Source organism: Methyloversatilis sp. (assembly GCF_051861465.1).
In the GTDB taxonomy this organism is placed as follows: Bacteria; Pseudomonadota; Gammaproteobacteria; order Burkholderiales; family Rhodocyclaceae; genus Methyloversatilis.
In genome coordinates this window covers 282,484-329,131 of record NZ_JBHYCQ010000006.1, presented here as the reverse complement: position 1 = coordinate 329,131, position 46,648 = coordinate 282,484, and the positions used below count along the sequence as shown (strand labels likewise).

43 protein-coding genes and 1 tRNA gene are annotated in these 46,648 nt (G+C 64.7%); 19 read left to right on the top strand and 25 right to left on the bottom strand.

Features of this window, described 5'->3' with window-relative positions:
• Positions 1–58: 58 nt before the first annotated feature.
• The 3 genes from ACTIFF_RS11320 to ACTIFF_RS11310 all read right to left on the bottom strand — a co-directional run bounded on the left by ACTIFF_RS11320 (position 59) and on the right by ACTIFF_RS11310 (position 4,036).
• Positions 59–2,641 carry an ATP-binding protein gene (locus tag ACTIFF_RS11320; protein WP_439536924.1) on the bottom strand — a complete coding sequence of 861 codons (2,583 nt, stop codon included), beginning with the start codon at positions 2,639–2,641 and terminating at the stop codon, positions 59–61.
• Between the two features lie 223 nt (positions 2,642–2,864).
• Positions 2,865–3,245, bottom strand: coding sequence for a DUF423 domain-containing protein (locus tag ACTIFF_RS11315; RefSeq protein WP_439536923.1), 381 nt, complete (start codon positions 3,243–3,245; stop codon positions 2,865–2,867).
• Positions 3,246–3,316: 71 nt separating this feature from the next.
• The gene (locus ACTIFF_RS11310) at positions 3,317–4,036 is read right to left on the bottom strand and encodes a class I SAM-dependent methyltransferase (RefSeq protein WP_439536922.1); all 720 of its coding nucleotides are present in this window, start codon (positions 4,034–4,036) and stop codon (positions 3,317–3,319) included.
• 288 nt (positions 4,037–4,324) lie between these two features.
• Between ACTIFF_RS11310 and ACTIFF_RS11305 the strand changes: the two genes are divergently transcribed.
• Positions 4,325–4,873 carry a PEPxxWA-CTERM sorting domain-containing protein gene (locus ACTIFF_RS11305; protein WP_439536921.1) on the top strand — a complete coding sequence of 183 codons (549 nt, stop codon included), beginning with the start codon at positions 4,325–4,327 and terminating at the stop codon, positions 4,871–4,873.
• A gap of 470 nt (positions 4,874–5,343) precedes the next feature.
• Here ACTIFF_RS11305 and fumC read toward each other — a convergent pair whose 3' ends face one another.
• Complete coding sequence (gene fumC / locus ACTIFF_RS11300; protein ID WP_439536920.1) at positions 5,344–6,729, bottom strand: class II fumarate hydratase; 1,386 nt, start codon at positions 6,727–6,729, stop codon at positions 5,344–5,346.
• A gap of 211 nt (positions 6,730–6,940) precedes the next feature.
• Between fumC and ACTIFF_RS11295 the strand changes: the two genes are divergently transcribed.
• Positions 6,941–7,585: a glutathione S-transferase family protein gene (locus ACTIFF_RS11295; protein ID WP_439536919.1), complete on the top strand. Its 645-nt coding sequence runs from the start codon at positions 6,941–6,943 to the stop codon at positions 7,583–7,585.
• 45 nt (positions 7,586–7,630) lie between these two features.
• Here ACTIFF_RS11295 and ACTIFF_RS11290 read toward each other — a convergent pair whose 3' ends face one another.
• Both ACTIFF_RS11290 and ACTIFF_RS11285 read right to left on the bottom strand, forming a co-directional pair.
• Positions 7,631–8,512, bottom strand: a complete 882-nt coding sequence (locus ACTIFF_RS11290) for an alpha/beta fold hydrolase (RefSeq protein ID WP_439536918.1) — start codon at positions 8,510–8,512, stop codon at positions 7,631–7,633.
• Between the two features lie 328 nt (positions 8,513–8,840).
• Entirely contained in the window at positions 8,841–9,803 is a 963-nt protein-coding gene (locus tag ACTIFF_RS11285) for a PEP-CTERM sorting domain-containing protein (RefSeq protein ID WP_439536917.1), read from the bottom strand.
• A gap of 526 nt (positions 9,804–10,329) precedes the next feature.
• On the opposite strand from ACTIFF_RS11285, the gene ACTIFF_RS11280 reads away from it, so the two are divergent.
• From ACTIFF_RS11280 to ACTIFF_RS11260, 5 genes are all read left to right on the top strand, one after another.
• On the top strand, positions 10,330–13,275 hold the full coding sequence (locus ACTIFF_RS11280) for a TonB-dependent receptor (RefSeq protein ID WP_439536916.1): 2,946 nt from the start codon (positions 10,330–10,332) through the stop codon (positions 13,273–13,275).
• Between the two features lie 390 nt (positions 13,276–13,665).
• Positions 13,666–14,439, top strand: a complete 774-nt coding sequence (locus ACTIFF_RS11275) for a hypothetical protein (RefSeq protein ID WP_439536915.1) — start codon at positions 13,666–13,668, stop codon at positions 14,437–14,439.
• 70 nt (positions 14,440–14,509) lie between these two features.
• The gene (locus ACTIFF_RS11270) at positions 14,510–15,337 is read left to right on the top strand and encodes a PEP-CTERM sorting domain-containing protein (protein WP_439536914.1); all 828 of its coding nucleotides are present in this window, start codon (positions 14,510–14,512) and stop codon (positions 15,335–15,337) included.
• Positions 15,338–15,429: 92 nt separating this feature from the next.
• Positions 15,430–16,308 carry a trypsin-like serine protease gene (locus ACTIFF_RS11265; protein ID WP_439536913.1) on the top strand — a complete coding sequence of 293 codons (879 nt, stop codon included), beginning with the start codon at positions 15,430–15,432 and terminating at the stop codon, positions 16,306–16,308.
• 186 nt (positions 16,309–16,494) lie between these two features.
• The gene (locus ACTIFF_RS11260) at positions 16,495–17,469 is read left to right on the top strand and encodes a PEPxxWA-CTERM sorting domain-containing protein (RefSeq protein ID WP_439536912.1); all 975 of its coding nucleotides are present in this window, start codon (positions 16,495–16,497) and stop codon (positions 17,467–17,469) included.
• 128 nt (positions 17,470–17,597) lie between these two features.
• On the opposite strand, the gene ACTIFF_RS11255 is transcribed toward ACTIFF_RS11260, so the two are convergent.
• The 6 genes from ACTIFF_RS11255 to ACTIFF_RS11230 form a co-directional block, all read right to left on the bottom strand.
• Entirely contained in the window at positions 17,598–19,046 is a 1,449-nt protein-coding gene (locus ACTIFF_RS11255; RefSeq protein ID WP_439536911.1) for a sigma-54-dependent transcriptional regulator, read from the bottom strand.
• Entirely contained in the window at positions 19,021–20,499 is a 1,479-nt protein-coding gene (locus ACTIFF_RS11250; protein ID WP_439536910.1) for an ATP-binding protein, read from the bottom strand. The genes ACTIFF_RS11255 and ACTIFF_RS11250 overlap by 26 nt, the downstream gene beginning before the upstream one ends.
• A 608-nt stretch (positions 20,500–21,107) precedes the next feature.
• The gene (locus ACTIFF_RS11245) at positions 21,108–21,413 is read right to left on the bottom strand and encodes a hypothetical protein (RefSeq protein ID WP_439536909.1); all 306 of its coding nucleotides are present in this window, start codon (positions 21,411–21,413) and stop codon (positions 21,108–21,110) included.
• Positions 21,410–24,010 carry a cbb3-type cytochrome c oxidase subunit I gene (locus ACTIFF_RS11240; RefSeq protein ID WP_439536908.1) on the bottom strand — a complete coding sequence of 867 codons (2,601 nt, stop codon included), beginning with the start codon at positions 24,008–24,010 and terminating at the stop codon, positions 21,410–21,412. The genes ACTIFF_RS11245 and ACTIFF_RS11240 overlap by 4 nt, the downstream gene beginning before the upstream one ends.
• On the bottom strand, positions 24,007–25,002 hold the full coding sequence (gene coxB / locus ACTIFF_RS11235) for a cytochrome c oxidase subunit II (RefSeq protein ID WP_439536907.1): 996 nt from the start codon (positions 25,000–25,002) through the stop codon (positions 24,007–24,009). Before coxB ends, ACTIFF_RS11240 begins: the two co-directional genes overlap by 4 nt.
• Positions 24,965–25,372, bottom strand: coding sequence for a c-type cytochrome (locus ACTIFF_RS11230; RefSeq protein WP_439536906.1), 408 nt, complete (start codon positions 25,370–25,372; stop codon positions 24,965–24,967). Before ACTIFF_RS11230 ends, coxB begins: the two co-directional genes overlap by 38 nt.
• Here ACTIFF_RS11230 and ACTIFF_RS11225 point away from each other — a divergent pair.
• On the top strand, positions 25,371–26,078 hold the full coding sequence (locus ACTIFF_RS11225) for a c-type cytochrome (protein ID WP_439536905.1): 708 nt from the start codon (positions 25,371–25,373) through the stop codon (positions 26,076–26,078). The two genes, ACTIFF_RS11230 and ACTIFF_RS11225, sit on opposite strands and share 2 nt — an antisense overlap.
• Here ACTIFF_RS11225 and ACTIFF_RS11220 read toward each other — a convergent pair.
• Both ACTIFF_RS11220 and ACTIFF_RS11215 read right to left on the bottom strand, forming a co-directional pair.
• Complete coding sequence (locus tag ACTIFF_RS11220) at positions 26,002–26,664, bottom strand: cytochrome b (protein ID WP_439536904.1); 663 nt, start codon at positions 26,662–26,664, stop codon at positions 26,002–26,004. The two genes, ACTIFF_RS11225 and ACTIFF_RS11220, sit on opposite strands and share 77 nt — an antisense overlap.
• On the bottom strand, positions 26,661–27,425 hold the full coding sequence (locus tag ACTIFF_RS11215; protein ID WP_439536903.1) for a cytochrome c oxidase assembly protein: 765 nt from the start codon (positions 27,423–27,425) through the stop codon (positions 26,661–26,663). The genes ACTIFF_RS11220 and ACTIFF_RS11215 overlap by 4 nt, the downstream gene beginning before the upstream one ends.
• Positions 27,426–27,565: 140 nt before the next feature.
• On the opposite strand from ACTIFF_RS11215, the gene ACTIFF_RS11210 reads away from it, so the two are divergent.
• The 3 genes from ACTIFF_RS11210 (at position 27,566) to ACTIFF_RS11200 (ending at position 29,542) form a co-directional block, all read left to right on the top strand.
• Positions 27,566–27,961 carry a DUF2231 domain-containing protein gene (locus ACTIFF_RS11210; protein ID WP_439536902.1) on the top strand — a complete coding sequence of 132 codons (396 nt, stop codon included), beginning with the start codon at positions 27,566–27,568 and terminating at the stop codon, positions 27,959–27,961.
• Positions 27,958–29,265, top strand: a complete 1,308-nt coding sequence (locus ACTIFF_RS11205; protein ID WP_439536901.1) for a PQQ-dependent sugar dehydrogenase — start codon at positions 27,958–27,960, stop codon at positions 29,263–29,265. The genes ACTIFF_RS11210 and ACTIFF_RS11205 overlap by 4 nt, the downstream gene beginning before the upstream one ends.
• A gap of 130 nt (positions 29,266–29,395) precedes the next feature.
• Positions 29,396–29,542 carry a DUF4124 domain-containing protein gene (locus tag ACTIFF_RS11200; protein WP_439536900.1) on the top strand — a complete coding sequence of 49 codons (147 nt, stop codon included), beginning with the start codon at positions 29,396–29,398 and terminating at the stop codon, positions 29,540–29,542.
• Between the two features lie 404 nt (positions 29,543–29,946).
• Here the strand turns inward: ACTIFF_RS11200 and ACTIFF_RS11195 are convergent.
• The 4 genes from ACTIFF_RS11195 to acs form a co-directional block, all read right to left on the bottom strand.
• Positions 29,947–30,036, bottom strand: a tRNA-Ser gene (locus ACTIFF_RS11195).
• A gap of 42 nt (positions 30,037–30,078) precedes the next feature.
• The gene (locus ACTIFF_RS11190) at positions 30,079–32,148 is read right to left on the bottom strand and encodes a sodium:solute symporter family protein (RefSeq protein ID WP_439536899.1); all 2,070 of its coding nucleotides are present in this window, start codon (positions 32,146–32,148) and stop codon (positions 30,079–30,081) included.
• A gap of 2 nt (positions 32,149–32,150) precedes the next feature.
• Complete coding sequence (locus ACTIFF_RS11185) at positions 32,151–32,465, bottom strand: DUF4212 domain-containing protein (protein WP_439536898.1); 315 nt, start codon at positions 32,463–32,465, stop codon at positions 32,151–32,153.
• Between the two features lie 142 nt (positions 32,466–32,607).
• Positions 32,608–34,578, bottom strand: coding sequence for an acetate--CoA ligase (acs, locus tag ACTIFF_RS11180; protein ID WP_439536897.1), 1,971 nt, complete (start codon positions 34,576–34,578; stop codon positions 32,608–32,610).
• Positions 34,579–34,794: 216 nt separating this feature from the next.
• On the opposite strand from acs, the gene ACTIFF_RS11175 reads away from it, so the two are divergent.
• The 5 genes from ACTIFF_RS11175 (at position 34,795) to ACTIFF_RS11155 (ending at position 39,882) form a co-directional block, all read left to right on the top strand.
• Positions 34,795–35,319: a TIGR00645 family protein gene (locus tag ACTIFF_RS11175; RefSeq protein ID WP_439536896.1), complete on the top strand. Its 525-nt coding sequence runs from the start codon at positions 34,795–34,797 to the stop codon at positions 35,317–35,319.
• 48 nt (positions 35,320–35,367) lie between these two features.
• Positions 35,368–36,903 carry a fumarate hydratase gene (locus tag ACTIFF_RS11170; protein WP_439536895.1) on the top strand — a complete coding sequence of 512 codons (1,536 nt, stop codon included), beginning with the start codon at positions 35,368–35,370 and terminating at the stop codon, positions 36,901–36,903.
• A 182-nt stretch (positions 36,904–37,085) separates the two neighbouring features.
• Positions 37,086–38,279 carry a cation:proton antiporter gene (locus ACTIFF_RS11165; protein ID WP_439536894.1) on the top strand — a complete coding sequence of 398 codons (1,194 nt, stop codon included), beginning with the start codon at positions 37,086–37,088 and terminating at the stop codon, positions 38,277–38,279.
• Positions 38,279–39,397, top strand: a complete 1,119-nt coding sequence (locus tag ACTIFF_RS11160) for a YbdK family carboxylate-amine ligase (protein ID WP_439536893.1) — start codon at positions 38,279–38,281, stop codon at positions 39,395–39,397. The genes ACTIFF_RS11165 and ACTIFF_RS11160 overlap by 1 nt, the downstream gene beginning before the upstream one ends.
• The gene (locus ACTIFF_RS11155; RefSeq protein WP_439536892.1) at positions 39,394–39,882 is read left to right on the top strand and encodes a DUF456 domain-containing protein; all 489 of its coding nucleotides are present in this window, start codon (positions 39,394–39,396) and stop codon (positions 39,880–39,882) included. Before ACTIFF_RS11160 ends, ACTIFF_RS11155 begins: the two co-directional genes overlap by 4 nt.
• A 19-nt stretch (positions 39,883–39,901) precedes the next feature.
• On the opposite strand, the gene ACTIFF_RS11150 is transcribed toward ACTIFF_RS11155, so the two are convergent.
• The 7 genes from ACTIFF_RS11150 to ACTIFF_RS11120 all read right to left on the bottom strand — a co-directional run bounded on the left by ACTIFF_RS11150 (position 39,902) and on the right by ACTIFF_RS11120 (position 44,040).
• A complete protein-coding gene (locus ACTIFF_RS11150; RefSeq protein ID WP_439536891.1) occupies positions 39,902–40,645 on the bottom strand; it encodes a hypothetical protein in 744 nt (247 codons plus the stop codon).
• A gap of 4 nt (positions 40,646–40,649) precedes the next feature.
• On the bottom strand, positions 40,650–41,036 hold the full coding sequence (locus ACTIFF_RS11145) for a type II secretion system protein (RefSeq protein ID WP_257081697.1): 387 nt from the start codon (positions 41,034–41,036) through the stop codon (positions 40,650–40,652).
• Positions 41,037–41,522, bottom strand: coding sequence for a type II secretion system protein (locus tag ACTIFF_RS11140; protein WP_439536890.1), 486 nt, complete (start codon positions 41,520–41,522; stop codon positions 41,037–41,039).
• A gap of 58 nt (positions 41,523–41,580) precedes the next feature.
• Positions 41,581–41,823, bottom strand: coding sequence for a hypothetical protein (locus ACTIFF_RS11135; RefSeq protein WP_439536889.1), 243 nt, complete (start codon positions 41,821–41,823; stop codon positions 41,581–41,583).
• Positions 41,824–41,947: 124 nt separating this feature from the next.
• Positions 41,948–42,964 (bottom strand): UDP-glucose 4-epimerase GalE, encoded by a 1,017-nt coding sequence (gene galE, locus ACTIFF_RS11130; RefSeq protein WP_439536888.1) that lies wholly within the window; start codon positions 42,962–42,964, stop codon positions 41,948–41,950.
• Positions 42,965–43,049: 85 nt separating this feature from the next.
• Positions 43,050–43,529, bottom strand: coding sequence for an FKBP-type peptidyl-prolyl cis-trans isomerase (locus ACTIFF_RS11125; RefSeq protein ID WP_069037435.1), 480 nt, complete (start codon positions 43,527–43,529; stop codon positions 43,050–43,052).
• A complete protein-coding gene (locus ACTIFF_RS11120; protein ID WP_306475884.1) occupies positions 43,495–44,040 on the bottom strand; it encodes a peroxiredoxin in 546 nt (181 codons plus the stop codon). The genes ACTIFF_RS11125 and ACTIFF_RS11120 overlap by 35 nt, the downstream gene beginning before the upstream one ends.
• A gap of 392 nt (positions 44,041–44,432) precedes the next feature.
• On the opposite strand from ACTIFF_RS11120, the gene ACTIFF_RS11115 reads away from it, so the two are divergent.
• The 3 genes from ACTIFF_RS11115 (at position 44,433) to imuA (ending at position 46,582) form a co-directional block, all read left to right on the top strand.
• A complete protein-coding gene (locus ACTIFF_RS11115; protein ID WP_439536887.1) occupies positions 44,433–44,924 on the top strand; it encodes an FxDxF family PEP-CTERM protein in 492 nt (163 codons plus the stop codon).
• Positions 44,925–45,279: 355 nt separating this feature from the next.
• Positions 45,280–45,888: a transcriptional repressor LexA gene (lexA, locus tag ACTIFF_RS11110; protein WP_439536886.1), complete on the top strand. Its 609-nt coding sequence runs from the start codon at positions 45,280–45,282 to the stop codon at positions 45,886–45,888.
• Positions 45,872–46,582 carry a translesion DNA synthesis-associated protein ImuA gene (gene imuA / locus ACTIFF_RS11105; protein WP_439536885.1) on the top strand — a complete coding sequence of 237 codons (711 nt, stop codon included), beginning with the start codon at positions 45,872–45,874 and terminating at the stop codon, positions 46,580–46,582. Before lexA ends, imuA begins: the two co-directional genes overlap by 17 nt.
• The last annotated feature ends 66 nt before the right edge of the window (positions 46,583–46,648 follow it).

Here is a 46,648-nt window from a genome sequence, read left to right as displayed (position 1 = left end):
CACAAGGTAGCCACCGCACGACCGCCTCACTGAGCGTGACTGCGCTCTCTGTGCGGCCTCACTCCGCCTGACCCGTCGACGCCCGGATGAGCGGGACGTAAGGCAGCCTGAACTCGACCGTGGTGCCGACGGCGAGCGCGCTGCGCACTTCGATGTGGCCGCGCATCAGCTCGGCCATGCGCTGGCAGATCGCCAGCCCCAGACCGCTGCCGCCGAAACGCCGGGTGGCCGAGCCATCGCCCTGCTGGAACGGATTGAACAGCTGCTCGAGCTGAGCCGCGCTCATGCCGATGCCGGTATCGGTCACCACGAATGTGAGCTGCCCGTCGTGCAGCGACGTCGACAGCGTGACGCAGCCGCGCTCAGTGTACTTGACCGCATTCGACAGCAGATTGAACAGCACCTGCCCGATGCGCATCGGGTCGCCTAGGCAGGTGCCGGGCAGGTCGGCCGCTGATTCGACCCGCAACTCGAGCCCCCTGGCCTGCGCGAGGACCTTCACCAGATCCACCGCGTGTTCGATGACCTCACGCAGGTCGACCGACGTCTGTTCCATCACCATCTTGCCGGCCTCGATCTTCGAAAAGTCGAGCACATCCTCGATGACGCCGAGCAACCGGATGCCCGAGGTCTGAATCCTTTCGAATGCCTCGCGTGCCTTGTCGCTGTTGCGGTGGTTGCGCAGGCCGATTTCGGCAAAGCCGAGCACACCGTTGAGCGGCGTGCGGATTTCATGGCTCATGTTGGCGAGGAATTCGCTGCGCGTGCGCGCCAGTTGCTCGGCGGCCGCCAGCGCGCGCTCGCTGGCGCGCGCGGCCGCATACTGCGCGCTCATGTCGACGAAACTGATGACGGCGCCGGTGATGTCGCCGCGCTGCACGATGGGGTGCACCTCATACATGACCGGAATGGCATAGCCATCGGCGTGCCAGTACACCTCGTCGTCGACACGCAGTTTGCTGCCTGACACCAGCGCGCCGTGGCTCGGGCAGTCCGCCAGCGGGTAAGGCGATCCGTCGGGTCGGCTGTGGTGGAACAAGGTGTGACCCGAGGTGCCGATCATCTTTTCGGCCGGGTAGCCCAGCATGCTGCAGGCTGCCGGGTTGACGAAGGTGATGGTGCCGTGTGTATCGACGCCGAACAGGCCGGCGGCGCTCGACTGCACGATGTGTGTGGCACGCGCTTCGGTGTCGAGCAGTTCGGCGGTGCGTTGCGCGACCAGGTCTTCCAGGTTTCGGCGATGCTGTTCCAGCTCGATTTCGCTGCGCTTGCGCTCGCTGATGTCACGCCCCACTTCGACCATGGCACGCCGCTGCTGCGCATCGTCGAACAGCGGCACACGGATCACCTCGCGCCAGGTCGGCTGACCATCGGCATCAACGCCGTGTTCTTCGGTGCGCGACGGCCCACCCGCCGTCCACGCGGCATCCTCGTACGCACGCACCACCGCCAGCCGATCGGCCAGTTCCGGGTGTCGGGCAAGCAGTTCCGCATCGGTGCGCCCCTGCCAGTCATCGCCCCCGAGCCCGAAATTCTGCTGGCATACGCTGTTGGCCATCAGCCAGCGGCCTTCGGCGTCCTTGAAGCGGATCGAATCGGGCACCACTTCAATCAAGGTCTGCAGTTGCGCCTTGCGCTCGGCGAGCGCCCGGCCGCTGCATTCCGCCTCGTCGATCTTGCGCAGCAGCCCGCCGCCAAGCAGCGCCGACAGAAGCGCAAAACCGAACACCATGCCGAAGACGACCCATACTTCGTTGTCCCAGGACGCCAGGTAATCGTCGCTCGCCGTGGCGGCGACAACCACCATCGGTACGCTTTCCATGCGCCGCAAGGTCACGATGCGTTCGTAACCGTCCGCGCCGACCGGTGTGTAGTAGGTCGTGACGCGCGCGCCGTCGCTATAAAGCTTCATCATTTCGGGCGATACACCCCGATTCCCTATCGCGCCCGCCGGCTTGTCCGGAATCGGCGGCTGACGGGCGATGAGGCCGAGCTCGGCATCGCGCAATATCAGCGAGCCATACTGACCAAGGTCATAGCGACCGAGCACCTGGGCAAAGTGGTCCACTGCGATGGGCGCCGCAATCACTCCGGCAAAGCGGCCGTCGGGATGGTTGTAGCGCAGCGTGAACGCCACGATGTACTTTTGCGCCACGCGGCCGACGATCGGTTTCGTCACCTGTATCGCGTCGTCCGCCTGTTCGCGGTGTCGAGCGAAGTAATCGCGGTCTGCCCAGCTGGTGCGAACGACATCGCTGACGCCCCTGCACAGAATGACGAATCCGTCGGCATCCGCCACGCGGAACGCGTCCAGCTCGGGCAGGCGCCCGGCATGACGCTCGAGCATCTCGTTCATCCGCGGTGTGTCGATGCGGCCGTCGGCCAGATCGCGCTCGAGCTCATCCGCGACGACGCGCAGCGCGAAATCGATCTTGCCGATGCTGTTCGACAGCGTCTGTTCGAGCGCGATCGCGACGTTCTGGGTCAGCGATTCCGCTTCCAGCTCGTGCTGCTTGCGGCTTTGCAGCACCGAATGAACGGACAGCGCGAGCACCAGCAGGTTGAAAACGATCAACGCACCGATCAACCGGAGGCGCAGGGCGCGTGACGGCGCTTCGGGACCGAGCGTGATGCCGCTCACCCTTCTGCGCCTTCCATCTTTCGAAGCCGAACGGCCGGGTTCGTCCAGCCACTGGAACCGCTACGCTCAAAGCCGAGCGTGAAACGATCGGTACGCCGCACCACATCAGAACCGGGAAATTGTCATCGGCGCGAAGAATACGCCCTTGTGCCTAGATTGGCACAGTAAGGGTGGGGTCTTTAACGATTGAGTTTCCGGCTGCATCGCCATCCTGAATGCGTATTCAACGTCGCCAGACGGCCCAGGCCAGCATCAGCCAGCCGCCGATGAATGCGAGCCCGCCCAGTGGCGTCACTGCGCCGAGGCCGCGCACACCGGTCAGCGCGAGCGCGTACAGACTGCCGCTGAACACCAGCAGTCCGAGCATCATCAGCCAGCCGGCGGTGCGCAGCGCGCGGCTGTCCGGCCGATGCAGCGTCAGCACGCCGATGAGGCCCAGCGCCAGCGCATGCCAGAAATGGTATTGCACGGCGGTTTGCCACACGACGAGAAGATCGGGCGTCAGCCTCGCCTTCAGCGCATGCGCGCCGAAGGCGCCGGTCATCACCGCCACTGCGCCAGCCAGCGCGGACAGCGTCAGCATGCGCCGTGCGGCGGGGTTCAAGTCGGGTTGCGTGTACATATATGCAGGGAGGGTGGAAAACGCGCCTTGTGGAGAGTGCGCCGAGGAGATACTCAGCGCACCTTGCGGAACACCACCACATGCTGCCACGGCAGACCGGTTTCGGTACGCACCCATTCCAGCGCGTGGGCCGACGCCTCGAGCCGGATCTGCGCCTCGCTCATCTTGTGCAGCGGCTTGATCGGTACGGCCGGATCTTCCGCCTTGTACTCGACGAACACCACTTCGCCGCCCGGCCTGAGTGCCTGCAGCACGCTGGCCAGCACCTCGTACGGGTAAGTCAGCTCGTGGTACACATCGACCATCACCGCCAGATCGACCGACTGCGGCGGCAGATTGACGCTGGTTTCGCTGCCCAGACGCGGTTCGATGTTCTTCAGCCCGTTGCGCCTGACCAGCCGATCCAGCACCTCGATCATCTGCGGCTGCACGTCCACCGCCAGTACCTTGCCGCCGGGCGCCACGAGCCCGGCCATGCGCCGCGACAGGTAGCCGGTACCGGCGCCGATGTCCGCCACCACCATGCCCGGCTTCAGCGCCAGCGCCCTCAGCAGCAGATCGGTGCGCTCTTCCTGCGCCCGCTCGCTGCGCTCCAGCCAGCCCGCGCCCTGCCAGCCCATCACGGCCGAAATCTCACGCCCCATGTACACCTTGCCGATGCCGTCACGGCTCGGCGAACGCTCGACATAGCGCTCCGACTGCGCCGCAACGGGCGCCACCGCGGCGCCGATCAGCACAGCGCAGGTGATGAACAGGGCAGGAAGACGTGTCATGGCACTCGCACCGATGAATGAACGCGTTCTGCAGAGTGAAAAACCATGGCAGAAGTTCGACGCCCGGGCGTGGCAATCGAGCCGGATGCAGGACGACGTGGTGCGCAGACGCGCAGCGGCAACACGATGGCTGTGCTTTGTGGACTGTCGACGCCCTTTACACCGATCCGACGTGCCGACCGGACTGTCCCGCGCATCGCCCGGCGCGGCAAGGCATAGCCCGGCATGGCATTTATTGGCACGTTGAATGCTTGTGCTCGTCCAGTTGCCTCAACCCGGAGCCCACCCATGTCTGTCCGCCACCTGCTTGCCGCCAGCGCCGCGGCGCTCGCACTGACCACCACCCCCGTTCAGGCCGAACTGCTGTCCGGCGATACCGGGCCGGTCGAGGAACCGACGCTGATCTACATCGGCATGGACAGCTTCTTCTTCGAATTCGAATGGAGCGTCAATGCATCTGACCGCGCCTATCTGTACGGTCGCGGAAACGACATTGCCGTGGCGCCCGGCGTGTCCACGGTCGAGCAGATCGGCGACGCCTCGCTGCTCGACTTCACGGCCACCTTCGTGGGTCCGCTGTGCGATGCCGCGTGCGCCGCCAACGGAGTCGGCGACTTCATCGTATTGCGGCGCGACGGCGCTTATGGCGCGTTCCGCATCGACGACATCATCTACAACGGCGGCGACCCCACCCTCGGCACGCTGAGCGGTACCTGGTGGATACAGCTCGACGGCACGTCGCAGTTCGCGCCGGCCGTTCCCGAGCCCGGAAGCTGGGCCATGCTGCTGGGCGGCATCGCCCTGATCGGTGCCGCCGTGCGCCGCCGGGCGTCCTGAAGCAATACATCCGACAGACCAACCGGCGCAAAGAGACCACGGCCAGCCCTCAAGCGCAGGGATGTGGGAGCGACGGCCCCGTCGCGATCAGTGCGGTGACCATCGCAGTGCGAAGTGCGTATCTCGGCGAGGGCGGAGCGGGGGTTTCGGCGAGCACTGCTCGCCGCCCGCACAGCCGGCTGGCCATGCACGGCCAACCGTGGATCGCCGCTCCCAAAAGGGCGGCGCCCCGCGAGACCACAGCGAGCCCTCAAGCGCAGGGACTGTGGGAGCGACGGCCCCGTCGCGATCAGTGCGGTGACCATCGCAGTGCGAACTGCTTATCGCGGCGAGGGCGGAGCGGGGGTTTCGGCGAGCACTGCTCGCCGCCCGCACAGCCGGCTGGCCATGCAGGGCCAGCAGTGGATCGCCGCTCCCACAAAACCGCCGCCGATCCCACAAACGCTTCGCATCTCGCAGCAGGGCGCAGCTCACACCATGCGTTCCGGCCTCACCCAGTCATCGAACTGTTCGGCGCTGACATCGCCGAGCGCCAGTGCCGCCTCGCGCAGGCTCAGTCCGTTTGCGTGGGCGTGGTGCGCCAGCGCAGCGGCGCGGTCGTATCCGATGTGCGGGCTGAGCGCGGTCACCAGCATCAGCGAACGCGACAGCAGGTCGGCGATGCGCGCCCGGTCCGGCTCGATGCCGCGGGCGCAGTGCGTGTCGAAACCGGCCATTGCATCGGCCAGCAGGCGCACGCTCTGCATGAAGTTGTGCGCGATCAGCGGCTTGAACACATTCAGTTCGAAATTCCCTGACGCCGCGCCGATACCCAGCGCGACGTCATTGCCCATGACCTGGCAGCACACCATGGTGAGCGCCTCGCACTGCGTGGGATTGACCTTGCCCGGCATGATGGAACTGCCCGGCTCGTTCTCCGGCAGTACCAGCTCGCCCAGCCCGCAGCGCGGTCCGGAGGCGAGCCAGCGCACGTCGTTGGCGACCTTCATCAACGCACCCGCGAGTGTTTTCAGCGCACCGTGCGCGGCCATCAGTGCCTCGTGCCCGGCCAGCGCCGCATACAGGTTGGCGGCGCGACGAAACGGCAGGCCGGTGTCGTGCGCGAGCCGGGTGACGACACGCTGACCGAACTCCGGATGGGTGTTGAGCCCGGTGCCGACGGCGGTGGCACCGACCGCCAGCTCGAGCAGGCCGGCCACGCTGCCCCGCACGCCCTGCTCCGCCAGCGCGAGCTGCGCCACCCAGCCCGACATTTCCTGCCCGAGCGTCAGCGGCGTGGCGTCCTGCAGATGGGTGCGGCCGATCTTCACGATGTCGGCGAACGCCGATGACTTGCCGTCCAGCGTGGCGCGCAGCGACGCCAGCGCCGGCAGGAGCGTGTGCGTCACGGCCAGCGCGGCAGCGACATGCATCGCAGTGGGAAAGATGTCGTTCGACGACTGACCGAGATTGACGTGGTCGTTGGGATGAACCCGGCGCGCGTCACCCCGGCCGCCGCCGAGTCGCTCCGACGCCAGATTGGCCAGTACCTCGTTCATGTTCATGTGGGTCTGCGTGCCCGAGCCGGTCTGCCACACCGACAGCGGAAACGCATCGGCCTGCGCGCCGGCCAGGATGTCGTCGGCCGCGCCGGCGATGGCCTGCGCGCGTTCGGCGTCGAGCAGGCCCAGTTCGCCATTGACCAGCGCCGCGCTGCGTTTCACCCGGGCCAGCGCGTGCAGCAGCGCATCGGGCATGCGTTCGATGGAAATGTGGAAGTGCGCCAGCGAACGCTGGGTCTGCGCGCCCCACAGCGCGTCGGCGGGTACCTCGATGTCGCCGAACGCGTCGCGTTCGGTCCGTGTGGCGGTGATCATGGCAGGTCCTCCCGGGCGATGACGGATCGCAAACCGATCCGGCTGCCCGTTCAGCCTAGCCCTTCGTGACCCGGTGCGCCGGAAATGCGCCGGACCACGCGCGTCGAACGCTTGTCATCTATGCTGAAACTGCGTGGATGCGGCGGTGATGTGATGCACATGCGCGCCGCGTCCGACGCTGACAACGATGGATCAGAAGAGGAGAAGAACCATGCTTATCGTTCATCACCTGAACAACTCGCGGTCGCACCGTATCGTGTGGCTGTGCGAGGAACTGGGCATCGACTACGAACTGGTCAAGCACCTGCGCGACCCGGACAGCCAGCGCTCGCCGGATTCGCTGAAGGCGGTGCACCCGCTGGGCAAGGCGCCGGTGATCCAGCACAACGGGCAGAAGATCGTCGAGTCCGAAGCGGTCATCGAATACATCTGCAATGTATGCGCCGACGGCCGGCTCAGCGTGAAGCCGACGTCGCCCGAGTACGGGCCGTACCAGCAGTGGCTGGCGTTTGCCGAAGGCACGCTGTTTCCGGGCCTGCTGGTCGATCTGGTCGATGCGTGGACCGGGCGCGGCAACCCCGACCTGATGGGTTTCTTCGACGTGGAAACCGCGAAGAACCACCAGTTCGCCGAAGACGCGCTGACCGGACGGGATTACCTGCTCGAATCCGGATTTTCAGCGGCCGACATCAATCTGGGATGGGCGCTCGAATTCAGCGAATGCCGCGGCTTGCTGCGCGACTATCCGGCGCTGCAGGCCTATGTCGAACGCCTGCGCGCCCGCCCCGCCTACCGCAGGGCGATCTCGAACGGCGGTCCGCAGGACCTGTCGGTGTTTTCTGCCGGCGCACGCTGACCTGACACCCGCCCGACGGCGTCCGGGGGTGGGTCCGGGGGTGGGTCATTTCGCCGCGGCGGGCGACTGCAGGAAGGCGTCGAAGGCGGCGCAGAACGCTTCCGGCACCTCGAAGTACGGCATCGCGCCGGTCTGGAACACGGTGACCGTCCAGTTGCCGCCGCCGGTCACCCTGTCCATTCCGGTGTAGTTGGTGAAGTCGCCGCGCACGCCGTGGCTCACCCACACGGGATGCGGGATGGCTTCATACACGGTGTGGATGTCGGCGCTGAACAGGCCGCCGGACAGGAAGTACAGCGGCGCAAAGCGCGCGCCGGGCTGCCGCGTGGTCAGCACGTCGTACGCCCACATGGTTTCGTCGATGTTCTTGCCGCCCCAGGTGCGTTCCAGAAAGTAGCGGATCACCCCCGGTCGCGTCAGCTGGCGGAACAGCCAGTTGCTCCACAGCGGTGCGCTCAGGGTGGCGTACAGCCCGGGGAGCGCCCGCGTGCTGCACGGCGCGCCGCGCCGCGGCGTGCGGCCATTCAGGCCGGTCGGGCTCACCAGCGCCACCGTGCGCCAGTCATCCGGCCGCTCGGCCGCCGCCCGGGCGAGGTACTCGCAGCCCAGCGAAACGGCTAGCCCATCCACCCTGGCCCCGCCGCTCAAGGCACGGATATGCTGCGCCGCCGTGTGCACCGCATCGGACATCAGTCGCGGCGAATACACTTGGTCTTCGCGCGGGCTGAAGCCGTAGCCCGGCAGATCGATGGCATAGACCGTATGCGTGGCGGCATAACGCTCGTAAAGCGGTCGCATTTCTGCCGCCGAAGCGGCCGCGTTGATGCTGTGAACAAGCAGCATCGGCGGGCCGTCACCGGCGCGGTAGCAGTTCAGTCCGTCGAAGGACAGTCGCTCACCCGGCAGTGCGGGCGGCAGGACAGGCATGGCATCCAATGGAATCCTTGTCGGGTCGGGAGATGGCTGGAAAGCAGGAGCACGGCGCAAAGGCAATTTCGTCGTGCTGCGCGACGGGCAGATCGCGCCGCGATGTACCCGGGGAATGCAACATGATGAACTGCGACAGGCGCCAATGTTCCTCAACGTAGGCGGAGCGTATCCGCAACCGGGCCGATCAGGGAATCGATGACGCTGCAAGCGTCATTCGGAACGCTTATCTCCATCTTCATGCCCGCCTTCAGACCGGCATTCGCTGCGACGGCCAAAAAAAAGCCCGCGTCGGGATGCGGGCTTGGTGCAGTGGTTCGAGGCGTATTCAGTCGCGTCGCCCACCCTTGCGACGACGGGCGACGACGGTCAGCACACCCAGGCCGGCCAGAAACATCGCATATTCAGCGGGCTCGGGCACTGCAGCCACCTGCCAGCCGATGTCACTGAGTACCGCCCAGTCCAGATCGGTCAGCTGGCGACGCTCACCGGCCGACAGGGTCATCGTCATCAACGCGGTCTGCGACAGCCCCCCCACCGTGCTGGAGACCGACGCACCGAGGAAACGATAGCTGTCGTCATCGAGTGCAACGGCCATCCCGCCGTTCGCCGCAACGGCATTCACACCGTTGAACAGCATGTTCGTGGTGTCGGCCTGTGCGGTGTAGCTCGCGGCCGTGTTGCTCACCAGACCGCCGCCGAAGCCCAGGATGCCGATCAAGCCCCGCAGCGCGGCGGTATAGAAGTCATGCCCCTCGAACGTTTCGGTGGAGGACAGATCGCTGTCGAAGTAATAGGCCATCGCGCTGTTGAAGGCCAGCGCACCGCCCCAGGGTCCGAAATCGGTCTGCGGGCTGGTCAGCACGCCGGCCTGCCCGCGACTCATCATCGCGGCACGGTAGGCGTTGTATGCATCGCCCGACCCACCCGTCGGCGATACAACAGTACCTGCCGACGTGTGTGTGACGCCCTCGCCCAGGCCACGGTTTCCGACATAGACGCGCAACTGGTTGGCGCCGATCACCGCACTCTGGTCGTTTGCCGACTGGCCGGTGGCCGGCGACGAGAAGAAGATGCGCGACCGGAAAGTGCCATCGGGGCCGATCGCGCCCAGTTCATCGGTGATGCGCGTTTCGAGAACGCTGGCCGCCTGTTCGAGTATCGCCCTGCGTTCCAGCGTCATGAAACCATCGTCGTAGCTGTAGTCGAACACGAATTCAATGGCTTGCGCACTGCCTGCCATCGAGATCGAAGCGACCGCCGCCGCCAGTACCTTTGTCTTCATGTTCATTTCAATCTCCTCGTCATCGTTGTCTGGCTCGCACGTGTTCGTCCGGGGTCGGGGCACGATGACCGCTGTCCTGCAGTTTCCGTGCCCGCCCCGGGAACGACGGCGCCGGTCGTGATGATCCGGCTGTCACAGCGGCGGGGACGGCGTCCCGAGCAGGGATCCATGACCGGGGGTACGGAAGGCTCCGAGGCAGCATCCGGAATACCGGGCTCACGTCCCGGCGGCTCATTTGCACCACAGCGGTTGATAACAACCACCATTGCCGGCCCCGGCCCGTAACCACTGCCGCTTCAAGTCGTGGGACGAATTCCGCTCGAAAGGACGACATCCCCCGTCAGGCACCCGTTCCGCCTTTCGCCGACCGGGGCTGCCGACACGCTGGCCTTCCAATTGCTTCCATGAGGCTCGGAAGTCAGGCACGCCCCTGGCGTTGACATCCGCATATGGACAAGCAGATCGAGGAAGCAGCGCCTGCGCATGCATTCCCGACAGTGCGCCGGCGCGCAATCACGGAGGGGGTCCAGTCTTGTCACGTGTCATATCCCGAACAGGCATGGTGGTCGTCATGTCCGCCGTGGCGATCGCCTCGGCTTACGCACAGGACACCGGCGCTGGCGCGGGCAGCCCGCGTGCGGCCCCTGCGACACCGGCTGCAACAAAGGAGTACGAGGTCGACACCGTCAATGTGCGCGGCCGGCGTCCTACAGAGGTCGGCCCCATGCCCGGGCTGGGTCTGACGGAAGACGAAATACCGGCCAATATCCAGAGCATCACCGCGAAGGAACTGCGGGAATCAGGCGCCCTGTCGCTCACTGACCTGATGAACAGCCAGATGCAGTCGGTCACCGTGAATGACTACCAGGGCAACCCGTTCCAGATGGACCTGCAGTATCGCGGCTTCACGGCAGGCCCTCAGATCGGCACGCCGCAGGGCCTGTCGGTATTCCTGGATGGCATAAGGGTCAACGAAGCCTTCGGCGACACGGTGAACTGGGATCTCATTCCGATGAATGCGATTTCGCGCCTCGACGTGTTTCCGGGCTCGAACCCGGTATTCGGCCTGAACACGCTGGGCGGCGCGCTGTCACTGCGCACCAAGACCGGCTTCAGCGATCCAGGCATCGAGGCGCGCGCGCTGGGCGGCGCCTGGGGCCGCAAGCAACTGCAACTGTCCGCCGGCGGGAACAACGGCACGATCGGCGGCTTCATCGCCATCCATGGTTTCGAGGAGGACGGCTGGCGCGACAACTCGCCGTCGAACGTGCGCCAGACCTTCGGCCGCTTCGATCTGATGGCCGGCATCGCGTCGTTTGGCCTGTCGGTGCTCAAGGTGGACAACGATCTGGTGGGTAACGGAACCGTGCCGATCGAGGATTTTCGCGCCCGGCCGGAAACCATCTTCACCTCACCCGATGAAACCAAAAACGAACTGCTGCAGTACCAGCTGAGTGCAGCCTTCGACTTCACGAACGAATTCAACGTGACGGCCATGACCTACCGGCGCCGCAGCGAACGCGGCGGCACCGGCGGCGATGCGTACGAAGACTTCGACGACATGGAACTGGGCCGCGACAGGGTGACCAAGAACTTCAACGTGCTGTGCAAGTATGCCGATGTCGATGACGACTTCTTTCCCGATGATCCGGGCGCACCGCTGAACGCGCCCTGTGGCGAGGCGAGCGGCCGGACGCCGAATTACAACGAGCCGCGGAACGGCGCCGATGCAGGCGGCTCCGGGGTCGTCGACGGCACACCGATCGGTCTGCGAAACAGGACCGAACTGAACCAGCTCACCCGCGGCGGCGCAGTCCAGTTCAACTGGAATCTGGAACGCCACAAGTTCATGGTGGGCGCATCGATCGATACCACGCACACGCGCTATCTGAACGCCCAGCAGCTGGGCTTGCTCGACAGCAACCGGAACTTCCATCTCGCCACCGAAGGGTGGGGCCCGGGGCAGATCGACCCGATGTACTACGCCGCGCAGAACGAAATCATCATGAATGACTTCGAGGGCAGTTCGCGCAACCGCAGCCTTTATTTCAGCGAAACCTGGTCGCCGCGCGACAACCTGCATCTGTCGCTGTCCGGACGGTTCAATCTGTACGAGGTCGCGAACAGCCTGAATGCACGGGCGTCGATGTCGGGGCTGCATGAGTTCCGCAATGCCATCGCCGGCAACGGCGTCTTCTACTCCGATCCGGTCAACGGCAGCTTCAGTCTCCCCGACGCCATCGAAGTGTGCTCCAGCGGCATGGACGACGAAACGTGCGAGCGCAAACGCTTCGACTACGATCCGGATCAGCTCTTTCGGGTCGCCACGAAAGAAAAGTACAAGTACCGCTCCTTCAATCCGTCGGTGGGCGTGAACTGGTTGCCGGACGAGAACACCAATATCTTCGCCAACTGGAGCCGCGGCGCCCGCGCCCCGTCAGCCATCGAACTGGGCTGTGCGGTCGACCGCACACTCGTTGGCGACACGATTGCATCCGCCACCTCGAGCTACCCGGTGTGCTACCTGCCGAACACGCTGTCCGCCGACCCCTACCTCCCGCAGGTGCGCTCCAAGTCGGGCGAGATCGGTGCCCGCGGCGTCCTGGCCAACGGCTTCAGGTGGAATGCGTCCGTCTTCCGGACGGACCTGAGCGACGACATCTACCTGGTCGGCATCACGGCGTCGAAAAGCTATTTCGACAGCATCGGCGACACCCGGCGCCAGGGTCTGGAGATGGGCTTGTCCGGCAAGGTGGGCAAGCTGGATTTCCGGGTGAACTACGCTTACACCGACGCAACCTTCCAGTCCGATTTCTATCTGCTGAGCCCGCACAACAGCAGCGCCAACTTCAATCGTGCATCCGGGCGGCGGTCAGCCCCGGCCGCCCTGCGGAACGCAGAAGCCCTGCTCAACAACGGCGAAGGCATCTATCACATGATCCAGGTGCAACCCGGCGACAAGATGCCGGGCGTGTCGCCGCACAACCTGAACGTGACGCTCGGCTACCCGGTCACCGACGCACTCAGCCTGCGTCTCACCGCGGTCGCGCATTCGAGCGCCTTCCTGCGGGGCAACGAGAACAACGAACACGAGGCCGGGGGAAGCGACCGCGAAATCCGCCTCTCGAACAGTGCATCGGCCTGTGGCGCGCAACCCAGACCGTGCTACGTCGAAGCCACTGCCGGCCGCCCCTTCCGCTACGGCGGCAAGTCGCCCGGCTATGCGGTGCTCAACCTGCTGATCAATTACAAGTTCGACAAGCACCTTACCGGCTTCGTGCAGATCAACAACCTGCTCGACAAGACCTACTACTCGGCCGGCCGGCTGGGCGTCACGCCCTTCGCCCCAGGCACCGTTGGCGCCATCGGCGACAGCGGCTGGAACTACAACTCCAGCGAATGGCTGAACACCACCTTCGTTGCACCCGGCGCACCCCGCGCGATCTGGTTCGGCCTGAGCCTCGCGCTGGACATCTGACGCACCTGCCGCATGGAGGGTGCAGGTGCACCGGCATCGACGATGCGCCATCCCGCTGGTCCGGTACGCCTGCCGGACGGGTTTGCATCCGGCACGCCCGCTCGTGACACAAAGCGCATGACCGGCCGTGCAGGCCCGCTGAAGGTCGCCCGCCACGACCGTCATCGAACCGAAACAAAAAGCGGCTTTCCGGGAAGTCTCCCCTGCCGTATTGGGCGTTTTCCCGCTGGGTAAGGCGCGCCCGCCCTCTACGTTTCAGATGTCGGTCGCGTATGTCATGCGCGTAGACAGTACTTAATGCACTACCCGATTTCCGGCGAGCGTTCGCGCTGGATCGGGGCTGTTCGTCCTTCCGATGGCTCGTCCAATAACGCAACAAAGGAGGAAAACATGCACCACGCCTCATTGAAGGTGGCGCTTGCGCTGTCCACCGCGCTCGTCGCCACATCCGTCCATGCCGGATGGGTCACCCCGAAGACATCCGGTCTCGGCTTGATGTACAACTGCAGCCCCGAAACGACCTGCCAGGTCCAGACCACCAACGGCGCGAATCCCGGCGGCTACCGGCTGTTGAACGCCCGCAGCACGCCGGTCGTGCTCGGCGGCGTCATGATCGGCCGGGTACTCGACCGCGTCTGGCGATCGCGCTCCGACAACACGCAGTATGTGTTCGGCACCCGCGTCGTGCTAAACCGGCGCGACTGGTCCGGCAGCGGTCTGCCCTATGCCATCGACGACATATTCCGCTACGGCTTCTCGGCCAGCTACCCGCTCGAGACCGGCTGGCGTCGTGCCCGCGCCTCCGACCTGCGCATCGAACAGGTCGGCCGCACTGCCATCGGCACCAACCAGGGCATCAAGACCTACGACCTCACGGTGGTCGACTTCGCCGTACCGCTCATCTTCCCTGACAACACGCCGCCGGACGATGACGACGACGAAGAAGAACTGACCATCGCCGAAGATCCGGACGAAGGCGTGGAACCGGAAGAAGAGGAAACCGAAGAGGAACCGCGCCGCCTGCGCTCCGCCTGGCTCTACATCCGCACGACCGCGACCGGATACGAGCTGGGCACCGATTCCATACGCCTGTGGAACGCCGGATCGGCCGAAGGCCAGCCGCAGGAATCGCTGTGGTTCAACGGATTCCGGCCCACTTTCTGAGCACGCGCTGCCTCTGACGGGGGCAGCTTCCAACCCCGTCCCAGTTGAACCAACTTGAGGAGAACCAGGCATGAAGCAATTGATCGCTCAAGCAGTACTTGGAACCGGTATCGCGATGCTGGCCGCACCATCATCGGCCGGATGGGTCACGCTGAACAACCCGCCGACAACGCCGGTCATGACAGCGTGCAGCAACGGCACGTCGACCAGCGATGCCTGCAATGTGGGCACCATTTCTGCCGCCACGTCCGGGTTCAGCCTGATTGCAAGCCAAAGTAGTTCCATCGTGGCCAACGCCGTGACGGTCGGTACGCTCTACGACAACGTCTACTACAACGGCTCAACGGGCGAGAGCCTCTTTGCGCTGCGTCTCGACATGAACGGCAACCAATGGGACCCGCCGTCCGACGAAACCTTTGAAGTCAACGATGTGTTCCGCAGCGGATTTTCGAGCGTGGGCAGCATCCAGGCCGGGTACGCGCGGGTCAACAGCGTCGATGAATACTCGTGGGCCATCGGCCGCACCGACGAAGGGCTCAACGAAGGCACCGGCTCCGGAGGGGCTTCCGTCTATGACACCAACTGGGTGCGCTGGTGGACCGATGTGAATGTCGACGACCCCGATGGCAGCAGCCCCGGCACTTCGGCCTGGTTCGTCATGAAGTTCACCGATGAGGACGTCGTGGACTTCACGGAAGCGTCGGGCGCCATCCGCATCTGGCAGGGCGGCGAAGAAGGTCAGGAAGAATACGAAATCTTCATGAGCGGTTACGTCCCCGTGTTCGCCTCCGCCCGCTCGGCCATGGCACTCGCGCCTGTTCCCGAACCGTCGGAGTACGCCATGCTGCTTGCCGGCCTCGGTCTGGTCGGCGCGATCGCCCGCCGTCGCATGAAGTAGCCACCCTCTGCAACGCAGCGTCGACCGGACGCGCCACATCGAGCATGCGGTGCGTCCGGTCTCGTCACGTCGGCACCGGAGATACCCGAACCATGTCCAGCACGTCCTTCATCCGCACCATCGGCACCCTCGCGCTGGCCTGCCTGCCGGTACTTCACAGCACGCCGGCGCACGCCTTGCGCGGTGGTGAAACAAGCAGCGACCACGACTGGGTAGGCACGCTCAGCAGCGGCGGCGACGGCGTGCTGATCGCGCCGAACTGGGTGCTCACCGCAGCCCATGTCGCCAGAATGGGCGGCAGCTTCCAGACCGCCGCCGGCAGCGCGCCGGTCGCCGCGGTATTCAAGGCCGGCACGCTGGGCTTTCCGGACGACGACATTGCGCTGCTGTACCTGGGTAGCGCACTGGATGTCGGTGTCCTCCCGAGGGTGTACGGCAACGTGCTGTACGCCCATGACGCCCTCGCATACGGGGCCGTCACGCTGGTGGCCGCGCAGGATTCGAACACGCAGCAGTACGTCCATTCGGCGCTGGTCACCGCCTACCCGCTTTTCACGACCGAGGACGGTGTGGTGCATACGACCTGGTACGTGGCGGCGGGCTCGCGCGCCGATACCTCGCCGCTGCTGCAGGGCGGAGACAGCGGCAGTGGTCTGTTTGCCGGCCACCTCGACGTGAATGACGAACCGGTACTGATCGGTATTGCATCCGCCAGCTGCGATACCCGCTACTCATGCTTCGTACAGCCCGCCGCGTATCGCGACTGGATGGACAGCACGATGCGCGCATCCGGTCAGGGCGTGCAGTGGGCGCTGGCGCCCGTACCGGAGCCGTCGACCTGGGCACTGTTCGGCGCCGGGCTGGTGATGATCGCCGCATGGTGCGGGCGCATCCGGACCCGCTTTGCCTGGCGGACCGGCAATCCGGCGCTGACTGGAGGCCCGGACGCGCGGATGCCGCACGGTGGCTGATTTCAACCAGCCGGCTGAAATCAGCCACCAGAACATGCGCATCACCTGTTGTTCTGCCTCGCCGGGAAATGCGATCCATAGAGGCGAAGCGCCCGACACTGGAATGAGAATTTCCCGACCTGGTTGGCGCGCAACTTGCGACGAGTGAACGGGGTAGTCCGAACCACAAAAATCAGGAGGGAAGTCATGCATCCATTCAAGCAGGCCGCGCTCGCCGGCATCGCGTCTTTCGCCCTGGCTGCGCCGGCGCACGCCTACATCGACATCGTGTTCGACTACCGTTTCGACACCAGCGGCTATTTCACCGCAGACAAACAGGAAGTACTCAATCAGGCCGCGTACGCCTTCGAATCACGCTTCACCGACGAGCTGACCGGTTTCACATCGAACCCGACCGGAGACAGGTTCAGCGCCGCCACCAAATGGGGCAGCGTGCCCAATCTGAGTGTCGGACAGAACCAGGTCGTCATTTTCGTGGGTATCGATTCGCCCAACTTTTCAAACGGCTGGGAAACCTCGGTCAGAGCCACTGGATCGAGTGGGGGCGGACAGTTTGGAGGCATCGCTACCTCTCAGGCTTTTCGCACCGCGGTACTCGATCGCGGGCAGGCGGGCGGAGATCTCGATGCGTCCAGCTGGGGCGGCTCGCTGGTATTCGACCCCAACGCCAATTGGTATGTGGATGCGGACACGACCACGATCGAGTCGTTCGCCGGCCAGTACGATCTTTACTCGACGGCGCTCAAGGGCATGCTCGATGTCTTTTCCGGGCGCGGCTCCGATCCGTCCTCCGCAGCCTGGTCCGGGCTCCTGGACAATCGACAACGCTTCATGGGCGCCAACGCGGTCGCCGAGAACGGCAATGTGCGGCTCAATACCCAGTTGAATGGCGGCAATCGCATTCAGCCGACTTACGAGAGCATTGTGGAAGGCTCCGGCCTTGAACAGCTTGCGGCGTTTTCCCATGGCCTGTCGACCGGCGAGCGCCGATACCTCACAGAACTCGACTACGCCATGCTGGAGGACCTCGGTTGGCAGGTCGGCAGTCTGGCCGACGCCCCGTCCTACCTGCCGGCCGTACCTGAACCCGGCACCTGGGCCATGATGCTGGCCGGCCTCGGTCTCGCGGGTTACGCCGCGCGCCGGCAACGCGGGAGGTAGATCGGGTCGCCCCCTCCGCCATGGAGAACTGACACGACAAGGCCCGCGCCGGAATCCATCCGGGCGGGCCTTGCTTTTTTTCCGGCCTCGCTTCACCCGCCCGGCTCGACGCCCGAGCGGGTGGCCGCCTACTCGTCGACCGCGCCCTTGAGTCCGTGCTTGTCGATGCGGTAGCGCAGCGTCATCCGGCTCACGCCGAGACGACGCGCGGCCTGGGACACATTGCCCCTCGCCTTTTCGAGCGCATGCTCGATCATCCAGCGCTCTGCTTCGTCCAGCGTCATGGATGCGATGGGCGAAGACGATTCGTTCGCGGCGGATGGAGTTTCTGCCTGAGTGCCCAGCCCCAGATCGGCCGGCCCGATGTCACGCCCCTGACACAGCAGCAGCGCGCGTTCGATCAGATGCTTCAGTTCGCGTACATTGCCGGGCCAGTGGTAGCGCAGCAGCGCCGTCCGGGCGTCCTTCTGGATCACCGGTTCGACCAGCGCATAGCGCCGCGCCGTCTGCGTCACGAAACGCTGCGCCAACAGCAGTACGTCGTCACCCCGTTCGCGCAACGGGGGCATCTTGAGCGTCACGACGTTGAGGCGGTAAAACAGGTCGGCGCGGAACTGGCCCGCGGCAATCATGGCCGGCAGGTCACGGTTGGTGCCGGCGACAAAACGTGCGCCGATCGGGCGCTCGCGGGTCGAACCCACCCTGCGCACGACACGCCGCTCGATCACGTTCAGCAGCTTGGCCTGCATGTCCAGCGGCAGCTCGCCGATCTCGTCGAGGAAGGCTGTGCCACCCTCGGCTGCTTCGAGCAGGCCGGCACGCGCACCCTGGGCACCGGTGTAGGCGCCCTTCTCGTGACCGAACAGTTCCGCCTCGATCAGCTCGCGCGGCAACGATGCGCAATCGACCTGCACGAAGGGGCGTTCGGCCAGCGGGCCGGCGCGGTGCAGGCAGCGCGCGGCCACGTCCTTGCCGGTGCCGGTTTCGCCAATGATGAGCACGGTCGGCGGCGGCGCGAGGCGGTTGCCGATCAGGCTGCCGAGCGCAGCGATCTGTTCGCGAACCGCATGCATGGCGGGACTTTCGCCAAGCAGCTGCGCGTCATCTCCGCTGTGACTTTCGCGGCTGCGCGAGTAATCGACCTTCTGCCGCAAGCCGGCGGTGCGCAGTGCCTTTTCGATCACCAATTGCAGTTCGTCCAGATCGACCGGCTTCTTCAGATAGTCGGCGGCCCCCAGCTTCATCGCACGAACCGCGTCCTCGACCTCACCATAGGCGGTCAGCACGATGACGGGCGCCGCGCGCGTGTCGCGTGCCAGTTCGGCCAGCAGGTCGACGCCCTGCCCGTCCGGCAGACGCAGGTCGAGAAGGATCACGTCCGGCCCGAAGCTGCTGAGCGATTCGCGGCCGGCGGCAAGCGTCACCGCGTGCTCGCAGGCATATCCGGCACCTCCCAGACGTTTCACCACGGCGCGCGCAAACAGCGCCTCGTCTTCGATCAGCAGCACCCTTGCCGCGTGGACCGGAGCGGAGGACTGGAACCCGGACAGATCATCCGTCAGCAGATTGGCCAACATTTTTCTCCTCCATCGGCATGATCATCACGACCTCGGTACCCGGGTCGTGATGCATGAATTCGAGGCGCCCGCCGTGCACGTCGCACACCTTGGCCGCAAAGGGAATGCCCAATCCGCTGCCTTCCACCTTGGTGGATACCAGCGGACTGAGTCCGCGCGGCACCGGGCTGCCCACCATGCCCGCACCGAAGTCGCGCACCGACAAGGTCGCGCACTCATTGGCATGCACCAGCCGGAACTCGATCACGCCATCGGCAGGCGATGCGTCGATTGCATTGTTGAGCAGCCCCAGCAACGCCTGCTCGACAAGATGAAGGTCGATATCGAGCGTACAGGTCTGCCCGAGGCCGATACGGCGCAACGACAGGCGCCGCGCGTCCAGCCGGTCACGCGCGAGCGCCGTGACCGTGTCGAACAGCGAGGCGGCATCGACCTCGGTGCGTTTGGGCTGCAGCGGGTTCAGATAGGACAGCAGCGAGTAGGTCCAGCGGTCGAGCCGATCGGTGGTGGCAATGATCCCGGCCAGCCCTTCCCTGACGTCGACCGGCAGGGACGGGGCGTCCATCACCTGAGCGGTCGCCCTGATGCTGGCCAGCGGATTGCGTATGTTGTGCGCCACCACCGGCACCAGCGCGCTCAATGTCGCCTGCTTCTCGGCCACGCGCAACGCCTCCTGGCTGGCCTGCAGGGCGCCGGCCATCGAATTGATGGCACATGCCAGCCGGATCAGCTCCGCCGCACCGGTTTCCGGCACACGGTGCTGCAGTCGCCCGAAACTGATATTGCGCGTCGCGTCCATGATGGCTGCCAGCGGTTCGGCCACCGCAACACGCAGGTAGCGTCTGAACACGATGAAGATCAGGGTCGCCAGCAGCAGCGGCAATGCCAGCAATACCGGCACCACGTTCTGCAGGATGCCGAGCCGATGATCGACGTCGCGCCGCCTCTGCAGCAGCACGCGCTCGAACTCGCTGAGCCTCTGCTCGAAGTCGTTGAACGCGCCACGTTCGAGTTGTGCATCGAGCGATCGACCGCCGGCCAGCGCCTCTTCCGAACTTACGCTCAGCATCGCTTCGCCTTGCTGACGCACACCGCGATAGGCCGCGTGCAACGCATCGACCACGTCCCGCTCGCGTTCGCTCTCGGCCCGCGCATACACCAGGTTGAACTGGCGATCGATCGCGCTCGCATACTCCGCGAATTCGGCTTGCGCCTGGACGTCGCCCAGAAAGGCATGATCGAACACCTCCTTGATCTGCCGGTACAGACTGCCGCGCATTTCGAGCGCGCCGGCACTCATGAACGCCAGGCGGTCACGCTCGGCCGACGCCAGATTCCACATGTGCAGCCCCCCGACTCCCATGGCACCGGAAAAGATCAGCAGCGCCAGATAAAGCACCGCATAGCGCAGCTGAAGCCGCTTCAGCGAATGCGCCTCTCCGATGAAATCCATGACCGATTGCCGAACCCTGCCCATTGCGGAATGCCTCCACGGGTGCAAGAACCGGGCCTCGCGGCCACGGACGAGCGGAAACGACGTTGTTGTGCGGAAACAATCCTTTACGTTCAGAGCGGACCCAGCCGGTGGGTCGGTTCAAATCAAACGAAATGCACCATATGAACCACCACAGCATTGCGCCTTCATGATGAAGGCGTAGCAGCCGAAGTGCATCGGGACAATCGCAGGACATGTCAGGGACATCGACCAGCATCTGTTCCACACGGAACGAGAGAGACTGTTACAACGCAGTACAGTCATGCGCCAGATGCCTGACAGCCATGAAAGCCGCGAACGGGACCGGCTGCGCGCATGAGTGACAGGGCAGCGGAACGGGTAAATGCGATCGAGCGCGGCGGCCAACCTGCGCTTTCGGCCATCAGCTTTCGTTCGCATCTGACAGCTTTGAACCGTCACCCTTTGCGGCAAGATGCATCGGTGCGCGCTTTAGCCAACAGGGTGAGGTGCATCCGGTGCGCACGTGCCTTGAACTGTTTGCTACCGCCGTCGTTTCAGCGCTCGATGTATCCGTTGTGCGTGCTTTCTGAAACCAAGCTTCCCGCTCAAGGCAGAACAACCACGGAAGGCAATGCACTGAACACCACCGCCGCCGTCGCAATCGCAACTGCCCCTCGCGCGATGCGGTAGCTCCAGCCCGAAAGGCGGCCATCGGCGTGTTGGGCTTTCAATCCAACGTAATGCACGCACACGGCCAGCAGCGCGATCGCAGTGACCGCCCACGCCACCGCGTTGGCGGCCCACTGTTTCGGCCAGACCTCGCCTGCAGCCCAGAGCACCATGAAGTGCACAAACCAGATCACAAAGGCCATAACGATCGGCCGCACGCTCGACCGCTTCATGGCGTTCACACGCTGCCCCAGGGCAGCAGGCGCGGCAACAGCAGGCCGGCCGCGCCCTCAAGCGCGGCATACATGAACAAGATGCGAAGCGCCTCCAGGGTCTTGTTGGCCGGGCCAGGTGCCAGACCGCGCATCCAGCGCGCCAGGTAGTAGAAGGCCGACAGCGTGACCGCCACGACGATGGAGCTGTGCCACGCCAACATGGCATAGATGGCAGCCCCTTGCCCGCTGACATTTCCGCGCAGCCCGGCGTGCCACCAGTCGACACCATCCACCGCCAGCGCAGCAACGAGGCACACCATGCTCAGCGTCATCAGTACGGCGCTGAGCCCGCTGCCGCGCTTGAGCTTTGCCATGGCAGGCAGCGCCGCGTAGGCCAGGCCACCGGATGCACCCAGCAGCAGCAGGCCAGGAACCAGCGCGTCGCGCGTCGCGGCCACCCGCCACCAGTCGGGATGGGCGCCGAACAGGTAGAGGTAGGCGAACAGCGCCATCAGGTAAATCATCCCCAACACGATCACCAGCAGCACCGCGGCCCACCAGCCGTGCGATTGCGGGCCGGTCACATAGGTCGGCAGCAGGATGCCGGCGCCTGCGTCGACCTGCTTCTGCGGCAAGTGGCGGTCGTTGCTCCAGACCCAGCGCATCAGGCAGAAGACCGTCAGCACGCCGCAGATCGCGCTCAACGTCAAAGCCTTCACCGTCAGCAGCAGGAAAAAGCCCGCGGTAAACAGCGCCGCCAGCAGCGGCCACCAGGAAGGCCCCGGCATGATCTGCACGTACTGCGGCTCGGCACGCGAGCTGCTCGTGATGAGCGTTTCGCGCGCACCGGTGGCGGTGCCGGGCAGGAAGTAGCGCCCGGCCTCGACATCCTCGCGCAGCCGTGCATCGGCCCAAACCGGTTCCAGGTCATTGACGACGGGTATCGAACGCACGGCGTAGTTGCCGGTGGCCAGCCATTCCAGCGTGCCGCCCTTGTACACGTTGCGGGCGTCGCCTCCGCTCCCACCCTTGCGGCCATAGCAGCGGATGGCGTCGATCAGGAACAGCAGCACCCCGACGGCCATGATGAAGGCGCCCACGGTCGAGACCAGGTTCGGCAGGTCCCAGGCCCGGCCCGGCAGGTAGGTGTCGACGCGCCTGGGCATGCCCATCAGCCCGCTCAGGTGCATCGGCAGGAAGCAGACGTGCACGCCCACGAAGCAGAGCCAGAAGACCCAGCGCCCGACGCGCTCCGAAAGCTGCCGGCCGTTGATCATCGGCGTCCAGTAGTAGAAGCCGGCGAACAGCGGAAACACCATGCTGCCGATCAGTACGTAGTGAAAGTGCGCGACGACGAAGTAGGTGTCGTGGGCCTGGCCATCGAAAGCGACCATGCCCACCATCACGCCCGTCAGGCCGCCCATCACGAAGATGAGGATGCCGCCGACGAGAAACAGCGAGGGCACGTTGCGCTGCACCTTGCCCGAGGCGAGCGTGGCGATCCAAGCGAACACCTGCGCGCCGGCCGGGATGGCCACCGCCATCGACGCGGCCGAGAAGTAGCCGGCCGACAGCCCGGGCAGGCCCACCGTGAACATGTGGTGGGCCCAGACGCCGAAGCTGATGAAGCCGGTGGCGATCATCGCCAGCACCACGATCTCGTGGCCCACCAGCGGCTTCTGCGCCACCGTGACGATCATCGTCGACACCATCGCCGACGCCGGGATGAAGATGATGTAGACGTCGGGGTGGCCGAAGAACCAGAACAGGTGCTGGTAGAGCAGCGGGTCGCCGCCGCGCGTGGCGTCGAACAGTGGCCAGTTGAAGGCGCGCTCGAGCTCCAGCAGGAAGGTCACCATGATCATCGCCGGGAAGGCCAGGATGATCATCACGCCGAAGATCAGCACCGCCCAGGCGTAGATGGGCATCTTGGCCAGCGTCATGCCCGGGGCGCGCGTGCGCAGCACGCCGACGATGAGTTCGATCGCGCCGGCTATTGCCGAGATCTCGATGAAGCCGATGCCCAGCAGCCAGAAGTCGGCGTTGATGCCCCTGGAATAGACCCCCGCACTCAAGGGCGGGTACATGAACCAGCCACCCGACGGCGCCAGGCTGAAGAAGATCGAGCAGAAGAAGACGACGCCGCCGATCAGGTAGGCCCAGTAGGAGTACGCCGACAAGCGCGGGAACGGCAGGTCGCGCGCCGCGATCATCTGCGGCAGCAGCATCACCGCGATGGCCTCGACGGCGGGCACGGCGAACAGGAACATCATCACCGAGCCGTGCATCGTGAACAGCTGGTTGTAGGTCTCCTGCGGCACGATGCCGGCCAGCGGTGCGGCCAACTGCACGCGCATCACCAGGGACAGGATGCCGGCGGCGACGAAGAAGCCGAAGGCCGTGACGATGAACAGGAAGCCGATGAAGTTGTTGTTCACCGCGCTGAACGCGCGCCAGCCCGTGGGCGTTTCCCAGACTTTCTTCAGCGCTTCCAGCTCCCCCGCCGGCCTCTCGTCTTGCGTTGGAAAGCGTCCGTAAAGCTGCGTGTCGAAACCGGTCTCGGAAGGCTCGGTCGCCGAATCGCGCAGCGCACCCGCCACGCCCGGGGTGGCGCTGCGCGTCACTTCAACGACTCCATGTAGGCCGCCAGCGCGTTGAGCTCGGTGGCCTGCAGCGAACGGTAGGCGGGCATGCGGTTGTTGGGCTTGATCGATTGGCTGTCGCCGATCCAGCCGATCAACGTGCCGCGGGTGTTCGGCAAGATGCCCGCGCCCAGTGACTGACGCGAACCGACGTGCGTGAGGTCAGGTCCCGACAGACCTTGTGCTGTGGTGCCGGCGACGCGGTGGCAGGCCGCGCAACCGACCTCGCCAAAGAGTTGGCGGCCGCGCAGCACCTCGTCGCTGACTGGCAAGGCCGGGGCCGGCTGTGGATGCAGGCGCGCAAGCCGGGTTTCGTTCCAGCGCAGCCAGTCGGCGGGCTCATGTGCCACGACGACGAACCCCATCAGCGAGTGCGCTCCGCCGCAGAACTCGGCACACTGCCCACCGTAAACGCCCGCCTTGTCGGCCTGCAACTTAAGTCTGTTGGTGCGGCCCGGAATCATGTCCATCTTGCCGCCCAGCTTGGGCACCCAGAAGCTGTGGATCACGTCCTCGGAAACCATGTCGACGACGACAGGGCGGCCGACCGGGATGTGCAGCTCGTTGGCATCGGCATGCATCTCTTCGCCTGACGCATCGAGGTAGGACACGCGCCACCAGTAGATGTTGCCGGACACGCGCATGCGCAGCTCGTCACCCTGGATCGTCGTCATGCCGGCGACCATCGTCGTACCCCAGGCCAACAGCAGGAAGAGCACCCCGGCCGGGATAATCAGCCCGAACCATTTGACGACTCCCTCGCCGCCAAGCTTGGCACGCAGTTCGTCGCTGCCGTACAGTGCCACCCAGAGGGCCGCGCAGACCACCACGAAGATCAGCGTGACGAGTGCGATCAGCACCCAGGTGAGCGAAGTGACTGTGTTCGAGAACGGGCCGTGCGGATCGAGCACCGGCGGTGGCCAGCCGCTCAAGGCCTCAGCGAGGTTTGAGCGTGAGGAGGTAGGCTGTGACATCGCGGGCTTCCTGGTCAGTCATCAAAATGGCCGGCATGGCCGTCCCGGGCACCAGCCCAGGGGCGTTCCTGACGAACTGCATCAACACGCCGGGTTGGTTCGGCAGGCGCCCGGCGATCAGGCCCTGTCGCCCGAAGTCTTCCAGTGACGGCCCGAGCCCGCCGCGCGGCCACGTCACGTCGGGAAAGGTGTGACAGGCCACGCATCCCTTTGCGGTGACGAGTTGACGACCCTCCGCGGCGTTGGCGTCGCCCAGCGCCGGCGTACGGTCTGGCGGGCCATCGCAGGCCGTCAGGCTGAGGCAGGCCGGTATCAGCCATCGGCCAAACGTGCGTGATTTGCTCCGGTGTGAACCATTGAGGTCTTGCATGAACGATGAGTCAGTCTCCATGCGTCACCAACCAACTCTGCAGGAGCACTGGCCCGCGAACTCCGGCCGCCTGTGGCTGGCCCTGTTCGCCATGGTGCTGACGACGGCATGCAGCGACCGCATGACCAGCAGCGACAACCGCTGGGGCCGCGGCGGCGAGCTGATCGCAATGAGCGGCGGCGAAGGTGGCGCGCGCTATGCCTGCATGACTTGCCATGGGGCCCGTGGCGAGGGCAATGGTTTCGACGCGCCGCGCCTGGCCGGGCTGCCGGCGGGCTATCTGCAAAAGCAGATGGAGGACTTCGCGGCCGGCTTGCGCCCGCACGAAGTGATGCGCGACGTGGCGCGTTTCCTCGACAGCCAAGAACGCGTGAGTGTGGCCAACCACTATGCCGCACTGCAGCCCCACGCCTTGCCGCCGTCCACCGAGCAAGCCATCGCCGCGGGAACCCCGGAACTGTACGCCGGCAAGTGTCAAACATGCCATGGGGTTGAAGGAATCGGTACCGCGAACGGGCCGCCATTGAAAGCCCAGCCGGCCTTCTATCTGACCCAGCAATTGCAGGATTGGCAGGTTTCGAAGAGGCGCAACGACGGCAGTCATGTGATGTTGAAGGTGGCGCAACAGCTCAAGTCCGAGGAGGTCCGGCAACTGAGCCTTTTTCTGGCGCAGATCCCACCACACCCGGCACCCGCGGACCGTTGAGGTCGAACATCGAAGGCAGGACGCGGTCCCGTTTGAACACGTAGTGCAGCACGGCCGCCCCGGCATGGCCGGGAATGACGAGCGTCGTGATCCAGACGATCCAGAAGTGTGTCGTCGCGGCCCACTGCATCAGGCGGTGCTGCAGGCCCTCGGACAACTGATCGAACGGCAGGTTGGGAAACGGGATCACGCCCGCGACAGACAACGGCAGGTCGCTGGGCAGCGTGGACCACATCACCCAGCCGCTGATCGGCAAAGCGAAAAAACTGACATAGAACCAGGTTTGCAGCAGGCGGCTCGCCTTGCCTGTCAACGAGGCCCCGTCAACGTTTCCCGGGCCGCTGAGCTGGCTGTGCCAGAACAGGCGCAGCGTGCCCAGCAGCATGATCGTGAGGCCGATCTGCGTGTGGGTCTGGTAGCCGACGTACTTGTTGCCTCCCACCGGTTGCCACTCCAGGTACCACCCATGGGCCAGCTGGAAGATCATCAGCGCCGCCATCACCCAGTGGAAGGCGACGCCCATCGGCGAGTACAGGCCGCGTCGGTGGTAGCCCTCGGCCCATTCAATGGCGGCAACGAGGTTCATGCAGGCTCGGCGCGCAAGCCACGCGCACGTTCCGCGTTCATCCAGCGCCAGCCGATCCACATCGCCGCAGCCAGATAGGCGATGCTGCCCGGCGCCCACATCGTGATGCCGGCGAGTTGCTGGTCTTCCAGCGGGGAAACACCCCAGCTCAGCGTGGACGCGAAGTGCGGGGCATACAGCGGCCGCCCGGCGAAGGTGATCAGCGCGCCCAGCAGCCCCATCGACACCGTCGTGGCCAGGATGGCACCCATCGCCGCGGCCGCGCCGGACCTCCGGACCGCGATCCAGAACGCCATCGCGCTGGTCAGCAGCGTGAGCTGCATCAGTGCGTAGATCGAGTCCGACGACAGAGCTGCTGCGTAGGGCGCCGGTGCATGCCAAGCCCAGAAGGTCACCGCGCCGATGGCCGTGACGCTCCCAAGCGGTGTCGGCAGGCGCCGCAGCCAGGGTTCACATCCAGACGCCAGCAGCGGCGCCATCACCAGAACGAGCGCGATGTGATGGATCACCCGTACCGTGAAGAATGCCGAGCTCAGGGCACACAGCGGCGAGACATAGAGCACGACTGTGAGGGCCAACGCGCAACGCAAGCTCAGGCGCCGCTTGGGCGTGATTTCATGAGCCACAGACACGCGCCACAGCGTCAGTGCAAGCAGCAGGAGGACAGCGCCGAGCACCGGATCCAGATTCCAGCGACTCAGCCAGATCTCTGGGCTGGGCGCCTCGCCGCAATACGGGACCCACCTCTTTACTTCGTCCATGGCATGTTCCTCCCATCTGGGCGCAAGCTCAACCCAAGGCGGCGACTCCCATTTGCATCACAACATGGACAGACATCGCTCACTGTTCGGTCTCGAACAGACGCCCGACCTGCAATCGCGATCATGGGTGTTCCCCTTCCGTGAACACCAAAATGCATGTCCTCTTTGCCTTGTCTTCCGTGCCGCTCTTCCTGGGCGCGCTGCTCAGCGACTGGGCCTACTCCAGCAACCAGGAGATCCAATGGGTCAACTTTGCCGCGTGGTTGATCGCGGGCGGCTTGCTGATGGCAGGCCCGGCCCTGCTGTGGGGTGCGGTGGATGTGCTGCGCTTTCCGACCAACCGCCATCGTCGAGGCCTGATCTATCTGACCTTGCTACTGACCACCTTCGTCGTCGGCTTCATCAACGCCCTGGTCCACGGCAAGGACGGTTGGGCGGCGATGCCCACTGGACTGATCCTCTCGGCCGTGGTGGTGGTTCTCGCCGCGGCGGCCAGCGCGATCGGGCTCGCGGGCTCCTTTCGGAGGACGGCATGACGACCCGGGCCCGGCGTAAAGCAGGCGCCATCGTTGCAGTCGCGATGCTCTGCACAACAACGACATTTTTTGTCGCAGCGGCCGGTGTGAGCGGCGCGGGACTCGGCAACCCGGAGTTACCGTCACCACAGCGGGGGCTGCTGCCGAGCATGCGCATCGCAGAACCCGCAGGCTGGGGCGACCGCCGTCCCGTGGTGCCACCAGGCTGGACGATCAAGGCCATCGCCACCGACCTGAAAGTCCCGCGGCAGACGCTGGTGCTGCCCAATGGAGACATTCTGGTGGCCGAGGGCAAGGGCGGGGGTGCACCCGTCCTGAGACCCAAGGACTACATCGCCGGCATCATCAAGTCCAAGGGCAACACGTCCGTCAAAGGCGGCGATCAACTGACCTTGTTGCGCGACGCCGATGGCGATGGCATCTACGAAGGCAGGTGGGTCTACGCGAAAGACCTCAATGCACCGTATGGCCTCGCGCTGGTCGGAAACAGTCTGTATGTCGCCAACCAGGATTCGCTGGTGCGGTTCGCGTACGCGGCCGGGCAGACCCAGGCCACGGCACCTCCCGTGACGGTGACCAAGTTGCCTTCAGCGATCAACCACCACTGGACGAAGTCTCTCGCGGCTGATGCCGACGGCCGCTATCTCTACGTCGGCATCGGCTCCAACAGCAACATCGGAGAGCGCGGCATGGCGGTGGAGGAGAACCGCGCCGTGGTCTGGCAGGTCGACGCAAGCAGTGGCGCAACGCGGACATTCGCAACCGGTCTGCGCAATCCCACAGCATTGGCGTTAGAGCCCGCGAGTCGGCAACTCTGGGCTGTGGTGAACGAGCGCGATGAACTCGGCCCCGAGCTCGTGCCGGACTACCTCACTTCGGTGCGAGAAGGTGCGTTCTATGGCTGGCCCTACGCGTACTGGGGCCCCAACGCCGACCGCCGCGTACAGCCCCAGAACGACAGACAAGTCCAGGCTGCAGTGCGCCCGGACTTCGCCCTGCCGTCGCACTCGGCGCCGCTGGGACTGTCCTTTGTGCAGCCGGGGTTCGCGGCGCCGTTTGCCGAAGGCGCTTTCATCGGTTTGCATGGCAGTTGGAACCGGGATGTGCCTGTCGGCTACAAGGTGATCTTCGTACCGTTCGCCAATGGCCGCCCCAGCGGGCCGCCGGTTGAGTTCGTCACCGGCTTCCAAAGCGACGGCAAGACCATGGGCCGCCCGGTCGGCGTGACCGTGGACCCCAAGGGCGCATTGATCGTGGCCGACGATCTGTCCAACACCGTCTGGCGCGTGACGCCACAGCCTTGATGTCCTCGCGACCCTGACTGCCAGGTGGCCCGCCAGAATTGCATGACCCCCAACGCCGCGGCGCTGGTATGTGCGCCCCCAGGCTACCCACAGACGGTGCTCTGTTGACGATTTTTCGCGGGTGGTGTCGATGCCGGCGATGGGGCAGGTCTGCAAGTGCAAAGACGCAGCGGGGAAAATGATGTTTTCTGACCCGCCGTGCGGTAAAAGCGCGCAGCAAGTCAACGTGCGACCGTCTCGCGGCGATGCCCCCGAAGGGTGGCGCGACGATGCGTGAGATCGGCAGTACCGGGATTTGAAGCCGCGAGAGCGCGCAGAAGCCGAGAATGATCCGCGCTTGCGCGAGATACGTGAAATCAACAGGCCGCTTGACGACCTTTCCGCTGAGCGAAGAACTCGTCGCTGCAGCGATCTTCGGCGTGATCTGGATGTTGCGGAATCGACTGTTCGAAACGGCGCGGTGCACTGGCAATCCAACAGTGCGAAGGCACGGATCCCCGCGCTACAGAATCAAATCAAGCGCGCATGCTGACTGTCCGAGTGATTCCGAATCGGTCCCAGCGCCTCCGCCAGTAATCTGCGCAGACTGCGCCATGACGTGGGGAAGGCATGTGGGGAACGATAAAAGACTTGAGCCCGCAACCCACGGATTTTTAAGGGATATCCGGGCTCAAAAATAAGTGGCGGAGAGGGCGGGATTCGAACCCGCGTTAGGTTTTCACCTAAACACGCTTTCCAGGCGTGCGACTTAAACCACTCATCCACCTCTCCGCGGAGCGCGCGACTATAGCAGAAAGCGCCGGGGCGCGGCCGTCAGGCGCCCGGGTTGCGCGCAGGCGGCGGGTCGATGCGATCGTGCGGCAGGCGCGGGTAGCGCAGGTGTTCGACCAGCTCCTGCGTGGCGGTGTCGGGCGCCGGGGTCAGCAGGCTGACGATGACCAGCACGGCGAAGCCGAACGGGATGCCGAAGAAGCCGCAGGAAATCGGCTCGATGCCCAGCCAGGCGTTGGCGATGCTGCCGCCGAAGAACGGATGGGTCAGCGATGCGTAGTAGAGGCACATGCCGAGGCCGGCCACCATGCCGCTGACCGCACCGGCCTTGTTGGCACGCTTCCAGAACACGCCGCACACCAGCGCCGGGAAGAAGGCGGACGACGCGATCGAGAATGCCAGGCCGACCATGAACAGGATGTTGTCCGGCTTCAGCGAGGCGGTGTAGGCGGCCACCAGTGCGACCACCAGCAGCAGCGCCTTGGAAATGACCAGACGGCGCTGAGTCGACGCGTTCGGGTCGATCACCTTGTAATAGACGTCGTGCGACATGGCGTTGGCGATGGTCAGCAGCAGGCCGTCGGCGGTGGACAGCGCAGCGGCCAGACCGCCGGCGGCGACCAGGCCGGAAATCACATAGGGCAGACCGGCGATTTCCGGCGTGGCGAGCACGATCACGTCGGTGTTCAGCGTCAGTTCGGCCAGCTGCAGGATGCCGTCGCCGTTGATGTCCTCGATCTTCACCAGCCCCACCTTGCCCCACGAGGCAACCCAGCCGGGCAGCGTCGAAATCGTGGAACCCACCAGATTGGTGTAGATCTCGAATTTGGCGAACACCGCATAGGCAGGCGCAGTGACGTACAGCAGGAAGATGAAGAACAGCGACCAGAACACCGATTCGCGCGCTTCCTTGACGCTGGGCGTCGTGTAGTAGCGCATCAGGATGTGCGGCAGCGAGGCGGTGCCTATCATCAGGCAGATCACCAGCGCGATGAAATTGAGGCGCTTGCGGCTCGATTCGGCATTGTCCCGACCGGCATGGGCTGCCGTGTGCGGCAACGGTGGCGCAGATTTCGCGGCCGCGGCGGCGCGTGCTTCGGTCCAGCGCTTGCGCGCCTCGGCTTCGTCCCTTGGCATGTACTTCAGCGCCTTTTCAGCGGACGAAATGTCCTTCGCCGAGGCATTTTCGTTCTTCAGGCCGTCGAGTCGGGCGGTCAGCGCGGCGCGTTCGGCTTCGAGCGAAGCCGGCAAGCCACGGATCTTTTCGTCGTAGGCCTCGGCGCGCGCCTTGTACATGGCGTTCACCTCGATTTCGCGCGGCGACGAAAACAGCGTCTGCTCGGTCGTCGTGAGCTTCTGCAGCACGCCGCCATACACCGCCTGCGGCACCGGCACGCCGGTCACCTTGGTGGACAGGATGACCACCGGCAGCAGATAGGCCACGATGAGAATGATGTACTGCGCCACCTGCGTCCACGTCACGGCGCGCATGCCGCCGAGAAAGGAACACACCAGGATGCCGGCCAACCCGACGAATACGCCGACCTCGAATTCCAGCCCGACGAAGCGGCTGGTGATCAGGCCGACGCCATAGATCTGCGCCACCACATAGGTGAACGACGCAAGAATGGTGGCGAACACGCCGATCATGCGTGCCGCGTTGCCGCCGTAGCGCGCGCCGAGGAAATCTGGAATGGTGTATTCGCCGAACTTGCGCAGATAGGGCGCGAGCAGCAATGCCACCAGGCAGTAGCCGCCGGTCCAGCCCATGACGAAGGCCAGACCCTGATAACCGCCGAAGTACAGCGTGCCGGCCAGCCCGATGAAGGACGCCGCCGACATCCAGTCCGCACCGGTCGCCATGCCGTTGAACATGGCCGGCACACGCCGGCCGGCGACGTAGTACTCGGACACGTCGGCGGTGCGGCTCATGACGCCGATACCGGCGTACAGCGCGATCGTGGCGAACATGAACACGTAGCCGATCCAGCGCGACGACATGCCCATGCCTTCGGCCAGTGACAGCAGCACGACGAACAGTGCGAAGCCGCCGGCGTACCAGGCGTACATCTTCTTGAGCTGGCGGTAGAACGCCGACTGCCGCTGCGGCATGGTCAGACGTCCTCGCTCACGCCGTACTCGCGGTCAAAGCGGTTCATCACCCGCGCGTAGTAGCCGATGATCAGTACGTAGACGATGAGCGAACCCTGGGCGCCCATGTAAAAGGCGAGCGGCCAGCCGAGGAAGGACCATTCGTTGAGTTCGCGGGCGAAAAACACCGGCACGAAGGTGACCGTGAACCAGATGAAGAGCAGCACCAGCGTGACGCGAAGATTCCTGCGCCAGTACTCGCGATGGCGTTCGGACAACTGCATCAGCGTGTGCTCGGCAGCATGTTCGGTGAAATCAGGCCGCGGTAATCGGGACAACGGGCTTCCGATGTTGCTGCAGACGCAGTCGCTCGATGCCTGCCCGTGTGGTTGTCGGGGTGATGCACGCCCGGCCAATCGTCACTCGCCGGGCGCCCGGCCACCGGGGGCCGGCGCATATGCGCCGCCCCCCGGCTTTCGATCAGAGGGCTTGCGCCAGCTGTTCGAGGATGGCCGGATTTTCCAGCGTCGAGGTGTCCTGCGTGATCTGCTCGCCCTTGGCGATCGAGCGCAGCAGGCGGCGCATGATCTTGCCCGAGCGGGTCTTCGGCAGGTTGTCACCGAAACGCAGATCCTTCGGCTTGGCGATCGGGCCGATCTCCTTGCCCACCCAGTTACGCAGTTCGGTGGCGATCTGCTTGGCTTCGTCGCCGGTCGGACGCGAACGCTTCAGCACGACGAAGGCGCAGATGGCTTCGCCGGTCAGATCGTCCGGCCGCCCGACCACGGCGGCTTCGGCCACCAGCGGGTGCGACACCAGCGCGGATTCGATTTCCATCGTGCCCATGCGGTGACCCGATACGTTCAGCACGTCGTCGATGCGGCCGGTGATCGTGAAGTAGCCGGTCTTGGCGTCGCGGATCGCACCGTCGCCCGCCAGGTAGTAACGCCCCTGGAAGTCGGCCGGGTAGTAGCTCTTCACGAAGCGGTCCGGATCGCCGTAGATCGTGCGGATCATCGACGGCCACGGCTTCTTGACCACCAGAATGCCGCCCTGCCCCCACGGAACGTCGTTGCCGGTTTCATCGACGACGGCGGCCTGGATGCCCGGGAAGGGCAGCGTGCACGAACCCGGCACCATCGGCGTGGCACCCGGCATCGGCGTGATCATGTGGCCGCCGGTTTCGGTCTGCCAGAAGGTATCGACAATCGGGCAGCGGCTGCCACCGACGTTCTCGTAGTACCACTCCCAGGCGGCCGGATTGATCGGCTCGCCGACCGAACCCAGGATGCGCAGGCTGCCAAGATCGTAGCTCTTCGGATGCACGGCCGCATTCGCGTCGGCAGACTTGATCAGCGAGCGGATGGCGGTCGGCGCGGTGTAGAACACACTCACCTTGTGGTCCTGGATCATCTTCCAGAAGCGGCCGGCGTCCGGGTAGGTGGGCACGCCTTCGAACACGATTTCGGTCGCACCGCACGCCAGCGGGCCGTAGGTGATGTAGGTGTGGCCGGTCACCCAGCCGATGTCGGCGGTGCACCAGAAGACATCGGACGGCTTGATGTCGAAGGTCCACTTCATCGTCAGGATGGCATGCAGCAGATAGCCGCCTGACGAATGCTGCACGCCCTTGGGCTTGCCGGTCGAACCGGAGGTGTAGAGCAGAAACAGCGGGTGTTCGGCATCGACCCACTCCGGCGCGCAGGTGGCAGCCTGGCCTTCGGTGATTTCGTGCAGCCACTCGTCGCGGCCGGCGACCATGTTGCAGGTGCCACCGGTGCGCTTGTAGACGATGACGGTCGAGCAGGCTTCGCAGCCACCCATGCCGAAAGCTTCGTCGACGATGGGCTTGAGCGGGATGTTCTTGCCGCCGCGGCACTGTTCGTCGGCGGTGATCAGCATGACCGCGCCGGCGTCGCTGATGCGGTCGCGCAGCGACTGCGCCGAAAAGCCGCCGAACACCACCGAGTGGGTGGCGCCGATGCGGGCGCAGGCCTGCATCGCCACGATGCCTTCGATCGACATCGGCATGTAGATGACGACCCGGTCACCCTTCTTCACGCCCTTGGCGCGCAGCGCATTGGCCAGCTTGCACACGCGCGCCAGCAGGTCGCTGTAGGTGACCCGGGTGACGGCGCCGCCGTCGGCTTCGAAAATGATGGCTGTCTTGTCGCCCAGACCGGCTTCGACGTTGCGGTCGAGACAGTTGTAGGACACGTTCAGCTTGCCGTCCTCGAACCACTTGAAGAACGGGCGGTTGTCCTCGTTCAGCGTGCGGGTAAAAGGCGTCTGCCAGCTCACGTGTTCGCGCGCCAGGCGCGCCCAGTAGCCTTCGTAGTCGCGTTCGGCTTCGGCACACAGCGCGCGATAGGCGTCCATGCCGGAGACGGCGGCGCCGTCGACCAGCGCCTGCGGGGGTTGATACACGTGAACTTCGGATGCTTCGGACATACGACCTCCTCCATCGAATCAAAAACTGCACGCTTGCGGGCTCACGCAGCAATGCAAGTACGGCCTTGTGGGCCGACGTCAGGCGCATGGATGCGCTCGAATACCTTTTATTACAGCCCGGAGGGCTTACAACGCCCTTACTGAACGCTGCCCGCCGGGACCGTCAGGTGCGGATGGTAATATCGCGCTCGATCTTTTGCCTGACTTGCCTCAAATATGCTGAATCTCGGACGCGTTCTAAAGAGCATGATCTTCGCCAGCCGCTGGTTGCAGGCGCCGCTCTACTTCGGTCTCATCGTGGCACAGGCCGTGTACGTCTACCTGTTCATGGTCGAGCTGTCGCACCTGATCCACAAGATCGGTGCGCTGAGCGAAAACGACATCATGCTCATCGTGCTGGGCCTGATCGACGTGGTGATGATCGCCAACCTGCTGATCATGGTCATCGTCGGCGGCTACGAAACCTTCGTGTCACGGCTCAATCTGGAAGACCACCCTGACCAGCCGGAATGGCTGTCGCACGTGAACGCCGGCGTGCTGAAGGTGAAGCTGGCCACTGCGCTGATCGGCATTTCGGCCATCCACCTGCTGAAAACCTTCATCAACGCCGACCAGCTGACCGACCGCGTCGTGCTGTGGCAGGTGGTGATCCACATGGTGTTCGTCGTGTCGGCACTCGCCATGGCCTACACCGACAAGCTGATGACGCAAACGCTGCTGCTGAACAAGCAGCATCACTGAGCGTCGTGACTGGCCGCCATCCGCGGCCGCTTCAAGAGGACCTTTTCCATGAGCCAGCCCATCCGTCAGGACGACTTCATCCAGTCAATCGCCGACGCCTTCCAGTTCATTTCCTGTTATCACCCGCTGGACTACATCCAGGCGCTGGGCGCAGCGTACGAACGGGAACAGTCGCCGGCGGCGAAGGACGCGATTGCGCAGATCCTGACCAATTCGCGCATGTGCGCCGAAGGTCGTCGCCCGATCTGCCAGGATACGGGGATCGCTGTCGTCTTCCTGAAGGTGGGCATGAACGTGCGCTGGGACGCCACGATGAACGTGACCGACATGGTCAACGAAGGCGTGCGCCGCGCCTATCTGCACCCGGACAACACGCTGCGCGCCTCGGTGCTGCTCGACCCGGCAGGCGCGCGCAAGAACACGAAGGACAACACGCCGGCGGTCATCCACTACGAAATCGTGCCGGGTGACCACGTCGAGGTGATCTGCGCCGCGAAGGGAGGCGGCTCGGAGAACAAGTCCAAGATGGTCATGCTGAACCCCTCCGATTCCATCGTGGACTGGGTACTCAAGACCGTGCCGACCATGGGCGCCGGCTGGTGCCCGCCGGGCATGCTGGGCATCGGCATCGGCGGCACGCCGGAGAAGGCCATGCTGCTGGCCAAGGAATCGCTGATGGAGCCGATCAATATCCAGTTCCTGGCAGAGAAGGCGGCGCGCGGCGAAAAGCTCACGCGGGTCGAAGAACTGCGGCTGGAACTGATGGAGAAGGTGAACGCGCTGGGCATCGGCGCCCAGGGCCTGGGCGGCCTGGCCACCGTGCTCGACGTAAAGATTCTCGACTATCCGACGCATGCCGCGTCGCTGCCGGTGGCGATGATTCCGAATTGTGCAGCCACCCGCCATGTGCATTTCCATCTCGATGGCTCCGGTCCGGCCGTGCTGGAAGCGCCGCGCCTGGAAGACTGGCCGGATGTGACCTGGCAGCCGGACACGAAGAATTCGAAGCGGGTCGACCTGAACACGCTGACGCCGGCGGAGGTCGCGTCGTGGAAGCCGGGCCAGACCCTGCTGCTGAACGGCAAAATGCTGACCGGCCGCGATGCCGCGCACAAGCGCATCGCCGACATGCTGGCGAAGGGCGAAAAGCTGCCGGTCGATTTCTCCAACCGCGTCATCTACTACGTTGGTCCGGTCGATCCGGTGCGCGACGAAGTGGTCGGCCCGGCCGGCCCGACGACGGCGACGCGCATGGACAAGTTCACCGAAATGATGCTTGCGCAGACCGGCCTGATCGCGATGGTCGGCAAGGCCGAGCGCGGTCCGGTCGCGATCGAGGCCATCCGCAAGCACAAGAGCGCCTACCTGATGGCGGTGGGCGGCGCCGCCTATCTGGTTTCGAAGGCGATCAAGGGTGCACGCGTGCTCGGTTTCGCGGACATGGGCATGGAAGCGATCTACGAGTTCGACGTGGTCGACATGCCGGTCACCGTGGCGGTGGATGCAGGCGGCACCTCGGTGCACGACACCGGGCCGAAGGAATGGCAGGCGCGGATCGGCAAGATTCCGGTCGCCACCGTGTGATACGGTTGCGCGTCCCGCAACGGATGTAACAGACCCTGTACCCCGGACCGGCGCTTGCCGGTACCGATAGACCAGAGGCCGCGCGCAGAGCGGCCCGACTCCCCCGAACACTCCGCCGCCGCACCTTGAAGGGTGCGGCTCCTTGCATGTGCGCGCATCACGCGCAATCAGGAGGGCGCGCCATGGTTTTTGAAGCCGGACGCATTTTCGAACTGGTCGGCTGGCCGGCGGTGCTGCTGATCGCGTGGCTGGCGGGCGAGCTGGCGCATCGCGGCCTGGGTGTGCCGCGGGTATGCGCCTACTCGCTGGCCGGCATCGTCAGCAGCGCACTGAACACCGTCCAGGCCGATGCGGAAACTACGGCCGCCTTGTCCTTCCTGGCCAATTTCGCGCTCGGCCTGTTCCTGTTCGAGCTGGGTCACCGCATCAATCTGCGCTGGCTGGTCAACAACCCGTGGCTGCTGGTCAGCGGTATTGCGGAATCGCTGCTGACCTTCTTCGTGGTGCGCGGCATCGCACTCGCCATGGGTCAGCCGGACGATATCGCCATGGTGCTGGGCGCGCTGTCGGTCGCGACTTCGCCCGCCGCGCTGGTGCGGGTGGTGAATGACCTGCGCTGTTCCGGTCAGGTGACCGAACGCGCGCTGCACCTGTGCGCGATCAACTGCCTGCTTTCGGTGCTGCTGATGAAAGGCGCCATCGGCTACTGGCAACTTCTGGCGTCGGGCAGCCTGGTCAATGCGCTGTGGAACAGTGCGGCCATCCTCGCGGTTTCGGTCGGCTGCGGCATCCTGATCGGCATTCCCCTGCCCTGGCTGCTGCGCCGGCTGCGCGCCGACGAACGCGGTGTGACGACGGTGTTCGCGCTGGCGGTCATGCTGGTGACGTTGCTGACCCAGGGCGTCAACGTGTCGCCGCTGCTCGCCGCATTGACGTTGGGTATCCTGATCCGCCGCCGCAAGCTGCTGCTGACGCCGGCGCAACGCAACTTCGGGGTGTTGGGCGATCTGCTGACGGTGTTCCTGTTCGTCTTCGTCGCAGGAATGGCAACCTGGCCCACCACGGCGACCGCGCTGGCGCTGGCGGTACTGATGTCCGCCGGGCGCATCGCCGCCAAGGTGGCGGCGACCGCTGCGTTCGCCCATGTCAGTGGCACCAGCACGCGCAAGGGGGCGCTGACCGGCTTCGCGCTGGCACCGTTGTCGACCTTTGCGCTGCTGCTGCTCGAATACAGTCGCAGTGCCGGCTTCGGTCTTGCCGAAGGTGCACTGTCGGCGATCGCCGGCATGGTCATCGTGATGGAGTTCGTCGGCCCGCTGTTTGCCCAGTGGGCGCTGATGCTGGCCGGCGAAACGCAGCATGAGGAGCGCGCCTGATGCCACTCGAAACCTTCCACGCCTCGTCGGCGCTCAGCATGGGCGTCGAACTGGAGCTGCAGCTGGTCGGCGAACATGATCGCGACCTCGCCTCGGCGGCCACCGACCTGCTCGAACTGGCGCAGCGGACCCGCTTTCCGGGTGACATCAAGCCGGAAATGACCGACTGCATGATCGAGGTGGCCACCGACATCCATGATCATCACGCCGGTCTGCTCAAGCAGCTCGAAGCGATGCGCGATGTGCTGCTTGCCGCGTCGGCCCGGCTGAATGTGTCGCTGTGCGGCGGTGGCACGCACCCCTTCCAGCACTGGACCGAGCGGCGCATCTTCTCGACGCCCCGCTTCCAGCACCTGTCGGGGCTGTACGGCTATCTGGCCAAGCAGTTCACCGTGTTCGGCCAGCATATACATATCGGCATGCCCGACGCCGACAGCGCGCTGCACGTGCTGCATGCGCTGAACCGCTATGTGCCGCACTTCATCGCGCTGTCGGCGTCGTCACCGTTCTCGCAGGGCAGCGACACGTTGTTCGATTCGGCCCGACTCAATTCCGTGTTCGCCTTCCCGCTCAGCGGCCGCGCACCCTTCGTGCTCGACTGGGCGCGCTTCGAGCGCGATTACTTCTCGAAGATGGAAGACACCGGCATCGTGCAAAGCATGAAGGATTTCTACTGGGACATCCGGCCCAAGCCGGAATACGGCACGATCGAGCTGCGCGTGTGCGACACGCCGCTGACCGTGGAGCGTGCCGCCGCGATTGCGGTCTATCTGCAGGCGCTGTGCTGCAGCATTCTGGCCGGCGACGAACCCGATCCACTGGAGGACGACTACCTCGTGTACACCTACAACCGCTTCCAGGCCTGCCGCTTCGGGCTGGATGGCCTGATGGTGCATCCGCGCAGCCACGCCGCGCTGCCGCTGCGGGACGACATCGCACAGACGCTCGAGCGCCTTGCCCCGGCAGCTGACGCCCTGGGCAGCCGCGCCGCGCTGGATTCCCTGCACCGCATGGTCAGGGGCGGCGGCAACGATGCCACCCGCCTGCGCGCAGTCCATGCCCGATCGCGCAACCTGCTGGCCGTGGTCGACGACGCCGTCGCGGCCTTCGCGCAATGAGCGCGACCGACGTGTTGTTGTGGCTGATTGCCGGCCTGCTGGTGCTGGTCGGGCTGGCCGGCGTCGTGCTGCCCGCCCTGCCCGGCATTCCGCTGGTGTTCGGCGGCCTGCTGATGGTGGCCTGGCTGGACGATTTCCAGCGCATCGGCGGCGTGACACTCGCCGTGCTCGGCGCCCTCGCCGCGCTGGCGTGGCTGATCGACTTCGCAGCCAGCGTGATCGGTGCCCAGCGGGTCGGCGCCAGTCCGCTGGCACTCGTCGGGGCAGCCATCGGGACCGTGGTCGGGTTGTTCGGCGGATTGATCGGACTGCTGTTTGCACCGCTGGCGGGCGCGGCGATCGGCGAATTCATCGCCCGTCGCGATGCACTTCAGGCGGCGCGCGTCGGGCTGGCCACCTGGCTGGGCATGTTGCTGGCCGCAGTCGCCAAGGTGGCCATCGCCTTCATGATGCTGGGCATCGCGCTGGCCGCCTGGCTGTTCTGATGCACCGAACGGGCGCCGGTCACTGGGGCCCGTCGCCGGCCGGTGCTGCGCCACCGCTGGTATAGATTTCCTGCAGCGAACGGCCGGGCGTGGCTGAGGGGCTGGCCGGGTCGGTCGGCGACCCTGCGTCGGACGAACCGCCTGCGGGCCCGCCCGTTCCGGTTCCACCCGCAGCGGCATTCGCCGCCGTGCCGCCGCTGGGCATCGGCACGAACAACCAGTCGGCATGGCGGCGCTCACCGGGCTTGCCACGCGCCACCGGCGCGGCGTTGAGCGCGGTGGGCGACACGACAGTACCCGGAGCCGGCGCGGCATTTTTCAGCGAGCTGGCGACCTTGTCGCCGGTGGCATCGACCCAGGCCGGCAGCAGCGTGATGCGGGCCGGTTGCTCCGACTTGCTGTACACCGCGCGGATCTGCCCGCCGCTGACGACCAGGCCCCAGTCCTGGCTGCGCGTCATCGGGTCGAAATAGAGCTTGCGCAGATGGCGCAGCGGCGTCGGCTGGCGCTTGTCTTCCAGCAGATCCTGCAGGGTGGCGGGATAGCTCTTGGGTTCGGCGGGCGACGCGTCGAAGTAGCGCTGCAACGCACGCGAAAATTCGCCGCCGATGAACAGCAGTTCGCGCTCGCGTTCGGTCTGCGCCAGCGTGCTCCACATCAGCGCGCTGCCGGCGCTGGCGATACCGAGGGCGGCGACGGCAAACAGCAGCAGCAGATAGGAAAACCCCCGCTGCGACGTCGACAGGCGCACGCGCCCGCTCATCGGCTCACAGCTCGGAAAAGGCCGTGCCGTCGCGCGACGTGCCTTCGGCCCCGCTCTTCAGGTCGGCCACGCCGCTGTCGGTCGCGGTGTCACGCGGCGGCACGACGATCCAGGTGTCGGCGCTGTCGGTCACCGGATCGAACGGCAACTTGCGCAGATACTGACGTTCGACCAGTTCCTGCAGGCTTTGCGGATATGCGCCGCGATCCCCGCGGAACTTGTCGATCGCATCGCGCGTGACCGCCAGCGTCTGCTTCAGCGTGGCTTCGCGCGAGCGGTCGAGATGTTCGAAGTAGCGCGGCGCGGCCAGCGTCAGCAGCACCGCGATGATGGCCATGACGACCAGCAGTTCGATCAGCGTGAAACCGCGTGAAAACAGGGGCTTGCGCATTCACCAGTTCCGGTAGGCAATGCCGTTCAGGCCGGTGCGGCCGGACAGCGAGAACACGTCGAAGACGTCGGCGCCCGGCGTCGGCTCGTCCGGCGGGCTGGCGTAGCTGCGCAGTCCCCAAGTCTGTTCCGCCGGCGTGCTCTTGTCGGTGTGAAAGGGGTCGCGCGGGATGCGGCGCAGGAAATAGATCTTGACGTCGTTCGGCTGCTTGACGTCCTTCACGCCGCTGACCAGCACATCGAGGCTGGGCGGGTAGCCGCTGGCACCGACCTTCTTTTCGATGCGGCCTTCGTCCCAGGCCTTGCGGTAGTCATCGAGCGCAGTACGGATCTGCCGCAGCGCGGTGCGCAGTTCGGATTCATCGGCACGCACGCGTGCCAGCTCCACCATCGGCATGGCCATGGTGGCGAGCACGCCGATGATGGCGATCACCACCATCAGCTCGATCAATGTGAAACCGCGGGAAAGACGTGAACAGCGAAGCATGAGCCGAGGTTAACACAGCCCCATCACGATGCCGTGACAGGTCCCGCGCAGGCAGGGCTCAACTCAGGTGGCTGCGCCAGGGCTGAGCGCCCTCGTGTTCGAGCATCCAGACGTAGCGCTGGGAACGCCACTCGCGCAGCGCATTGAGGGCGATGTCGAAGTCGCCGTACGAAAGCCGGTACAGCTGCTGCAGGTCGAAAGGTGCGTCGTGTTCGAGTGCGTCGAGCAACTGGCGGAAGATTTCCGCGCTGGATTCGTTGGCTGTGGCGTGGGCTTTTTCGAACACGGCTTGCAGGTGCATGAACGCTCTCCCGGGTCGATTGGGTGAATATGGCGAAACGGTTACAGCGCGATCTAACACGAAATTTCTGCGGACATCTATCGCGCCGCGACCCCGTTTTCGACCCGGATTCGGCAAAGCCTTGTCAGGCGTAGCCCTCCGGGTTGTTGCGCTGCCACTTCCAGGCATCGGCGCACATCTGCGCCAGATCCCGCGCTGCAACCCAGCCCAGAAGCCGGTTTGCAAGGCCGGGCTCGGCGTAGCACTGGGCGATGTCACCCGGCCTGCGCTCGACGATGTCGTACGGAACCGGCCGGCCACTGGCAACTTCGAAGGCATGCACCACGTCGAGCACGCTGTAGCCGCGTCCGGTACCCAGATTCACCGTCAGCAGGCCAGTCTGCTTCTTAAGGTAGTCAATGGCCCGCACATGGCCTTGCGCCAGATCAAGCACGTGGATGTAGTCGCGTACACCGGTGCCGTCGGGCGTCGGCCAGTCGCCGCCGAACACGCGCAACCGCGCCAGCTTGCCGACGGCCACCTGGCTCACGAAGGGCATCAGATTGTTGGGCAGGCCGTTCGGGTCTTCGCCGATCAGGCCGGATTCATGCGCGCCGACCGGGTTGAAGTAGCGCAGCAGCGCGATGCGCCACAAAGGATCGGCTGCACTGAGGTCGCGCAGCACGTGTTCGACCATCCACTTGGAACATCCGTAAGGGTTGGTCGGGCCGGTCGGAAAGTCCTCACGGATCGGCACCGATGCCGGATCGCCATAGACCGTGGCCGAGGACGAGAAGGCCAGCGTCTTCACGCCGGCTTCGGCCATCACCTCGCACAACGCCACGGTGCCGCTGACATTGTTGTCGTAGTACTCGAGCGGTTTGGCGACCGACTCGCCGACCGCCTTCAGGCCGGCGAAATGGATGACCGCGTCGATCGCGTGTGCCGAGAACACCGCCCGCAGCGCAGCGCGATCACGGACATCGGCCTGCACGAACGCCTCGACCGGGCGACCGGCAATCTGTCCGACGCGCCGCAGCGACTCGTACTTGCTGTTGCACAGGTTGTCGACCACGACCACATCGTGGCCGGCCGACATGAGTTCGATGCAGGTATGCGAGCCGATATAGCCCGCACCCCCGGTGACCAGCACGCGCGACATGAATGCTCCCGGAAAGGAAAACTGGAACTCCGTGACGGAGTCGGGGGGGAGACGGGCCGCGCAACGGCCGCCCGTCGGCGACGGATCAGTGCTGGTGACCGTGCTCGCCGTGCACGTGACCGTGCGTCAGCTCTTCCGCAGACGCCTTGCGGATTTCGGCCACGGTGCAGGAAAAAACCAGTGCGGTGCCGGCGAGCGGATGATTGCCGTCGATCACGATGCGGTCATCGGTGATGTCGGTGACGGTGTACAGACCTTCTTCTTCGCCATCCGGGCTGACGCGCTCGAACTGCATGCCGACTTCGATGTTTTCCGGGAAGTTCGAGCGCGACTCGATCTCCACCAGTTCTTCGTCGTATTCGCCGAATGCATCTTCCGGCTGCAGCTTGACGACCACTTCATAGCCGACGGCCTGGCCTTCGAGCGCTTCCTCGATCGGCTGGAAGATGCCGCCATAACCGCCATGCAGATAGGCGAGCGGCGCAGCACCCGAGTCGACCAGATTTCCGTCCGGATCGGTCACGCTGTATTTAAGAGTGACGACCGAGTCCTTGGTGATGAGCATTCCTGATTCCTTTCGTATGGAGTGCGCGCACGCATTCGAGGATTTCTCCTGCGTGCCCGCGCGGATTCACGCCGTATTGCGCGTAACGTATGACACCTTTCCGGTCGATGATGAAGGTCGAGCGGGTCATGCAGAAACGTGACCGGCCTTCGACCTCGCGTTCGCGCCACGCACCATAGCGCCGGCTGACCTCGGCGTCGACATCGGACAGCAACCTGAACGCCAGTCCGTGCTTGTCGCGGAATTCTGCATGAGTGAACAACTCATCGCGACTGATCCCCACGATGGTGCAGTCGCAGTTCCGGAAATGTTCTTCGAGATCGCTGAATTCGATCGCCTGGGCGGTGCATCCCGGCGTATCGTCCTTGATATAGAAATAGAGCACTGTCAGATGCCGCGCCATCTGTTCGCGCAGATCGAACAGTTCAAAATCGGCGTCCGGCAGCTCGAACAGCGGAGCGGGTTGTCCTGCATTCAGCATGCACACCTCCCAGCCGCGCACGGCGCGCATAACGGCTCCCGGATGATGCGGCGGATTCTACCAGCGCTATCCGCCGACAAGTCATGAAGGCGCTGTAAGAAAAGCCGACGCTGCTGTGCACAAAAAAGGGCATGAAGCACGGATCAAGCAAGGCACTGCACGATGGCCGATCCAGGAGCGAATGAGGAAAATAGTTTTATTTCATTAACTTGGGAAACAATCCCGGATACGGACTCTCGCCGGCCCCTGACGGCACGCCGCTTGCTTATCAACCTTCGGGATCGACCGCCTGTCACCCGAGGCAATCACAGAGAGTCCGGTTTCATGCAGTTGCAATTGAAAGCGGCTCAAATGGTTGTGTCAGACAGTCGTTCTTGCAAAAATTTACTTTGCGATCTGTCACTTTTTCGAAAGGCACGGAAATGAAGAAATCTCTACTGGCAGTAGCCGTAACTGGCCTGTTCGCCGTATCAGGCGCCCAGGCTGCAACAGACTGGGGTGTTCATGACACGCTGGAAGTTGCGATCCCGACCGTCGCATCAGGTCTTTTCTCGGAAATCTTCGAATTCTCGCTGACTTCGGTCAGTTCGCTGTCCACGTCTGCTTCCTCCATCGAATTCAGCCCGTTCCTGGGCATCACCGACGGTATCGTCTATCTGTACAAGGAAATGGGTGCCTCCGACACCTTCGTTTCCGCCTACGGCTTCAGCGAAACCTTCTTCACCGCCAACTCACTGGCTGCCGGCGACTACTACTACAAGGTGACCGGTATGGCTACGGGCTCCGGTGGTGGCGTGTTCTCGCTGGTGTCGACCACGGCACCGATCGCAGTCGTGCCGGAAGCCGATACCTACCTGATGATGCTTGCAGGCCTGGGCATGATCGGTCTGATGGCAAAGCGTCGCATGAGCTGATCGGCTTCAGCCGTTCAACAAGAAAGCACCTTCGGGTGCTTTTTTGTTGTCCGGGCAAGCCCCGAAAGTTCGCTGCAACGCAGCACTGTCAGAAACTTCGACGCGCGGGTGCATGACCTAAGTCGTAGGGCACAGACCGTCACAAAGTGCTGAAACCCTCCATATAAAATATAAAGTCTTTTTATTTCATTGACTTGAAACGAATTCTGTTTCGACAGAACCTCTTTCTGTGCCTCTGATCACAGATTTTGACGTGTAACAAATCTCGACATTCCGTTTTCCGCAGTGCAAAGCGCTTGCAGGTCGATCGATAACTGTATAAAAATACAGTCAACGAACACTCCTGTACCAAATCATGGTCTCAAGCGCCCTGACAGCCCGTCAGCAACAGATCCTGCAACTGATACGCGATGCCGTCAGCGAGCGCGGCAGCCCGCCCACCCGGGCGGAAATCGCGCAGGCCTTCGGCTTCCGTTCCCCCAATGCCGCAGAAAGCCATCTGCGTGCACTGGCACGCAAGGGTGTCATCAGTCTGGACGAAGGTCGTGCACGCGGCATCCGGCTGACCGAATCTCCCGGCATCCCGCTGATCGGCCGGGTGGCGGCAGGCAGTCCGATACTGGCCGATGCACATGTACAGGGTCGCTACCAGCTTGATCCGGCAATGTTTTCACCCCGCGCCGACTACCTGCTGCGGGTGCGTGGCCAGAGCATGCGTGACGCCGGCATCCTGGATGGCGACCTGCTCGCCATCCACGCCACGAACGAAGCGGTGAATGGCCAGATCATCGTTGCCCGCCTGAGCGAAGAAGTGACCGTGAAGCGTTTGAAACGGCTTGGCTCACGCGTTGAACTGCTGCCCGAAAACCCGGAGTTCCAGCCCATCGTGATCGATACGCAGCGCGATCCGCTGGTGATCGAGGGCGTGGTGGTGGGTCTGATCCGCAATGGCAGTCCGGTCTGACGCAATGACCACGCAAGCGTTCAGCCTCTTGCGGCACCCGTCCCTCTGGCGGGCCGGCGACGTGTCACCGAGTGTGCCGAACGGCATACCGACCGGTCACGCCATGCTGGATGCCGCTCTGCCCGGCCGAGGCTGGCCGATCGGCGAAATGACCGAACTGCTGACCGATTGCAGCGGCCACGGCGAACTGTCGCTGCTGATGCCTTTGCTGGCCGGAGCCGAAGCAGAGAGCCACTGGCGTATCTGGGTGGCGCCACCCCATCTGCCCGGCGTGTCTGCGCTGGCGGCAGCCGGCATACGGACCCGGCAATTGATCATGGTACGGGCAGACACGACGGGCGAGCGGGTGTGGGCAATCCGCCAGGCATTGCGTTCAGGCGTCTGTTCGGTGGTCGTCGGCTGGCTCGACCGTGTCGACAATGCATTGCTGCGACGGCTGCAGCTGGCGGTACGCGAAGCGGCGATTCCGCTGATCCTGTTCCGTCCGCTGCAGCAGGCACAGCACGCCTCGCCTGCGGTACTGCGACTGCAGTTGTCGGCTCGCGCAGCCGGCGTGCTGCGCATCGACATCCTGAAACGGCGAGGTGCGCCGGCGAACCAGCCGCTCTACCTGCAAGGCACACGTTTCGACGCGCCTCAGGCGGTGACAGTGGTGCGCCGTGCCACCCCACCCGCGCTGGCGCTGATCGCATGAAGCCCCTGACGCAAACGAACGTCGACAAATCATCCTGAAAACCCCGGTTGATCGGCGTCGTGGGCA

What these genes read in the sequence shown, in the direction of transcription:
- ACTIFF_RS11225 (WP_439536905.1), top strand. Translation starts at nt 25,371, where the DNA reads ATGAACGATGAGTCAGTCTCCATGCGTCACCAACCAACTCTGCAGGAG.
- ACTIFF_RS11230 (WP_439536906.1), bottom strand. Translation starts at nt 25,372, where the DNA reads ATGCAAGACCTCAATGGTTCACACCGGAGCAAATCACGCACGTTTGGC.
- ACTIFF_RS11140 (WP_439536890.1), bottom strand. Translation starts at nt 41,522, where the DNA reads ATGCTTCGCTGTTCACGTCTTTCCCGCGGTTTCACATTGATCGAGCTG.
- ACTIFF_RS11200 (WP_439536900.1), top strand. Translation starts at nt 29,396, where the DNA reads ATGCCGGCGATGGGGCAGGTCTGCAAGTGCAAAGACGCAGCGGGGAAA.
- ACTIFF_RS11120 (WP_306475884.1), bottom strand. Translation starts at nt 44,040, where the DNA reads ATGCGCGCCGTGCGCGGCTGGGAGGTGTGCATGCTGAATGCAGGACAA.
- ACTIFF_RS11250 (WP_439536910.1), bottom strand. Translation starts at nt 20,499, where the DNA reads ATGGATTTCATCGGAGAGGCGCATTCGCTGAAGCGGCTTCAGCTGCGC.
- ACTIFF_RS11190 (WP_439536899.1), bottom strand. Translation starts at nt 32,148, where the DNA reads ATGCCGCAGCGGCAGTCGGCGTTCTACCGCCAGCTCAAGAAGATGTAC.
- imuA (WP_439536885.1), top strand. Translation starts at nt 45,872, where the DNA reads ATGGCAGTCCGGTCTGACGCAATGACCACGCAAGCGTTCAGCCTCTTG.
- ACTIFF_RS11220 (WP_439536904.1), bottom strand. Translation starts at nt 26,664, where the DNA reads ATGAACCTCGTTGCCGCCATTGAATGGGCCGAGGGCTACCACCGACGC.
- ACTIFF_RS11310 (WP_439536922.1), bottom strand. Translation starts at nt 4,036, where the DNA reads ATGACACGTCTTCCTGCCCTGTTCATCACCTGCGCTGTGCTGATCGGC.
- ACTIFF_RS11170 (WP_439536895.1), top strand. Translation starts at nt 35,368, where the DNA reads ATGAGCCAGCCCATCCGTCAGGACGACTTCATCCAGTCAATCGCCGAC.
- fumC (WP_439536920.1), bottom strand. Translation starts at nt 6,729, where the DNA reads ATGATCACCGCCACACGGACCGAACGCGACGCGTTCGGCGACATCGAG.
- ACTIFF_RS11115 (WP_439536887.1), top strand. Translation starts at nt 44,433, where the DNA reads ATGAAGAAATCTCTACTGGCAGTAGCCGTAACTGGCCTGTTCGCCGTA.
- galE (WP_439536888.1), bottom strand. Translation starts at nt 42,964, where the DNA reads ATGTCGCGCGTGCTGGTCACCGGGGGTGCGGGCTATATCGGCTCGCAT.
- ACTIFF_RS11260 (WP_439536912.1), top strand. Translation starts at nt 16,495, where the DNA reads ATGCATCCATTCAAGCAGGCCGCGCTCGCCGGCATCGCGTCTTTCGCC.
- acs (WP_439536897.1), bottom strand. Translation starts at nt 34,578, where the DNA reads ATGTCCGAAGCATCCGAAGTTCACGTGTATCAACCCCCGCAGGCGCTG.
- ACTIFF_RS11160 (WP_439536893.1), top strand. Translation starts at nt 38,279, where the DNA reads ATGCCACTCGAAACCTTCCACGCCTCGTCGGCGCTCAGCATGGGCGTC.
- ACTIFF_RS11305 (WP_439536921.1), top strand. Translation starts at nt 4,325, where the DNA reads ATGTCTGTCCGCCACCTGCTTGCCGCCAGCGCCGCGGCGCTCGCACTG.
- ACTIFF_RS11155 (WP_439536892.1), top strand. Translation starts at nt 39,394, where the DNA reads ATGAGCGCGACCGACGTGTTGTTGTGGCTGATTGCCGGCCTGCTGGTG.
- ACTIFF_RS11205 (WP_439536901.1), top strand. Translation starts at nt 27,958, where the DNA reads ATGACGACCCGGGCCCGGCGTAAAGCAGGCGCCATCGTTGCAGTCGCG.
- ACTIFF_RS11135 (WP_439536889.1), bottom strand. Translation starts at nt 41,823, where the DNA reads ATGCACCTGCAAGCCGTGTTCGAAAAAGCCCACGCCACAGCCAACGAA.
- lexA (WP_439536886.1), top strand. Translation starts at nt 45,280, where the DNA reads ATGGTCTCAAGCGCCCTGACAGCCCGTCAGCAACAGATCCTGCAACTG.
- ACTIFF_RS11270 (WP_439536914.1), top strand. Translation starts at nt 14,510, where the DNA reads ATGAAGCAATTGATCGCTCAAGCAGTACTTGGAACCGGTATCGCGATG.
- ACTIFF_RS11295 (WP_439536919.1), top strand. Translation starts at nt 6,941, where the DNA reads ATGCTTATCGTTCATCACCTGAACAACTCGCGGTCGCACCGTATCGTG.
- ACTIFF_RS11275 (WP_439536915.1), top strand. Translation starts at nt 13,666, where the DNA reads ATGCACCACGCCTCATTGAAGGTGGCGCTTGCGCTGTCCACCGCGCTC.
- ACTIFF_RS11175 (WP_439536896.1), top strand. Translation starts at nt 34,795, where the DNA reads ATGCTGAATCTCGGACGCGTTCTAAAGAGCATGATCTTCGCCAGCCGC.
- ACTIFF_RS11285 (WP_439536917.1), bottom strand. Translation starts at nt 9,803, where the DNA reads ATGAACATGAAGACAAAGGTACTGGCGGCGGCGGTCGCTTCGATCTCG.
- ACTIFF_RS11150 (WP_439536891.1), bottom strand. Translation starts at nt 40,645, where the DNA reads ATGAGCGGGCGCGTGCGCCTGTCGACGTCGCAGCGGGGGTTTTCCTAT.
- ACTIFF_RS11165 (WP_439536894.1), top strand. Translation starts at nt 37,086, where the DNA reads ATGGTTTTTGAAGCCGGACGCATTTTCGAACTGGTCGGCTGGCCGGCG.
- coxB (WP_439536907.1), bottom strand. Translation starts at nt 25,002, where the DNA reads ATGTCACAGCCTACCTCCTCACGCTCAAACCTCGCTGAGGCCTTGAGC.
- ACTIFF_RS11145 (WP_257081697.1), bottom strand. Translation starts at nt 41,036, where the DNA reads ATGCGCAAGCCCCTGTTTTCACGCGGTTTCACGCTGATCGAACTGCTG.
- ACTIFF_RS11215 (WP_439536903.1), bottom strand. Translation starts at nt 27,425, where the DNA reads ATGGACGAAGTAAAGAGGTGGGTCCCGTATTGCGGCGAGGCGCCCAGC.
- ACTIFF_RS11290 (WP_439536918.1), bottom strand. Translation starts at nt 8,512, where the DNA reads ATGCCTGTCCTGCCGCCCGCACTGCCGGGTGAGCGACTGTCCTTCGAC.
- ACTIFF_RS11255 (WP_439536911.1), bottom strand. Translation starts at nt 19,046, where the DNA reads ATGTTGGCCAATCTGCTGACGGATGATCTGTCCGGGTTCCAGTCCTCC.
- ACTIFF_RS11125 (WP_069037435.1), bottom strand. Translation starts at nt 43,529, where the DNA reads ATGCTCATCACCAAGGACTCGGTCGTCACTCTTAAATACAGCGTGACC.
- ACTIFF_RS11265 (WP_439536913.1), top strand. Translation starts at nt 15,430, where the DNA reads ATGTCCAGCACGTCCTTCATCCGCACCATCGGCACCCTCGCGCTGGCC.